This is a genomic window from Mesorhizobium sp. M0587 (genome assembly GCF_040320945.1).
Taxonomy (GTDB): domain Bacteria; phylum Pseudomonadota; class Alphaproteobacteria; order Rhizobiales; family Rhizobiaceae; genus Mesorhizobium.
In genome coordinates this window covers 55698-111191 of sequence record NZ_JAMYQP010000002.1, presented here as the reverse complement: position 1 = coordinate 111191, position 55494 = coordinate 55698, and the positions used below count along the sequence as shown (strand labels likewise).

Below are 55494 nucleotides of genomic sequence, written 5' to 3'. Positions count from 1 at the left end.
AACGTCGGCCGAGCCGTCGTCAGGCTGAATAAAACCAAAACCTTTGGTGGCGTTGAACCATTTAACTGTGCCGGTGCTCATGACGAACCCTTTCCATGGCAAATATTCGTTCGTCGTCATGCGGATGCACGACGCCGTTTGTCTCGATTTTTGATGTGGGAAGTTCGTCAAAGGCGCGCTGCAAAGCGCGGATAACAAAAGTCAGTCAAACAAATATCGACGACTTTCTTCTACGCCTGTTTTGGAAGCATGTCAAATCTTGCCTCGCCGGGGTAGTGGGTCAGTTTGAAATTTGACGCATCATGATCGCGCAGCTCGCCATGCCGCAGAGAACCCACGATCCAATACATACATATCCAAGTCAGCATCGTGAAAGTACCAGCCACCTGGATCGGGAACGGCACCCTTATGATGAATGGCCATGGTCACATTGGCGAGCGTGGACGCAAGAAAATTCTCGGCGTCTGATCCGTTAATTTGCATAGCCCTGTGAAGCAAATCAGAGCGTGGCACGACCCTCCGCGACGCTAGATAGTCAATGAGCGGTGCCGCCTTCCGGAATGGGAACACAAGGCCAGGTTTGCCTAGCCTGGCGATCGAATCTTGGACATCTGTGCTCCAATCAACCAGTTTCACCACCATCATGTTCCCCCACGCGCATGTTGTATGGTCCACGCTTGCTCCGGCTTAGGCGCAACGGCGGCCATCTTCTCGCAAAGATCGTCCATCGACCAAAGCGCCTGGAAAGGCCGGCGGCCATCGCTGGGACACCTTCCGCGTCTTGTGAACGCGAACGAAGTTGTACCAGACGCAATACAGGGCAACCATATGGACGTGGTTTTCGAATTACGGTGACAGCGCGCTATTTTCTCTTCGCCGCCTGTACGAGCAGGGCGGGTGAAGCGGTTAATCTTGGCAGATGAGAGCTGTGCGAATATGGCAAGAAGCGCGCTGTCACTCGTAGAATTCGAAGCCGCACTCGTCGGGTCTCAACCAATCTGAAACCGCAAACATGCTCCATATTGCCCTAACTCAATTGTCTCAAAACAGGGGCAGTCCAGTCGGGAAAACATAGAAAAGAGTGCACTGTCACCGTAATTCAATCGGTTTTCTTTCACCGCCTTCGACAAAGACAAACCGGTCATGCAGCCGCCTTCCTGAATAGGTCGTCCGGTTGCGATTCTTCGATGACACGACCCGGAGAGAGAAGCCCTAGTTTCGACCCTAGTGCGCCTCTATCTCTAACAACCGCAATAAGCCTTGGAGGCTTATCCAGCGCTGCCAAATCATGAAATGCAGTTGAGGCTCGATACACTGAGTTCGCGTGGTTGCTCACCGCTTGGAAAACAGCCGTATGACCATTGACCGCAACGACCGCCGAAACTTCCCATGCGTTCGTTGACGCGCCAATGATCGTCTTACCTTCGTCAACCTTATCGAAACCGAATACCCTGACCAATCGCTCGTTCAATTCATTGGCGAGTTGTTCGTCATCCTCATCGAAAATGCGTTGGCAGATATGATCCGCCACGCGCCAGGATGACTCTGCAACGTCCAGAATTGCCCGGTGAAGATCGTCAATCGGCGTCTCTATATAGAGCACGCGGTCTCCCACAGTTACGCCCGTGCTTTCGGCAACCTTATTGGCCGTTCGCTTGAACGATTTTGCGGCGTTCAGATCTTCAACTTCCCGATAAGCGAAACCGGAATCGCTCACGCGCACCCCGTTCGCTATCTGATCAATCCGAACCGTGACAAATGATCCATCGGGGTAGAGCAGTGGGAGATTTACGAAGTACCCGCCATTGATGCGCTTCAGGCGCACGAGATCACGGACCGTTTCGTCAACAGTCCTTTCTACTTCGGCGGAAATTACGCTACCTACCATCATTGGAACAAATCATACACCCAATCCGGCCTTGGGACAATGTCTATGTTGTTGATTCTAAAGCGAGTTCTGACATACGCCCTAAGCTGTTCAAATGATTGAAGCTCTTGGTCAATAGCTTCGGCGCAAGGAAGTTTGCCGCGCTTCATCCGTCTTTCGGCTTCTAGCCAATTAAGTTCGAAACTGTGCAGATGGGTCTCAGGAACGCGCTTTCCATCCCCGGCACACTTCCGGCGATTGTTCGAATGGCCGCCCTTTGTGTCTCGCCAATCGACGCGGATCAGCTTCGTGTGCCGATGCCCAGAGAGACCAGCAACAGACAATTCAAACGTAACGTGTCTATCGGGGAGATGTGCGTATGTGCCGCCTGTAAGGACAAGGCCGGCTTCAACGATGCCGTCAATTTCTAACGGTGCATAGAATCGAATGTACCCGTCTTCGGGGTCAGGCTTCGACCATTGGACGGGATTGACTATCGACTTCCAGCTATTGACCAACTTTGGCAGCGGCATTCCGTACGGTTAGCCGAAACACACGCGCTACGCGAGTCTTCGAAAATGAGGGAGAGTGGGCGGGACTCGAACCCGCGTCCTCTCGCTTAGCAGGCAAGCGCTCTATCCAACTGAGACTACCACTGCGTATCCCTTGCGGGATGGTCGTGTTCGCACGTCCAGCGCAAATATGGGCCAGCCGCAGCGCCGTTTCAAGTCACTTGTGTCAAGGGGATAATCCCCAATAGCTTAGGACACTGAAGTACACCCAAATGCTTCGTCTAGTCTTTCTATTTAGTTTGTAACGCTCCTTCCGTTCGAACGAGGATCTCGGCGGCCAACCCGCCAGCGCACGAGGTGGGTCACCTGCCATGGTGCCGGAATTTCAAACTGACCCACTACCCTCGGACGTGACCGATGGCCACGGGCAAGGGCATGCCAGGCGGCCGATATCTCCAGATGGAAAACCGCCTTGTCGCGACCGATTGCAGTCCGAGCGGTCAACGCTCCTGGTCGGTCGGCCTGATGACGATTTCGTTGACGTTGACCCGCGCCGGCTGGCTGACCGCATAGAGAATGGCGGCCGCTACATCCTCGGCGGTCAGTGCTTCCATTGTGGCCAGGCGCTGGTCAAGGCCGGCCTTCGAGGCGGCGTTGGTGATGTGATCGCCAAGCTCGGTGCGCACTAGGCCGGGCTCGATGACGGTGACACGGACCTTGTCGGCGTAGACTTCGCGGCGCAGCGATTCGGAAAAGCCGACGACGCCGAATTTCGTCGCCGCATAACCGCTTGCGCCGGGGTTGGCGACGCGGCCGGCGATCGAGGAGACGTTGACGATATGCCCCTTGGCGGCCTTGAGATGCGGCAGTGCCGCCTTGGTGACGCCCATCAGCGCCAAAAGGTTGAGCTCGACCATGCGACGCCAGTCGTCGAGGGTTGCCTCCGCAGCCGGCGACAGGAGCATCACCCCGGCATTGTTGACGAGGATGTCGAGCCTTCCCCATTCGGAAACGACTTTCTCGACCATGGCGGTGACATCGCCGTTGCTGGTGACGTCGGCCTCGATGCGCAACGCCGTGCCGCCGGCCTTTTCGATCCGCACGGCCAGCGCTTCGAGACGACCGGCGCGGCGGGCAGCGACCGCCACCTTCGCGCCGGCGGCGGCCAGCGCCGCAGCCGCCGCCTCGCCGATCCCCGACGAAGCGCCCGTGACGAGCGCAACCTTGCCGGCGAGTGGTGCGGAAGAAGCAGTCATTGTGAAACCTCCTGGAGCCGCGAGACGCCTGCCTTAGATAGATCGCAGACAACTGCCTGAAAGGGTACCTGACCCAGGGCCAACATCTATTCGTCGGGGCCGGGCTCCGGCCAAGGCTCCCTGGCTGCCTCCGCATACCACTCGCGCATCGCCGGCATTGAAAGCATGGCGTCGACATAGGCCCGGGTGTCGGCCGCGAGCGTGCCACCATAGGTCTCGAAGCGGGTGACGACAGGCGCATACATGGCATCGGCCGCGGTGAAATGGCCGAACAGGAACGGGCCGCCCTGGCCGTATTTTTCGCGGCACTCGCGCCACAGCGCCTCGATGCGAGCGCGTTGCGCTTCGCCTTCGGGGTCGAGCGGCTTGTGGCCCTTGGGCCGGCGCAAATTCATCGGCCAGCCATAACGGACCTCGCGAAAACCGGAATGCATCTCGGTCGCCGCCGAGCGCGCCAGCGCGCGGGCGCCGATATCGGCCGGCCAGAGGTTTTTTTCAGGATACAAGTCGGCAAGATATTCAAGGATGGCAAGGGTTTCCCAGATGATCCTGCCGTTTTGATTCAGGGGCTTGTGAGCCAGGACGGGCACCTGCCCGGTCGGCGACACTTTGGCCAGGTTGGCTGCGGTCTCGGGCGTGCGCAGCCGCACGAGCCGTTCTTCGAACGGAATCTCCAGATGCCTCATCGCCACCCACGGCCGCAGCGACCAGGAGGAAAAGCATTTATTGCCGATGCAAAGCGTGAATTCAGCCATTTTTCTCCCCGCGCGCACGGTCGTCCTGAAGTCTGGGCCGGCGCGTGTTCGCAGCCTAGCCTGCAAGCCTTGCCACTGGAAGCGGCTGAGCGACCCCATCGGCTTGCGCAGTCCGGAACCTAACCGACGCCAGCCCGTTGGTTCCGCAAGGAATTCAAGACTGCCAGGAGATGCGGACATGGTGAACAAGGATCAGGTCGCCGGCGTGGCCAAGCAGGTCAAGGGCTCCGTCAAACAGGCCGCGGGCAAGGCGACCGGCGACAGGCGGACCCAGGCCAAGGGCACGGCCGACAAGGCCGCCGGCAAAGTGCAGAAGGCCTATGGCGACGTAAAAGACAAGGTCAACAAAGCGCTCTGACCCCGACTAGGGTGCTTTGGACGTGGGGAAAGGCAGTCGCCAACGCCGCCTTTTTTCACGTGCTCCAGCCCTTGCTGAAAGCGTTGGTGAACGCAACCTCGCCGTGATCACCAGTCGCCTCGCCCAGCGCCACATCCATGCCGTCGCTGGTCACTCTCGCCAGCGCGAATCCGCCCATAAAGGCAGCCTTGGGCTTGAACAGGTCCAGCCCGTCGCGGTGGTAGATCAATGGCGTACGGTGCTGGTGGCCGTGAAAAATGCCAACGACATTGTAGCCTTTCAGCGTCGCCAGCAGCGCTTTCCTGTCGTTTTCGCTCCACCAGTGCGGCGCGCCGGCGCCGTCATCGTCGTAGACCCTTTTGGCGGGATCCCACCGTTCTATGGAAAACGCATCCCAGCCATAGTGCTGGAACAGGATGACCGGGCGCCCGTCCGCAGCGTAGGTCGCCAAATCCTGCTTCAGCCAGGGCAAGCTGCTTTCGGCGCCGTGGCCGGTGTCACCGGCGAAACGATGCATCTGGACGAGATGCAGCCCGCCCCAGTCCCAGGAATAGCAATCGGTGCCGACGTCGTAGTCGGTGGCCGGCACCGGTGGCTTGAAGAACACGCCGGCGCGGTGATTGACCTCGACGTAGTCGCGCAGTTCGCGCCGGTACCAGTCGACATGGTGCGGCGGGCCGTTCTGGTCGAGATCATGGTTACCCAGCCCGACATAGACCGGCATATGCACGCGATCGGGGCCCACGCCCTGCTGGTAGCGCTGGCTGAACTGGAGCAGTTGCTTGCCCTCGCTCGGCTGGGCGATCTGGCCGCCGCCGTCATCGGTGATGTCGCCGCCGACCACGAGGCCGAGCGGCGCGCCGATACGGCTGCCGGCCGAGCGCAGGCCGGTGGCGATCCCGTTGATTTCGGCCGGCCAGTCCTTGTCGCCAACCGCATTGAGCGCCGCGACATTGCGCAGCAGCGCTGCGTCGGTCTTGCCTTCCTGCTCGCAATGGGGGCTAAGCCCGCTTGCCATGCGGCAGGCATGGACATCGGCGATAAAAAGGAAAGTGGCGTCGATGGGCTGGATGCGCTGCCCGGCCTGACTCAGCGCCGGACGCGGCAGAGCGCCGGCCACGGCAAAGCCCATGGCCTGCGCCAGAAAGCTGCGTCGGGACCATATGGGCGGTCGGCTATTCCACATCGGCGGATTTCAGCATGGAGAGCGGCCTGCCGTAAAGTTCAGCCTGCGGGTACGCTACGCTAGTCGAGCACCCTCGACCATCGACATCGTGACGGGCGCCCGCCATTTTTACGGGCCTCCAAGTTCAGGTTCTATGGCAAGGGAAACGCCATGAAGATTGCATCTGCCGGCGCGATATCGGCGACCCTGTTCACCGCGGGCGCCGCGCATGGAAGTCCGTGCGTCGACGCCAAGTCCGCCAAGAATGGTTTTGTTCTGGCGAGGCCCGGCATCCAGAGCGAGTTTCGCCCGGTCGCAGGCGGAATGATGTCCGTCACCAACACCTATGAATCGCAATTAGTTCCTGTTTGCCGGCCTGACCGCTGCCCAACTAGAACCGTCCCCCAGCCTAAGGCGTTCCCGGCCGCAGCCACACCCTGCGCCGTCGTTTCGCGCCCGCTCCGTTGCGTGGCGAGGCAGGCGAGCGGGTGCTGTGTTGCAACTCCACAAGACAGTCGCGCAGCACGGTGGCGTCCTGCGCCGTCTTTGCCATCGACATGGCGCCGGAATAGGTGGCGACGGCAAGGGCCGCAAAGCGCTGGGGATCGGTGCCTTGCTCCCTGCCCGCCTGCTGGTCGGCCGTGACCTTGTCGACAATCGCCTGGCGCCACGCTGAAAAGATGCCGGCAAGGGCGATCCGGAAATCCGGATCGGCGAGCGACAGTTCGTGTGCCAGGTTGTTGAGTGGGCAGCCGCGCACGAACCCCTGCCCTTCCAACTCCCCCGCCACGGCCTCGAACACAGCCTGCACGCCGTCGCGCGCCGAAGCCGCGGCCTGCACCGGTGCGATCCATGTCTCTTCGACCGCCGCCGCCACGCGCTCGCCGATCACCGCCAGGGCCAGCGCCTTCTTGGTCGGGAAATGATGATGCAATGCGCCGCCGCTGACGCCTGCCTCCGCCATGATGTCGCCGAGGCTGGAGGCGTGATAGCCGCGCGCCTGAAACGACTCCTGCGCGGCATCGAGCACTCTATTGCGCATGCGTTCGGGATCGTTGGTGCGCTTTTGGGAATGCCCGGCCATCGCGAATCTCCGCCTTCTCCCTCAAGGAGGGAAGAAAAAGAAGGTAGCAGATTGACAAAACAGGACAACCGGTCTGTTTTACAAACAGGATGATCACCCTGTTTTTGGAGACGAGCTTATGAGCCTGCCCCTAAACGCCTCAGCGCAGCCTGCAGCGCTTGCCTCCCCGGTCGTCGAATTGCGGCAATACACGCTGAAGCCCGGCAAGCGCGATACGCTAATCGACATTTTCGACAGCAGACTGATCGAAGGCCAGGAACAGGCCGGGATGACCATTATCGGGCAGTTCCGGGACATGGACCGGCCTGACATGTTCGTCTGGCTGCGCGGCTTCGACAGCATGGCCGCGCGCAAGGATGCCTTGACCACCTTCTACGGCGGCCCGGTCTGGGCGGCGCATCGCGATGCGGCCAATGCGACAATGATCGATTCCGACGATGTGTTGTTGCTGAAGCCGGCGTGGCCGGGCGCCGGCTTCGACCTCTCAGGCGCCGAGCGCGCCAGCCTTGCCGCTGGCGAAAAGCCAATACGAAACAGGGCGCTGGCCGACATTGTTGTCATCCGGATTCATCATCTGCGGCCTGGCGCGGAGACCGATTTGACCGGCCGGTTCAAGGCCGAGGCGCCGATGATGACGGCACCCGGCGTCCGCCTGCTCGCCGCCTTCGTTACGGAGCATGCCGAAAACAGCTTTCCGCGGCTGCCGGTGCGGGCTGATGAGAACGTCTTTGTGTCCGTTACCAGCTTCGAGAGCGCTGAGGCGCATGCCCGCCATGAAACCGCTCTGGCCGACTCGCCGGCATGGCAGGGTTTTTGGCAGGCCGCGCAGCCTGACCTGACCAAGCCAACGGAGACCTTGCGGCTGTCGCCGACGTCGCGTTCGCGCCTTGGACGGTGACGCCCAGGTTCAGGCGGGCGAGCCCGTCGCGCGTTTGCGGTGTTGAAGGCCGGACTTCAAATTGCCGCCGGCCGCCGCGTGATCCTGAAGCAGCTTCGCCCATGCCGCCACGGCGGCCGCGCGCGTCAGGCGAGTCTGCGCGAAATGCCGCGCCTCCGCCGCTATTTCAGTTTCCAGCTTCGGATTGGCGCGCAGCCACTCGACGCGCTCGGCCAGATCCGACATGTCGCGCGCCACCGGCACATAGTGGCGAAACGGCTCGATGTCGTCGAAGAACCACTCGCGCCAGGGCCGGTCCTGCAGCAGCACGACACGCCTGGTGTGAAGCAACATCTTGAAGCGGCCGCTATAGCCGGCACCCTCGACATCGATCATGTACCGGTAAGTGGCGACCTGCTCTTCCATCGTCCTGAACGTGCTGGAATACCTGTTGACGGCGAGATCGTAATCCGGCTCGGTGTCATACGCCTCGATCAGATCGCGCCGGGCCGATGCGATCTCGACGATCTTTTTGCGGGCGTCATTCATGCAGCGCCCGGCCCAGAACAATCGATCGTCGAGCGCGGGTCCTTCCGACGCGGCCGCCATCGCTTGCGTCTTTTGGTCGTAGTCATCGAACTTCGCGTCCGGCCAACCGTCGAAAACGAAATCTGGCGCGGCGACCTCGCCATAACCATCCGCCTGGGAGAAGGCGAAACGCGTACGGAAATGGCGATGCCTTCGACGGGACGGCGTGTCGCCGAGAAGCATGTTGAAGGGCGGCATGCTGCGGGTGCCAATCGATGCCAATGCCTCGGCAAGAAGGGTCAGGACCTGCACGTGCCTTTCCAGCCAGGCCGCGCGAGAGCGCACCTTGAGCTTCCCGTCTTCGAAGCGACAGTGAATCTCGCCGCGATTGAGCCCAGGCAGCAGGCGCCTGCCAATCTCGACGACATCGACCGGGATGGGAAGTGCGTGAAGTCCCGTTTTGACAGATGCCATTTGAAGACGCTTCTTGCCGCGACGCATTTCGATCCGAAAGCCGGCTGATCCGACCTCGCCGTGCGCGGCTCATTCGCCAAAGCGGCTATCCCGTTGACGCGGCGGATGCAAGGGCCGACGATCCCGGCACAGTCGCGGCGAAGTCATGCGACGCAGGACAGTCGACAATCTGCCGGCCGAGGCCAAGGCCGAACTGAGCGCCTATGTCGAACGCAGCTACCCGCTCGGCAGAATCGGTCGCCCTGAGGATCTCGCCGGCTGGCGGTCTATCTCGCCGGCGACGACGCCGCCTGGACCAGCGGCAGGATCTTTGCGGTGGATGGCGGATACACTGCCGGGTGAGGCTGCCGATCTCCCCCCACGAGGGGAGATTGGCTCTGTCTCAACCGATTTGCATCTTCACCGCCGGTAATCTCCGCTTGATGCGTTTTGTGCAACGCGATACGCCGTTGCCCAAATCGTCAGACCGGAGACTTGCCGTGAGCACGCCAGAGACCAGAACCGAAACCGACACGTTCGGCCCTATCGAGGTCGCCGCCGACCGTTACTGGGGCGCGCAGGCGCAGCGTTCTCTTGGCAATTTCAAGATCGGCTGGGAAAAGCAGCCAGCGTCGATCGTGCGCGCGCTCGGCATCGTCAAGCGGGCGGCGGCGGAAGCCAACATGGAACTGAAGCGGCTCGACCCGGCGATCGGCAAGACGATCGTCGAGGCAGCGCAAGACGTTATCGACGGCAAGCTCGATGATCATTTCCCGCTGGTGGTCTGGCAGACCGGCTCGGGTACGCAGTCCAACATGAACGCCAATGAGGTGATCTCGAACCGGGCGATCGAGATGCTGGGCGGCGTGTTGGGCTCGAAGAAGCCTGTGCACCCCAACGACCACGTCAATATGAGCCAGTCGTCGAACGACACCTATCCGACGGCCATGCACATTGCTTGCGCCGAGCGCATCGTGCACGATTTGCTGCCGGCGCTGAAGCACCTGCACAAGGCGCTCGACGCCAAGAGCCGGGCTTTCGCCCACATCATCAAGATCGGCCGTACCCATACGCAGGATGCCACCCCCCTCACGCTCGGCCAGGAATTCTCGGGCTATGCGGCGCAGGTCGCCTCGTCGATCAAGCGCATCGAGATGACGCTGCCCGGCCTGCAGGAACTGGCGCAGGGCGGCACCGCGGTCGGCACCGGCCTCAACGCGCCGGTCGGCTTCGCCGAAAGGGTTGCCGACCGTATCGCCGCCATCACCGGCATCGCGTTCGTCACCGCGCCCAACAAGTTCGAGGCGCTCGCCGCCCATGATTCCATGGTGTTCTCGCACGGCGCGATCAATGCGGCGGCAGCCGCACTCTTCAAGATCGCCAACGACATCCGCTTCCTCGGCTCCGGTCCGCGTTCGGGCCTCGGCGAATTGTCGCTGCCCGAGAACGAGCCTGGCTCCTCGATCATGCCGGGCAAGGTCAACCCGACGCAGTGCGAGGCGATGACCCAGGTCTGCGTCCAGGTGTTCGGCAACAATGCAGCACTCACCTTCGCCGGTAGCCAGGGCCATTTCGAGCTCAACGTCTACAACCCGCTGATGGCCTATAATTTCCTGCAGTCGGTGCAACTCCTCGCCGACGCTTCGGTCTCCTTCACCGACAATTGCGTCGTCGGTATCGAGGCGCGCGAAGACAACATCAAGGCGGCTCTCGACCGTTCGCTGATGCTGGTGACGGCACTGGCGCCGACCATCGGCTACGACAACGCCGCCAAGATCGCCAAGACCGCGCACAAGAAGGGCACGACGCTGCGCGAGGAAGCGCTGGCCACCGGACTGGTCAGCGAAGCCGACTATGACCGGCTGGTGCGACCGGAAGACATGACGCGCCCGGGGTAAAAGCGGAACTCGCAAAAACGTTACCGCAGTGAACGAACTGTCACCAGATCAGTATCTTTGGTGAACAGTCCGCCTGCTCTATCTGGGTCACATCGAAACGTTATCCAGAGAGAGACCCGCCATGTCCACCAACACATCCGCTGCCACTTCCGGCATCACTTCCGACAGCTCGGTCACGATCCTGCTCGGACGCATTCTGCTTTCCGTCATTTTCCTGCTTTCGGGCTTCGGCAAGCTCACCGCCATTGCCGGCACCGCCGGCTATTTCGGCAGCCTCGGCCTGCCGCTGCCGACCGTAACCGCCATTGTCGTCGGCCTGATCGAACTGCTCGGCGGTCTCGCCATCCTCGTCGGTTTCCAGACCCGGATCGTCAGCTGGGTGCTTGCGATCTTCACCGTCGCCACGGCACTGGTCGCCCATACCGGCTGGGCCGACCAGATGCAGATGATCAACTTCCTCAAGAACCTTGGGATTACCGGCGGCTTCCTGGTGCTGGCCTCCACCGGCGCGGGCAAATTCTCGATCGACGCCAAGCGCGGCTGAGACAAACTACAGACGTGACCCAAGAGGCGTGGAATTTTCCGCGCCTCTTTTTCGTTGTCCATATACGCCTCGATCTGCCGGGCTTCTGCCGGTAGGATCGGTGCGCCGGGCAGCTCCTGCCCGATCCGGCATCGGAGGTGAGCATGCCCCGCAACGCGCTGCTTCTGCTTTCACGGCTGCTGCTCGCCGCTTTGTTCGTGCCCTCCGGGTTCCACGCGTTGAGCGATATTGCCGGCACGACAGGCTATTTCGCCGGTCTCGGCCTGCCTTTGCCGGCACTCGCAGCCTGGGGCACGGGCCTGTTCGAACTCATCGCCGGGCTGCTGATCCTGGTCGGCTTTCAGACGCGGATCACGGCATTGCTGCTCGCCGCCTTCAGCACTGCCGCCGGCTTCATCGGCCATTACGGCCAGGGCGGCGACGACGCGATGCTCGCGTTCCTGCACCAGCAGATGCTGATGAAGGACATCGCCATAGCGGGCGGCTTCCTGGCGCTGTCGATGGCCGGGGCCGGCGCCTGGTCGCTCGATGGAGGTGGTGCGGTTTAAATCGTCTTCGACGCCCGAGCCAGATCGACCCCCACTCCGTCTCGGCTTCGCCGAGCCACCTCTCCTCCGATCGACGGGGTAGAGGAAGGGCACGAACTCACGCCAGGCTCCTTTCCTCTCCCTCCGGAGGGGGGAGAGGTGGCGCTGCGAAGCAGCGATGGAGTGGGGGAAGGCGGTGGTCTAATATCCGCGTGGGTCAGACAAACGCGTTCATTTCACCGAAACGCTCGGCCCACCCTCGACGGCCAGCACCAGCAGATGCTGATGAAGGACATTGCCATAGCGGGCGGCTTCCTGGCGCTGTCGATGGCAGGGGTCGGCGCCTGGTCGCTCGATGGAGGTGGTGCGGTTTAAATCGTCTTCGACGCCCGAGCCAGATCGACCCCCACTCCGTCTCGGCTTCGCCGAGCCACCTCTCCCCCGATCGACGGGGTAGAGGAAGGGCACGAAACTCACGCCAGGCTCCTTTCCTCTCCCTCCGGAGGGGGGAGAGGTGGCGCTGCGAAGCAGCGACGGAGTGGGGGAAGGCGCTCGTCAATCGCGCCGCCGCTGATAAGTGGCGCGATTGAGTCGGTCTAATATCCGCGTGGGTCAGATAAATCACGCTCTGTAGGCCGCGGTCATTTCACCGAAACGCTCGGACCACCTTCGACGGCCAGCACCAGCAGATGCTGATGAAGGACATTGCCATAGCGGGCGGCTTCCTGGCGCTGTCGATGGCAGGGGCCGGCGCCTGGTCGGTTGACGGACGAGGTGCGGTTTAAATCGCCTTCGACGCCCGAGCCAGGTCGACCCCCACTCCGTCTCGGCTTCGCCGAGCCACCTCTCCCCCGATCGACGGGGTAGAGGAAGGGCGCGAACTCACGCCAGGCTCCTTTCCTCTCCCTCCGGAGGGGGGAGAGGGGGAAGCCGGTCTTCGAACGCGAAGCCGCTGATAAGCGGCGCGATTGGCCGGGGCCGGCGCCTGGTCGGTTGACGGACGTGGTGCGGTTTAATCTTCGATGCCCGAGCCAGGTCGACCCCCACTCCGTCTCGGCTTCGCCGAGCCACCTCTCCCCCGATCGACGGGGTAGAGGAAGGGCACGAACTTATTCTCGCCAACACGCCTCACGCCAGGCTCCCTTCCTCTCCCTCCGGAGGGGGAGAGGTGGCGCTGCGAAGCAGCGACGGAGTGGGGGAAGCCGGTGGTCTAATATCCGCGTGGGTCAGACAAACGCGGTCATTTCACCGAAACGCTCGGACCACCTTCGACGGCCAGCACCAACAGATGCTGATGAAGGACATTGCCATAGCGGGCGGCTTCCTGGCGCTGTCGATGGCCGGGGCCGGCTCCTAGCTAGTCGGTTGACGGACGTGGTGCGGTTTAAATCGCCTTCGACGCCCGAGCCAGGTCGACCCCCACTCCGTCTCGGCTTCGCCGAGCCACCTCTCCCCCGATCGACGGGGTAGAGGAAGGGCACGAACTTATTCTAGCCAACACGCCTCACGCTCCCTTCCTCTCCCTCCGGAGGGGGGAGAGGTGGCGCTGCGAAGCAGCGACGGAGTGGGGGAAGGCGCTCGTCAATCGCGCCGCCGCTGATAAGTGGCGCGATTGAGTTGGTCTAATATCCGCTTGGGTCAGATAAACGCGTTCATTTCACCGAAACGCTCGGGCCACCCTCGACGGCCAGCACCAGCCGGCGGTTGGTGATCCTTGCCAGTTGCGCCAGGCGCCCTGCCGGCCGTTCCCCGTAGAGGTCGGCCAGCGACGCGGGCAAGACCAACGCCAGCACTCCGTTGCCGCGCTGCTCCCACTTCAGCCTTGGCATGATGCCGGGCATCGAGGCCGTCAGCAGGTAGACGACGCGCATCATCGCGGCCAGCACCCGCGCCCGTTCCAGATAACGCGGCGTCGCCAACGCCTTGATCTCGGGTGCGATCGATTCGTTGAAGATGCCGTCGTGACGATACGCATTGGCCAGCGCCAGAAAGGCGCGGCCGGGATGGTCGACACCGAAGAAGGAGGCATGCGCGATGATGTTGAGCGATTGCCTGCCGCGATATTCGGGATGCGCGCGCCAGCCGATGTCGGCCAGCAAGGCAGCCGCGTGGCGATAACGCGCCTCGTCTTCGGTCTCGGCGATGCCGAAGGCGGCGAAAGACCTGGCGGTCCAGTCGACCAGTTCATGCGAATGTGTGACCGAGCGCGAACGCAGCCGGGCGAGTTCCTCCGAGGCCGAAATCAACGGATCGGCCTTCTGCTCCGCCTTGTCGAGCAGCGAGTAGAGAAACCCTTCGCGCACACCGAGCGCCGAGACGATGATCTTCGACGGCTGCATCGCAGCCATGATCTCCTGCAGCACGACGGCGCCGTAAGGCAGCAACGAGCGGCGGTTCTTCGAAACGCCTTCGATGCCCTTGACCTTCTCGATCTCGCTTTTGGCCACTTGCCGCAGGAAATTGGCGGTGCTTTCGACGCCGATCTCGTAATGATGCATGACGCCAAGCGGATAGTTGTTCATTTCCATGTGCAGCCGGGCGAGATTTCGCCAGGTGCCGCCAACCGCGTAAAAGGGCCTGCCCTGTCCACCCTTCAACAGCTTCGCGCGTCCCAATTCGTCGCGCGTGATCTTCGCCGCCTGGGCGAGCGAGTTCTTCGCCATGTCCTGCAGACGAAGGCCGCCCAGCGGCAGCGTTATGCCGTCACCGATCGCCTCGCCATTGACGTCGACCAGTTCAAGGCTGCCGCCGCCCAGATCGCCGGCAATGCCATTGGCCGGGTGGAAGCCCGAGATGACGCCCAGCGCCGAATAATGGGCTTCCTCACGCCCGCTGATCACCCGGATCTCGGTCTTGAGCACGTCTTCCGCACGGTGGATGAAATCGGGACCGTTGATCGCCTCACGAGCGGCGGCGGTGGCCAGCACGTACATGTGCTCGGCGCCGGCCTGATCGGAGAGCGCGCGGAAGCGGCGGAACTCCTCCATCGAGCGCGTCACGCCCTCGGGGTCGAGCTTCCCCGTCGACACGATGCCGCGACCGAGGCCGGCCAGCATCTTTTCGTTGAACAGCATGGTCGGCGACCGCGCCAGCCCTTCATAGACGACAAGTCGGATCGAATTCGAGCCGATGTCGATGATGGACAGCGGTCGGCGATCCTGCAGCCGGCCCTGGGAATCGGACAGCATCAGGCCGCGGCGTTCTTCTTGCGGCGCTTGAACTGCGCGATCCGCTTCGGTGCGTGCGATTTCAACGCGTCACCCCGTCCAGACAGGCTCGGATTGGTCATGAAATATTCCTGCGCGTTGAACGGTTCCTCACCCTCCTCAAGCACGACGCGCCGGGAGGTTCCGTCAGCCAATACGTCGAAACTTTGCTGATTGTCCATGATGTTGCCCAGCATGATCTGGCCCAGAACCTGTTCGTGCACAGTTGGATTGGTGATCGGCACCATGGTCTCGACGCGGCGGTCGAGGTTGCGCGGCATCAGGTCGGCCGAAGAGATGTAAACGATCGCCTCGTCCGCCGGCAGGCCGTGGCCATTGCCGAAGCAATAGATGCGGCTGTGCTCCAGAAAACGGCCGACGATCGATTTTACACGGATGTTTTCCGACAGGCCCGGCACCTGCGGCCGCAGGCAACAGATGCCGCGCACGACGAGGTCGATCTCGACCCCGGCGCGGCTGGCGTCATAAAGCGCATCGATGATAATGGGATCGACAAGCGCATTCATCTTCATCCAGATGCGCGCCGGCCTTCCCTCCAGCGCGTGGGCGGCTTCGTCGGAAATGTGCCGCAGGATGCGGTTTCGCAACGTGAACGGCGAGATTGCCAGCCGCATTTCGGCGGTCGGCTCGGCATAGCCGGTGATGAAATTGAACAGCTGTGCGACGTCGCGCGCGATCGTCGGGTCGGTGGTGAAGAAGGACAGGTCAGTGTAGATGCGCGCCGTGACCGGATGATAATTGCCAGTGCCGAGATGCACGTAGTTGCGCAGTTTGCCGTCCTCGCGCCGCACCACCAGCGACATCTTGGCATGGGTCTTCAGCTCAAGGAAACCGAACACGACCTGCACGCCGGCACGCTCCAGGTCGCGCGCCCAGCGGATGTTGGCTTCCTCGTCGAAACGCGCCTTGAGTTCGACCAGCGCGGTCACCGACTTGCCGGCCTCGGCCGCATCGACCAGCGCACGCACGATCGGACTGTCGTTGGACGTGCGATAGAGCGTCTGCTTGATCGCCACCACTTCGGGATCGGCCATCGCCTGGCGCAGGAACTGCACCACCACGTCGAAGGATTCGTAGGGGTGGTGGACGACGATATCCTTCTCGCGGATGGCGGCAAAACAGTCGCCGCCATGCTCACGAATGCGCTCGGGAAAGCGCGGATTGTAGGGCGTGAACTTGAGATCGTCGCGAGGGACGGCGACGATCTCGGAAATCTGACTGAGCGCCAGCGGGCCGGTTAGGACGCTGATACGGCTAGACGAAACGCTCAGTTCGCCGGCGACGAATTCGCGCAGTTCAGCCGGCATCAGCCTATCGAATTCGATGCGGATCACCGAACCGCGACGGCGGCGCTTCAGCGCCGTCTCGAACAGGCGCACGAGGTCCTCGGATTCTTCCTCGACCTCGATATCGCTGTCGCGGATGATGCGGAACGTGCCGGAACCCTTGACCTCATAGCCTGGGAATAGCTTGCCGATATAGAGACCGACCGCTTCCTCCAGCGGAATGAAGCGGACATGGTGCTTGCGGTCCGGCAAGCGGATGAAGCGCTTCAGCGCCACCGGCAAGCGCAGAAGCGCACTCATCTCCTCGCCGTTCTTGCGATGGCGCAATTGCAACGCCATCGAGAAACCGAGATTGGGGATGAACGGGAACGGGTGCGCCGGGTCGATCGACAGCGGGGTCAGCACCGGAAACACCTGGTCCTGGAAATGCTCTTCCAGCCAGGTTTTTTCATCCTTGGTCAGCGCATCGCGGGTGATGCTCTCTATGCCTTCCTTGTTGAGCAGCACCATCAGCGCCGAAAGGCTCTTCTGCTGGTCCTCCTGCAGCCGCTCGACCTCGCGCAGCAACTGTTCGAGTTGCTGTTGGGGGGTGCGGCCGTCGGGGCTCTTCAGCACGATGCCCTCGCGGACCTGGCCGGCAAGGCCGGCGACGCGCACCATGAAGAACTCGTCGAGATTGGCAGCCGAAATCGACAGGAAACGGACGCGCTCGAGCAGCGGATGATTGAGGTTCAGCGATTCCTCGAGGACGCGCCGGTTGAACTGCAGCCAGGAAAACTCGCGGTTGACGAAACGGTCCGGGTTGCCGCCTTCCGGGCTCGCCGCCTCGACATTGATGAATTCACTCTGTACCGGCTTCAGTTCGTTCATGGTTCCTGCTCGTTTCGCATCCGCTAGCCGGCTAGAGCGCCGCTCGCGCCCCTGGCCGCGCAAAGGACGCCCCTGCCCACTTCAAAGCGACGCATCACCCTGAAAACCGACACCGGTTTTCGGGATCATGCGTTAACCGGCTTAACTTATCCTCTGACAGGCTTTTGCGACAGTTTCATTTCATCGAACTTGCAAACAGACCGGTTATGATCCAGATGCAGAAGAGACTGCGTTAAGGAGACGATGATGGCTGGCGGTTCCATTCCCCATTTTCAGAACGATGCGGGCCACCCGGCGATCGACATCGGCGTCAAGGAATTCATGTGCACGGGCGCCAATCCGCCCTTCGACCATCCGCATGTATTTCTCGACATGGGCGACGACAATGAGAAGGTCTGCCCTTATTGCTCGACGCTCTACCGCTATTCGCCGCAATTGAGGGCGACGGAAACGTTGCCGGCAGGCTGCCTCTATATCGATCAGGCCGCCTGATCCCGTCGCGACAAGGCTGATGGACGATACGCGGTCCCGGCAGGTCGTCATCGCCGGGGCCGGCATCGCCGGGCTGACCGCAGCACTTGCCTTTGCCGAACGCGGCTATCGCGTAAAACTGTTCGAGCAGGCGCAGCGCCTTGAAGCAGTGGGCGCCGGGCTGCAACTGTCTCCCAACGCTTCACGCATCCTTCGCCAGCTTGGCGTTCTCGATCGACTGCCGGCTGCGGTGCGGCCGGAGGCGGTGGTGTTGAAGGACGCCGCGACATTGCGCGAACTGGCGCGCGTGCCGCTTGGACAGGCCGCTGAGAAGCGTTGGGGAGCGCCTTATCTCGTTGCTCATAGGGCCGACCTGCAGAGCGCGCTGATGGACCGGGTTGCAGAGATGCCGGATATAGATCTTGCCACCGGTGCGCGCGTCGGCAGCGTTGCCGCCAGCGGCCATGGCGTCACGGCGACATTCGACATCGACGGCAAGATCGCCCAGTCCCAAGGCGTCCTGCTGGTCGGTGCCGATGGTGTCTGGTCTTCGGTGCGCGCGATCGTCGATGCGACCAACGGCGCCACCTCGCCACGAAGCCGCTTTTCCGGCGAATTGGCCTGGCGCACCACCATCGCGGCCGATAGCGCCGCCGGACAGGCCTTTGCCGCGATCGGCGCAACCGACTGCGTCACGACCTTCCTGCATCCGGGCTTCCATATGGTGGCATATCCCGTCAGCAAGGGGGATGCCTTCAATCTTGTCGCCTTCACCAAGGGCGAGCGCATTGCCGAGGGCTGGTCCGGGCATGCCGATCCCGGCATCCTCGCCGGCGCCATGCGCGGCACCGCGCCAGGCCTTCCAAGGCTGATGGAACTGGCCGGCCCGTGGCTGACCTGGCCGCTCCATACGGTTGACCAGAGGCAGCGCTGGACGATGCCGGGCGGCATCGCGCTGATCGGCGACGCGGCGCACGCGATGACGCCATTCGCGGCGCAAGGCGCGGCGATGGCGATCGAAGACGCCGCAATGCTTGCCGGTGCCATGGCCGATTTCCCCGACGATCCGGCACAAAGTCTTAAAATCTGGGAAGGCCTGCGGCGTCCGCGTGTCGCCAAGGTCGCTCGTCGCGGCGCCATCAACCGCTTGGCCTGGCACGCCGCCGGCCCGGTGGCCATCGCCCGCAACCTCTTCCTGAAAATGCGGGCGCCGGAGAAGCTCGCAGCCGATTTGGACTGGCTCTATGGGTGGCGGGCACCTTAGGACGACCGCAACGATCAGTCCTTGACGTAATGGCAATTTGTAGTTACATTTTCGTAGTCAACGAGGCTCAAATTGCGATTTGAATGGGACGCTGAGAAGGCGAGATCCAATTTCCGCAAGCATGGCGTGAGTTTCGATACCGCCGTTCGCGTTTTCTCCGATCCTTTCGCGCTAACAGAGCAGGACCGAATCGAAGAAGGCGAATATCGTTGGCAGACAACCGGTTTGGTTGACGCCACATTGGTATTGTTGATTGCACACGCCGACCGAGAAGAGGACGGAGTCGAGGTGATCCGCATCGTTTCAGCGCGGCGAGCCACGCCCAAGGAGAAAAGGCATTATGCGCAAAATCGTTCGATATGAATTCGACCCAGCAAATCCGCCCCCTCTGACGGAAGCCCAGAGAGCGGAGATCGCGGCGTTGCGCGCACGACCGGAGGGCGATGTCGATACCAGCGATATTCCTGAATTGACCGAAAAGTTCTGGCAGAACGCGGTCCCAAATCCCTACTTCAAACCGATCAAGCAACAATTGACCCTTCGTCTCGATTCCGATCTCGTCGCGTGGTTCAAGAGACGCGAGCCGGATGGTCGCGGCTACCAGAGTGCGATCAACAGGGCGCTTCGTGAATATGTGGCAAAGCAGGAGCGCAAGACAGGCTAACCCGTTCGACGGTATCTCTACCCATCAATTATACAGCCGCATCGACAGGCCTAGCGAAACCGGCAGCGGGTTCCACCTGCCGGTGCGCAGGCCGGCGGTGCGGAATGCTGCTGCCGTCCAGGTGTTGCAGCCGACCAGCGCGTTGAAGTGATCGTTCGCCTGGTAGAGCGGTCGAAATTGGAATAGGCCGCGTCCGGAACAGGATCGGGCCTTCCGGCCCCCGCTGAAAACTCGCATCAATGAAATCGAGCAGTGCCGTGAAGCGATCCTCGCCGATGTTGAATTTCGCGACATCCGGACGCGGTTCGCCGATGTCGCCCGCGATATCAACATGCATGACCGATGAGTCGAGGGTCAGTGCCTTCATCACCGGAATGGGCCTTGAGCTGCGACCAGGTCGGCGTTTCCAGATAGAATGCTCGGCCACCCCAACCGAAAACGATGTAGCGAACCTCGGGTGCATCGGAAGGCAGGCCGGCATCGACAAGGAAATGGAAGCGCCGGCGCACCCGTCGTCGACCGTCCCGTCGCGTTTCAACGCAAGCAATCATTACCCGATCGCTCAAAAATGCAGAAAGCCCGACCGTGGCACGGCCGGCTTTCTCGAACTGGCGTTAGGCCGCTCAGTGCAGGATCTGGGACAGGAACAGCTTTGTCCGCTCGTGGCGCGGATGGTCGAAGAATTCGGCCGGCGTGTTCTGCTCGACGATCTGGCCCTGGTCCATGAAGATCACGCGGTTGGCAACCTTGCGGGCAAAGCCCATTTCGTGAGTGACGCAAAGCATCGTCATGCCCTCTTCGGCCAGGCCCACCATCGTCTCCAGAACTTCCTTGATCATTTCCGGATCGAGCGCCGAGGTCGGCTCGTCGAACAGCATGATGCGCGGGTTCATGCACAGCGAGCGGGCGATCGCCACGCGCTGCTGCTGGCCGCCCGAAAGCTGGCCGGGATATTTGTTGGCCTGTTCGGGGATCTTGACGCGCTTGAGGAAATGCATGGCGATCTCCTCGGCCTGCTTCTTCGGCGTCTTGCGCACCCAGATCGGCGCCAGCGTGCAGTTCTCCAGGATGGTGAGGTGCGGGAACAGGTTGAAGTGCTGGAACACCATGCCGACCTCGCGGCGCACTTCGTCGATCTTCTTCAGATCGTTGGTCAGTTCCTTGCCGTCGACGATGATCTTGCCCTTCTGGTGCTCTTCCAGCCGGTTGATGCAGCGGATCATGGTCGACTTGCCGGAGCCGGACGGGCCGCAGATGACGATGCGCTCGCCGCGCATCACTTTCAGGTTGATGTCCTTCAGCACATGGAACTCGCCGTACCATTTGTGCATGGCGACGATGTCGATGGCGACATCGGTGGTGGAAATGTGCATCTTGGCGGCGTTGACCTTGATCTCTTCCGCGCTGACCGCATTTTCGATGGCCATGGCCTATTCCCCTTTTTATCGTTTGTAGCCGGTGTCGAGCCGGCGTTCCGTGTACATTGAATAGCGCGACATGCCGAAGCAGAACAGCCAGAATACGAAGGCGGCGAACACCAGACCCGACTTCGCGGTTTGCGGCGTCGCCCAGTTGGCGTCGGAGAAATTCTGCTTGACGACGCCGAGCAGATCGAACATCGAGATTATGAGGACCAGGCTGGTGTCCTTGAACATGCCGATGAAGGTGTTGACGATGCCGGGGATGACCAGCTTCAACGCTTGCGGCAGCACGATCAGCCCCATCTTCTGCCAGTAGCCGAGGCCGAGCGAATCGGCGCCTTCATACTGGCCCTTGGGGATCGCCTGCAGGCCGCCGCGCACCACTTCCGCCATATAGGCAGCGGCAAACAGCGACACGCCGATCAGCGCCCGCAGGAACTTGTCGAAGCTGACGCCGGCCGGCAGGAACAGCGGCAGCATGACGCTGACGAAGAACAGGACCGTGATCAGCGGGATGCCGCGCACCGTCTCGATGAAGACTATGCACAACGTCTTGACGATCGGCATTTTCGAGCGCCGGCCGAGCGCCAGCACGGTGCCCAGCGGCAGCGACACGGCGATGCCGACGAAGGACAGGCTGAGCGTGACCAGCAGCCCGCCCCACCGCGAGGTCTCGACATGCGGCAGGCCGAACATGCCGCCGATCAAAAGAACGAAGGAAACGATCGGCAAAACCAGGAAGAGGAGGATGGCGTTCAATCCCTTGCGCGGCACGCGCGGGATCAACATCGGCACCAGCAGCACCACGAACAGGACGGCGACCAGGATCGGCCGCCAGCGCTCCTCGACCGGATAGGTGCCGAACATGAACTGACCGAATTTGGCATTGACGAAGGCCCAGCAGGCGCCGGTCCAGCCGTCCGGCTGGATACCGCCTTGCGCCACGGTGGCGCAGACGCTGCGGTCGGGCCCAGTCCACTGGGCATTGATGAAGGCCCAGTTGACGATCTGCGGCAGGACCATGGCGACGATGAGGAACCCGAGAATGGTCAGGATGACATCTCCGGTCGAACCGACAAGGTTCTTGCGCACCCAGGCGACGGGGCCGCGCTCGCTCAATGGCGCGGGCTCCGCCAGCACCATTTCGGTACGCACCCAGGACATATCGTGTTCCTGCATGACCCTACCTCTCCACCAGCGCCATTCTGGCGTTGACCACGTTCATGACCGCCGAGGTCACCAGGCTGAGTATGAGATAGGCGACCATCATGATCAGAACGCCTTCGACCGCCTGGCCGGTCTGGTTGAGCACGGTTCCGGCGGTCGCCGTCAGGTCGGGATAGCCGATGGCGATCGCCAGCGAGGAGTTCTTGGTCAGATTGAGATACTGGCTGGTCAGCGGCGGAATGACGATGCGCATGGCTTGCGGAACGACAACCAGCCGCAGGATCGAACCGGATCGCAGGCCAAGTGCGGCGGCCGCCTCGGTCTGGCCCTTGCTGACGCCCCTGATGCCGGCGCGCACGATCTCGGCGATGAAGGCGGCCGTATAGCAGGACAGTGCCAGATAGAGCGACAGGAACTCCGGCTTGACCTGAAAGCCGCCGGTCAGGTTGAAGGTCGACTGTTTCGGAAAATCGAAGCTCAGCGGAAAGCCGCTCAGCGCGTAGGCGAGCAGCGGCAGGCCGACGATCAGCGCCACCGAAGTCCAGAACACCGGAAATTGCTGGCCGGTCGCCATCTGCCGCTGGCGCGCCTTGCGGGCGACGAACCACGCCATGGCGATGCCCACGAGGAGCGCAACCAGGATCAGCCAGGAGCCCTCGCCCCATACGGGGCGCGGAAAATAGAAGCCGCGCTGGTTGAGGAACGACCCGAACGGCAGATTGATGCTGTCACGTGGCGCCGGCAGCACGGAAAGCACGCCGGAATACCAGAAGAAGATCACCAGCAGCGGCGGAATGTTGCGGAATACCTCGACATAGACCGTGCAGATCTTGCGGATCAGCCAGTTCGGCGACAGCCGGCCGATGCCGATGACGAAGCCGATGATGGTGGCCGTGACGATGCCGGCGGCGGCGACGATAATGGTGTTGATGAGGCCGACAATGATGGCGCGGCCATAGGTCGAGTCCGATGTGTAGGCGATCGGAGTATCGGAGATATCGAATCCGGCGCGCCCCTTGAGGAAGCCGAAACCGGAGGCGATGTGCAGGCGTTGCAGATTGTCGATGACGTTCTGCACGATCCACCAGACGGAGCCGAACAGAATGACGACCACCAGCGTCTGAAAGAAGAGACTGCGAATTCTCGGGTCGTTGATGAAGGAGCCGCGGCTGGGCTCCTCCCGAAGAATTTCCTGCGATGCCATTCGACAATCCCCTGGAAAGAGAAACCGGAAGGCGGATGACCTGCCTTCCGGATCACATTTCGATCAGCGGATCGGGGGAGCGTATTGCAGGCCGCCCTTGGTCCACAGCGCATTGATGCCGCGGGCGATCTTCAGCGGGCTGCCCGAACCGACATTGCGGTCGAACATTTCGCCGTAATTGCCGACGGCCTTGACGATGTTGACGACCCAATCGTTGGAGACGCCGAGATCGGTGCCGATCTTGGTATCGGCTTCCTGGCCGAGCACGCGCTTGATCTCAGGGCTGGCCGAGTTCTTCATCTCGTCGACATTGGCCTTGGTGATGCCGAGTTCCTCGGCGTCGAGCAGCGCGAAATAGGTCCACTTGACGATATGATACCACTGGTCGTCACCTTGGCGCACCGCTGGCCCGAGCGGCTCCTTGGAGATGATCTCCGGCAGCACGACGTGATCAGCCGGCGCGCCCAGCGTCAGCCGGATGCCGTAGAGGCCCGACTGGTCGGTGGTGTAGACGTCGCAGCGGCCGGCATCATAGGCGGCGTTGACCTCTTCGAGCTTCTCGAAGACGACCGGATTGTACTCCATCTTGTTCGCCTTGAAGTAGTCGGCGAGGTTGAGCTCGGTGGTGGTGCCGCTCTGCACGCACACGGCGGCGCCCGAGAGCTGGAGAGCCGAATTGACGCCCGGCAGCTTCTTGGCGTTGATCATGAATCCCTGGCCGTCATAGTAGGTGGTACCGATAAAATTCAGGCCAAGCGCGGTATCTCGATTGATGGTCCAGGTGGTGTTGCGCGACAGGATGTCGATCTCGCCTGACTGCAGCGCGGTGAAGCGCTCCTTGGCGCTGAGCGGCGTGAACTTGACCTTGGTGCCGTCGCCAAACACGGCGGCCGCGACGGCGCGGCAGAAGTCCGCGTCGATGCCTTGCCAGTCACCCTTGTCGTCCGGCGCGGAGAAACCGGCGAGGCCGGTCGAGACGCCGCACTGGATGAAGCCCTTCGCCTTGACGGTGTCGAGCGTGGCGGCCGACGCGGCCGACGCCATCAATCCCAGCGCAGCGGCGCCAAGAATGCCGATACCAATATGTTTCATGACCCACAGACCCTTTTCTGTTTTCAGGGCAAACCCTGATCTTTTTCCCGAGTGAACGCAGCTCCCATTCCGGCCCATCCCCAGAAACCCCACATCGTAAATCGACGCGCTGCCTCCCATTCACGAACAACATCGAAGGCGATAATTCTTGTGAGGTCAAGGGAAATGACCGAATCCGAACGTGTTTGAAAATCGATTGGCGCAATTGCCTGAACCGCAGACAAGAGCGCCCGGGATTTAATCACAAGCGCCAATAAAGTCGGCATACCGAGATTGACGTAAAGGCAGGGTGCCCGGCTGGAATCCGTCCTGGTCGTTACTCGATGTTGCTGACGGCCGACCGTGATCGACTGACCTCATCTGTCCTCATCTAGACTTACGGCCTCAACCTTCATCGGCGGAAAAGATGCAAAGCTGGGGCTCAGAGCGCTCCGGCGACGAGCCAGACCCCGACCGCTGTCATCATCACTCCGGAAACGCGCGGCACCAATTGCCCGGTGGGAACGGTCTTCTCCAGAAGGACGAGTGCCGCGATGCCTGCTATCCACAGGACGTTCATGACACCGCCGACGAAGAGCAAAGCCATCAGCGTCCAGCAGCAGCCGAGACAATAGGCGCCATGATCGATGCCGAGCCGAAACGCGCCAAGCGGATCCGAGCGGAAGCCGCCGCGACGCGCCAGGAAGGCGATTGGTGCCTGGCATTGCCGCAGGCACACGGCCTTCATCGGGGTCCATTGGTAAAGGCCGGCGGCAATGAGAACCAGGCCGCCGAAGACGGTGCTGTTGGTTGCCATCGCCGGACTGAGCAGCAGAAGCCGGGCAAGCAGCCATTGCGCGGCGGTCGCCACCAGGCTGAAGGCGATCCAGACGGTGAGATAGCCGGTGAAGAACCATACGGTCGATGCCATGGGCCGGCCGCTCGCCTCGGCCTTGCGGCCGACGCCGGCATAGAGCAGCAGCATCGGCGCCACCGACGGCGTCATCATGCCGATCATCATCACCGCCCACATCATGAAGATGAAAGCGAAATCGGCCGACGCCCAGGCCCGGAAGCCGGGCATGCCCATGGCGGTACCGGTCATGTCCATGCCGGGCATATCCATGCCCGGCAAGTCCATGTCGGCCGCAAGCCACAGCACATAGGCCCAGGCAAGCACGGCAATCACGACCAGGGCGACCATGACCACCGCGCGGTCGCGCCGCAGCACCGCCTCGAGGGGCGTGTCGCTCATTGCCAGTTCAATGCACGATGCCGCTTTGCGTGAGATGCAGATTGGCAAAGTGGCTGTGCGTATCGGCCACCTCGAACTTGATTGGGCCCGTGGCTTGGCTCCAGCCACGCCCGATCTCGGCGAGCGAATATTCGAAGCCGTGCGGCAGGTCGATGCGCGCCCGGTGCTCGGCGCCGGTAACCGGATTCTTGATCGGCTCGCCACGGCCGTTGGCTACGCCCCCGACGTGAAGCCGTCCGGTTCGCGCGTCGACGTCGACCTCGAAATCGATCGCGGCAAAGATCGGGTCGTGGAATTTCTCGAGCGTGGTCGAAAACACCTGGAATATCGTCGCGCCTGGTTCTGTGTCCTGGCCACTCAATATGCGGAGCAGCGCTCCACGCTGGGCTTCGGTCGCCCTCTCGTCGATGACCACGGCGGCTTCGCCATTGCCCTGGTGTATCGCGCCGGGCCAGCGGAAAATCCCGACGAACCGCAATCCATCAAGCTTGGTGTCGCCGTGATGGCCGCTCTCGATTTCCATGCCGGCTACCGCCTGGCAGAATCCATATGTCGGCATGGCGTTGAACTGGCACGGGCAGCCATAGGCGCAATTGCAGTTGGTGAATTCGCGCGCCTTCATGGTCCATTTCACGTCGGGCATGGCATCCTCCCCTTGCCGCGCTCATGCTTTGTGAGCGCGGTTCCGGAGGCTGGGGACAGAAGGTCAACCGGAAACAACATCCGGCGGCATCTGATCGAAGCAATCCGGGATTAATTTAGGACTTTATTATATATCTTTCGCCACCGCCCACAATAGTCCGATCGGCGGAGGCAGGGCTGCGAACGCAGGTCGGCAAAAGGCCTGACGACGGCCGACACCCGGCGTTGATGCCAGCTTTTAGCGCCGGCCGCTTTTCATGGTAGGAATTTTTTCTTGACAGGGTGAGTGCAGCTATGGTACATATCTCTCTATGGTGCAGATTTGCGCCAACGACCCGCCGCACAGGCGGGTTTTTCGTTTGATGCTGGCACCGGCTGGTCGAAATAGTTCCGGCGCCGCCGCAAGAGCGCGCCGCCTTTCATATCGAGAATTGGCATACAGGAAGTCCGCTCCGTGGCGGCGGCTGGGCTGTTGCACGGTCCATGACGCCGCACTATGGCTAGCCCCTTGTCAAACAAGGCGACGAAGAATGGCGAACGACGACAGCGGCAAGATTGGCATCAACACGCTGCTTGCCCATTCGGGCAACAATCCGCATGACTATTTCGGCTTCGTCAATCCGCCGGTGGTGCATGCCTCGACGGTTCTGTTCCGCAATGCCGCGTCGATGGCGGCACGCAGCCAGAAATACACCTACGGCACACGCGGCACGCCGACCACCGATGCCCTCGCCCAGGCTATCGACGCGCTGGAAGGCTCGGCCGGCACGATCGTGGTGCCGTCCGGCCTGGCGGCGGTGACGGTGCCGCTGCTCGCCTTCCTGTCGGCTGGCGACCATGTCCTGATCGTCGACAGCGTCTACCATCCGACCCGCAATTTCGCCGATACGATGTTGAAGCGGCTTGGCGTCGAGGTGGAGTACTATGATCCTCATATCGGCGCCGGCATCGCAGCCCTGATCAAGCCCAACACCAAGGTGGTGTTCACGGAATCGCCGGCCTCCAATACGTTCGAGGTGCAAGACATCCCGGCCATCGCCAAGGCGGCGCACGATGCCGGGGCCGTCGTGATGATGGACAATACCTGGGCGACGCCACTGTATTTCCGCCCGCTCGATCACGGCGTCGACATCTCGATCCATGCGGCGACGAAGTACCCGGCCGGCCACTCCGATGTGCTGCTTGGCACGGTCTCGGCCAATGAGGGCTGCTGGAAGCAGCTTTACGAGAGCTTTTGCACACTGGGCTGCTGTTCGGGGCCCGACGACGTCTACCAGGTGCTGCGCGGCCTGCGCACCATGGGTGTGCGTCTCGATCATCATCAGCGCAGCGCGCTCGACATCGCCGGCTGGCTCGAAGGCCAGGAGGGCGTGGCGCGGGTGCTGCACCCTGCCCTCCCCAGCCATCCCGATCATGGCCTGTGGAAGCGTGACTTCTGCGGTTCGAGCGGCGTCTTTTCCATCGTTCTTGCCGGCGGCGGCCAGGCGCAGCAGCACGCCTTCCTCGACGCGTTGCGGATCTTCGGGCTGGGCTATTCCTGGGGCGGCTATGAAAGCCTTGCGGTGCCGGTCTGGCTCGGCGACCGCGTCGTCGCCACAGCCTCCTATGAAGGGCCGCTGATCCGCTTGCAGATCGGCCTCGAGGATGTCGAGGACCTGAAGACCGACATCCGGCGTGGCCTGGCGGCCGCTGCGGCCGCCTGACCAACCAGCCCACCAGCCAAACTGATTCAGCGGACCAGCGCAAACAGTTGGAAAGACTGGGGAATCGTTCGCAACGCGACGCTGACTCCAGACAGCGCGGCGAGCATGCAGCGACATCGCCGCAAAATTATGTTCCTTCAAATCGCGGCTTAGCGGATCGATTTGGCTTTCAATTACGACAATGCCGCGTCATTGCGGTGCGATCATCCCGGCCTCGGCCTCCTCCTTCCAGAATCCCGCAGAGTTTTCCGACGTCATGGCCTTTCGCCTTTTTGTTCCCATCCTTGCAGGTGCCACGCTACGCGAGCGCATCATCGCCTGCGTCGGCGCGATGATCGGTATCGCGCTGACGGGCGCGATCAGCGGCTTCACGCTGGGCGGCGGGCCGCACGTGCCTTTGCTGGTGGCGCCGATGGGGGCATCGGCGGTGCTGCTGTTCGCGGTGCCAGCCAGCCCGCTGGCGCAACCCTGGTCGATCATCGGCGGCAACACGATCTCGGCGCTCGTCGGCGTGATCGTGGCGCATCTGGTGCATGAACCGGTGCTGGCGACCGGCATCGCCGTGGCGCTGGCGATCGCCGCCATGTCGTTCTCGCGCTGTTTGCATCCGCCCGGCGGCGCGGCCGCCCTGACCGCCGTGTTTGGCGGGCCTGCGGTGATCAGCGCCGGCTTCCTGTTCCCGTTCGTGCCGGTGGCGGTGAACTCGATCCTGCTGGTGGCGCTGGGCTACGGCTTCCACAAGCTCGCCCGGCGCAATTATCCGCACGTGCCCGCACCAGCGCCGGCGAATACCCACGGCACCGTCGATCCGCCGGCGCCACTGCGCGTCGGCTTCCGGTCCGAGGACATCGACGCGGCGCTTGGCGCGATCGAGGAGACGTTCGACATCGATCGAAACGACCTCGACCGGCTGCTGCGGCAGGTCGAATTGCAAGCGATGGTGCGCGAGCACTCAACGTTGCTGTGCGAGGACATCATGTCGCGCGACGTGATCTCGGTCGACGAACACACCCCCGCCGAGACGGCGCGCCGATTGCTGCTCGACCACAACATCCGCACCTTGCCGGTCGTCAACGCCGAGGAAAAGCTGGCCGGAACGGTCGGTCTGCGCGAACTGGCGCTGGCCTCCGAGACGGTCGGTTCCGTGATTTCGCCCGCGGCGAGCGCCATGGCCGGTTCAGCCGCGATGGCACTGCTGCCCGTGCTGACCGACGGGCGCAGCCATGCCGTCATCATCGTCGACCACGACGAGCGGATCCTCGGGCTGATCACGCAAACCGACCTGCTGGCGGCAACCGCGCGCACGCTGGCTGCTGGCAAGCCTTCGCTGTCTGCGGTAGGATAGCCGCCCTACCCGGCAGAAAGTTCGGGAACCTTTTGCCGGCAATTCCATCCAATCCCTCAGATCGGACTTCCTGTTCGGGATTGGGTTGAGGAAACTGGCCATGCCTGCTGTGTTGACGGCCACGCCTTCTGTCGTTTCCGGCGACATGCAACTTGTCCGCCGGGCGCTGGCGCGCGACGGCGACGCATTCCGCGCCATCATCAAGACGCACAATCAGAGGCTCTATCGCATCGCCCGCGGCGTGGTGCGCAATGACAGCGAGGCCGAGGACATCGTCCAGGAGGCCTATGTCAGCGCGTTCGCGAACCTTGGCGCCTTTCGCGGCGAGTCCTCGCTCGCCACATGGTTGTCGCGCATCGTCATCAACGAGGCGCTCGGCCGTTTGCGCAAGAAGCGCAGGACAGTGCCGATGCCGGACAATCCCCAAGCCGAGATCATCCGGTTTCCCCTCAATCCCAGCGACGATCCGGAGCGGACGATGGCGCAACGGCAGATCCTCAAGCTGGTCGAACAGGCAACCGACAGCCTTCCAGATGTCTACCGTACGGTGTTCGTGGCACGGGTGATCGAGGGGCTCAGCATCGAAGAGACCGCCGATCTCCTCGGCGTCCGGCCGCAGACCGTCAAGACCAGGCTGCACCGCGCCCGAGCCCTGGTGCGCAAGGCGCTGGACGACCAGATCGGGCCGGTGCTGCTCGATGCTTTCCCGTTCGCCGGCCGACGCTGCGAAAAGCTGACCAGCGCCGTGATGCGGCGGCTCGGCCTGGAAGGCTGACGCTCGTCGGTTTCAGGTGATTTTGACGGGAACGTTTGCCGCCGTCCCGCATCCAATGATCGTCAACCGAGAAACGCTGTCCGGCGCGATTGCCGCGTCCGGCGAAGGAGATGCCATGCTTATCCGACATACCGCTGCTTTGGCCGCCATGCTGCTGCTTGGCGCTGCCCCACTCGCACAAGCCGCCGACAAGCCGACCGACCCGCAGATCGCCCACATTGCCTACACGGCTGGGGTCATCGACGTTGAAGCTGCCAAATTGGCGATCGAGAAATCGAAGAACAAGGAGGTCGTGGATTTCGCCAGGGACATGGTGCGCGATCATGAGGCGGTGAACAAGCAGGCATTGGACCTGGTCAAGAAGCTGAAGGTCACCCCGGAAGACAACGCCACCAGCCAGGCATTGACGAAGGCGGCCAAAGAGGAACGCTCCAAGCTCGCCAAGCTGAAGGGTGCGGCCTTCGACAAGGCCTATGTCGAAAACGAGGTTGCCTATCACAAGCAGGTCGACGGCGCTCTCGAAACGCTGCTCATCCCTTCGGCCAGCAATGCCGAACTGAAGAGCCTGCTGGAAACCGGCCTGAAGATCTTCCAGGGCCATGAGCAGCATGCCGAACACGTCGCCGGCATGTTGAAATGATGCCGGGCGCCTCGAAACGACGATGGCGGTTTGCCGCGCTGGCGATGGCCCTCGCGGCGACGCCGGCGGCCGCCGAAACTATCCAGGTCACCATCGACAAACTGGTGTTCTCGCCAGCCACCGTCAAGGCGAAGGCCGGCGACACGATCGAGTGGGTGAACAAGGACGTGTTCGCCCACACGGCGACCGTCAAGGGCGGCTGGGAGGTGATGATCCCGCCGAAAGCATCCGCGCGCCTGACCCTGCAGAAGGCGGAAGCGGTCGACTATTTCTGCCGCTTCCATCCCAATATGAAAGGCCACATCGCGATGATGCCCTGATTGACCGCCCCGCGGGGGCGGTCCTTCGGCATCAAGCCGCCTGGTAGCGGGGCGCTGGTTCGCCGGTTTGCGTGGCGGCGAACAGCGTGGCACGGGCGGCGTCGTAGTTTTCCCACAGCGCACGGTCGTGCACCGACGGCAAGGTGACGGCTTCGCCCTGGTCGAAGCCGGCGAGCGCTGCGTCGACCATATTTTCCGCCGTCATCACCACTGCCGGGTCGAATGCCGAAAGCGGAATACCGGCGTGATCGTAGAATTCGGTGGCGGTCCCGGCCGGAAGCACGACCTGCAGCCTGACGTTGGTTCCGGCAAGCTCATCCTGCAGGCCGCGGCTGAAGTTCAGCACATAGGCCTTGGTGCCGCTGTAGAGCGAGGCGATCGGGAGTGAATGCAGCGCCAGCACCGACGCGACGTTGATGATCGCCCCGGCGTTGCGCGACAGGAACGCAGGAAGCACCGCCCGGGTCAGCCGGGTCAGCGCCGTGATATTGAGCGCGATGGTCGAAGCGGCGGCGTCGGTGGACGTGTCCACGGTCGAGGCGAGCGTGCCGTTGCCAGCATTGTTCACAAGCAGAGCGACGGCGGGGTTGGTGGCAAGCACCTTCTCGACGCGCGCCAGGCCCTCCTCCTTCGTCAAATCGGCGCCGATCACCTCGACCTTGATGCCATGCGCCTGCGACAGCTTCACCGAAAGGGTCTTCAGGCGGTCGGCACGGCGGGCCACGAGCACGAGATCATAGCCCCGGGCGCCGAGGCGGTCGGCATAGACGGCGCCGATGCCGGCGGAGGCGCCGGTGACGACGGCAACGGGCCTCGGATTGGATACGGAATTTGACATGGGATGACTCCTTAAAAATTGAGTGCTCAACCATAGGCCGGGCGGGATAAAGGTTGAGTACTCAACCAATTAGGCGAGGCTGCACCCCTTTGCAATGGTGAAGCCCTCAACTATTTTGTGAAGATGGGAACTAAGGTGGAGTCGCCAGTATCGATTGCAGCTCTGAATGGGCTGGGCACGGAAGGGTCCGGCATGCCGGACGACTTCGTTTGCACCAACTCGTCGCTGCGCCGTGCGGCGCGCCGGCTTGGCCAATTGTACGACGAGGCGCTGATCCCGACCGGCCTGACATCAACACAAACCCTGCTGCTTGGCCAGATCGACGGATTTGGCGCCGCCCAATGCGAGGAGGCCCCGACGTTGCAGGTTCTCGCCGGCCGCTTGGGGATCCAGCTTTCGGCGCTGACGCATGCGCTGAGGCCGCTGGTGCGCGACGGTCTGGTCGAAGTCCACCAGAATGCAAGCGACCGGCGAACAAAGCACGCCGTGCTGACGTCGCAGGGCAAGGCGCGATACCAGCAGGCATGTGTGGTGTGGGTCGAGGTCAACCGGCGCGTCGAGGCGATTCTTGGCTCCGAGGCGGCCGAGAGGCTGAGAAGCCTGGCTGACGACGTCGCCTCGCAGGACTTTCTCGACGCCTATGCCGCCGGTGGGAAACTGCTACGCAATAGAGCGTGACTCGAATCGACACCGCCTGATGCCCAAAAGTTGCGGGCCAAGGGCCGTTTGCCCGCAGACGCGTATCGCCGGAGGAAACCGCCGGCCCTTCAGGTCACGCTTCATGGTGCAGTGGGAGGTGATGATCCCGCCGAAGAAATCCGCGAGCCTGACATTGAAGGCTGCCGGGGCGCTCGATTATTTCTGCCGTTTCCACCCCGACATGAAAGGCCGCTTGGTGGTGTCGCCCTGATCCAGCGCCAACGAGGCCCGCCTGGCCTCGTCGGGCCGTGCCATGTGGGTCCAGGAGCCGTCATGGCGGGGCTCGCGTCGCGCCAGCCAGGCATCGAGCCCTTCGCGCAAATCGGCGGTCGGCGCCACACGGGCGAACTGCTCGGCCTCGACCAGCAGGCCTTCGGCGATGCTCCGGTCGAGGCCGCGCGCCACCGCGGTGAGGATGCCGGCGACCGCCAGACCGGAGTGCCGCAGGATACGCCTGGCAAGACCGATTGCGGCGGGCATCAGGTCGGCATGCGGCACCACCTGGTTGACGAGGCCAAGTTCAAGGGCGCGCGGTGGCGGAAACCAGTCACCGGTCAAAAGCAGTTCGAGCGCCCGCTTGCGCCCGGCAAGCCTCGGCAATCGCTGCGTGCCGCCAAAGGTCGGCGGCATCGCAAGGCTGATTTCCGGCTTGGCAAACAGAGCGCGTTCGCTCGCAATGGCAAGCGGCACGGCCTCGGTGATCTCGCAGCCGCCGCCGAAGGCAATACCATTGACTGCGGCGATGACGGGTTTGCGGAATGTTTCCAGCCTTGCCGTCAGCCTTTGCCCGCGCATGACGAAGTCGCGCATCGCGACATCGACGCCAAGCGCCACGCTGGCCGCGAACTCGTGGATGTCGCCGCCCGCCGAAAACGCCCGCTCCCCAGCTCCGGTAAGGATGACCGCGCGCACGCCGTCATCGACTTCAATGTCATCGAGGATCGCAAGCAGGCGATCGATCAGGGCATAGTTCAGCGCGTTGAGTTTCTCCGGCCGGTTGAGGGTGAGGACGGCAATTCCATCCCTGGTCTCGTTAAGGACAAGATCGGTCATCTGGCTTCCTTCCCATCATGCTCATGGCCGGCAGGTTACGCCCTTCCCCACTTGTGTATATTCACTAGTCGGTATACCTAAGCTCATGCCCGACGCACAAAGCCCTACCCGCAAACGCATTGTCGATGCCGCGACCAAGCTTTTCTATGCCGAAGGAATCGTCAGCGTCGATGCGGTTGCCGAGGAGGCGGGCCTCACCAAGCGGACGCTCTATTACCACTTCAAGAGCAAGGACGATCTCATCGCCGCCTATCTCGATGGCCGCGACCAACCCAATCTGAAGCGGATGGCTGGTTGGTTCGATGCTGCCGAAGGCGGGGTGGATCGCAAGGTCGAGGCGATCTTCAGCAATCTGGCGAGGGCCGCTCACCATCCGAAATGGAAAGGATGCGGCTTCCTGCGCACGGCCGCGGAACTCGCCTCGATGCCCGGACATCCGGCGATCAAGGCCGGGTCGCGACACAAGACGAATTTCGAAACATGGCTGGCTGGCGCCTTGTCGAACCACGGCGTTGAGGGGCCGCAAGCCTTGGCACGCGAGGTCGTGCTGCTGATCGACGGTTGCTTTTCGATCATGCTGATCCACCGCAACCCCGATTACATCGAGGCTGCCGGCCGCGCCGCGGCGACACTTGTCCGGGCGCGGACTTCAAGCGGCAGGATCTAGAATCCGAACGCCAGCCATGCCGTGCCGGCCGCGAGCGTCATCAGCGTCAGCGGCAAGCCTACCTTGAAGAAGGCGCCGAAGGACAGATGCGTGCCGGCGGTCCGTGCCTGTTCGGCGACGATCAAATTGGCGACCGAGCCGAGCAGCGTGAAATTGCCGGCCAGCGTCGAGCTCATGGCGACCACCAGCCAGGCGCGCCCGGGGTTTTCCAGGCCAGGGATGAAAGGCCTGAGCGCCAGCACGGCCGGAACATTGCTCATGATGTTGGAAAGCACCGCGGTGAACCCGGACAACCGCCAGACGTCATCGAGGCCGAGATCCTTGCCCGAGGCAATCATATCGGGCGTGAGCAGCGTCTTTTCGGCACCGGCGACGACCACGAACAGGCCGGCGAACATGAACAGCAGCGGCCCGTCGATCTCGCGGTAGATGCGCGCCGGCTTGAGGGAGCGGGTGAGCAGGAGAATGGCGCCGCCGATCAGTGCGGCCTTCGCCACGGGCACGCCGGCAAAAAAGCCGATGGCCAGCCCGATGCAGACGACCACCGCCTTCAAAACCTGCCCCTTGTGCATGCGGCCACGCGAGACCTCGGGCGTCAGTTGGGCTGTGCGGCCGAATTCGGCCCGGTAGACGATGCGCACGATGACGATGACGGCGATGAGCCCGAACAAGGCGACCGGCGCCAGCGCCGCGGAAAAAGCAGGATAGGAAATGCCCGACAGCGCGCCGATGACCATGTTTTGCGGATTGCCGGTGATGGTGGCGACACTGCCGCAGTTCGATGCGGTGGCGGTGGCGATCAGATACGGGATCGGGTTGCGCTTGATGACACGCGTGACGTGGACGACGATGGGCGCCATCACCAGGCAGATGGCGTCGTTGACCAGGAAGGCCGACAGCACGCCGGTCAAGAGCGTCACCATCACCAGAAGCATGAACGGCGCGTGCGCGTGCTCGATGGCGATGGCGCCAAGGCCGCGAAAGGCGCCCGACACCTTCAGATGCGCCACCACGATCATCATGCCGAGCAGCAGCGTGATGGTGTCGAAATTGATGGCGCGGTAGGCATCCTCCATGCTCAGCGCGCCTATGGCGATCATCGAGGCTCCGCCGAGCAGCGCTATTCCCGCCCGGTCGAGACGCAAGCCGGGAATGCGGCCAATGGCGACGCCTGCATAGGTCAGGACCAGGATCAGCAGTGCCGCGGCGCCCATCAATGTCATCGGGTAGGAAGGTCCTGCTCAGTCGGTTGGGGCCGTGCGCGCCCGGCGATTCACTTGCATACCAGCTTTAGCGCGATGTCGGGATCGATGCCAAACCGGGTGGCAGACTGCCCGAAACGGCTGACGAGAGCGGCGCCGCTAACGCCGGTAGAAATCCAGCCGCTCCCGCAATGCCGCTGGCGAAAACAGCTCCTCGACGGTCTGCCGCGCCTTGCGGCCAACTGTCGCGCGCAGTGCCGGGTCGGCTTTGAGCTCGGCCAAAATCCGCGCCGCCTGTTGCGTCGTTTCGAACAGAAACCCGTTTTGGCCATGACTGATATGGTCGGCATAGCCGCCATGCGAATGGCAGACCACGGGCAGACCGCAGGCCATCGCCTCGAACACGACGCGGCCGAACGTCTCCACATGCGAGCCGGTGCGGTAATAGAACGCGTCGAGCGTCGACAGGAACTGCTCGGCCGCAAACCGGCCTTCCGGGAGGAGTTCGAGCTGCGGATGCGGCTTGAGCCTGTCGCTGAGGAGCATTCCGCCCTGAATCCGCAGCGCGGTGCCATCCGCCAGCAGTTCCTCATAGAGCGGCATATCGTCGATATGGTGCTTGTCCAGCGTATCGCGGCTCAGCCGTCCAATCGTGAACGGACCATCCGGTCTGGCCAGCCGCGGCGAAAAGCGGTCTATATCGATGGGTGACGGATGGACGACGCCGTCGACCCGCAGCATGCGTTTTTGAAAATCCGAAATCAGCACCAGTTCCGCGTCGGGCCAGTTCAGCAGGCGAGGCATGCGCGTCGTCAGCGCGACGACTTTCGGGTGAAATGTGTTGAAGACATAGATCAGCCGGCGCGGCCGCGGGATCAGGTAAGGCCATATCTTGTTGCGCCAATGCGCGCCGAGGAAGACGTAGGTGCCACCGTCCGGCGCATTCCGCGGCGAGATGCGGCGAATCGGAAATTGCCGCATCAGTTCGCCGGACGCCCTGGAGGACGTCGCCCACAGGCGCACCTCGGAATCGGCGCTCAGCAGGCGAAACAGATCGAGGGTTTCGAGGTCGCTGCCGCCAAAGGGGTTCTGAAAGCCGTTGAACAGATGGATCATAGTCGCCGCACCGAGCTTGCCTGGACCGTCTCGCCATCATTCGCCGGCGCCGGCAGGCCGTGGCCGGCCGGACGCTTGGGGAGTAGGAAAGCAGGAAGGTCTCCGCGGCGACCCATACATCACCGACCGGGAGGAAGCACACAGATAAGATAGCGTCAAGAAAGCGCCCAACGCGGCTTTCTTCTCCGCTGAGCGTCAATGCATGGTGGCGGCGTTGGCCAGGGCCACCAAAGCCGACTCCGCCGGATCGAAGCTCACCTGATCGCGTCCATTCGATTTGGCGGCATAGAGCCGCTTGTCGGCAGCGGAGAATATCTCCTCGTAGGTCGTCGGCCCACTGAAGCTGGTGCCACCGATGCTGACCGAGAGCGGACAGGAACGCCCGCCAGGAGAAAAGTCCATCTCGCGGATGCGTCGACGGATGCTTTCGGCAACCAGCCAGGATTGTGACGGGTCGACGCCGGGGAGAAACACGCCGAACTCCTCGCCGCCGATGCGGCCGACGATATCGCTGCCCCGCAATTGTCCCTTGATCGCCTGCGCTATCAGCTTGAGCGCCTGGTCGCCGCAGTCATGGCCAAGCCGGTCGTTGATCGACTTGAAGTGATCGGCATCGATGATCAGCAGAGCACCGGACTTGACCGACGCCTGTCTGTCGACCTGCTCGAGATAGGCTTCGACAAGCATCGAGAAGGCGCCGCGGTTGAGCACGGCGGTCAGGCTGTCGGTGGCGGCGATGACGCTCAGGTCACGCTGGGCGATGGCCAGTTGGCGTATCTTCCACATCAGGAAGAACAGAAACGACCCGCCCAACGCCAAAGGCAGCAGGAGGTCGGTCAGTTGCGCCCGCCACACGGCTTCGCGCGAAAGATAAGGGAAATTGAACGAATCGACGAAAAACGCCACGGCGATGAAAAATGCCGTGCCGGCAGTCGTGACAGCGATCACCCTGCCCCAGCTCGTCGCCGACAGGTCGACCTTCATCTCATTCACTCCGTTAGCCGCGCCTACTATGACGTGCCAACGCAAACAAAATGATAAGACTTTTCTTTCAATTCGATATCAGCGATCCGCAGCCTGGCATCGGCTGCCGCCATGTCGGCAGCAGCCGCCGCTCCCACGGCATGCGGGGGCTTGTCGCTTGATCTGCGAGGAGTGCCGGCGTTAGCGGTTGGACGTCGATCCGCCGACCGTCTCGACAACGAAGGATGCCGCGATCAGGTCGTCGGCATCAAGACGTAGGGAGCCTTCGGTCGCCCCCATGATCGCTGCGACCTTGTGGAAGGTTTTCATTTCGTGATCGGAAATCTGGGCATTTTGCATCTTGGTCTTGAGCTCGGCGATACGTCTCCCCAAGGCAGGGGACGTTCCAATTTCACGTTTCGACATGGCGTGGTTTCTCCTCCCCCAACCCATGCTTGTTTGCCCCGCCCCTTCGGCGGACCGCATATTGCCTATTTATGAGGCACCGCGAATACAAGGCCCCGAACGCGTGATTCGGACGAAGGTTCCCGCGCGGCAGTGTCACGAAATAATACCAAGGAGCGGCACCATCCGACCACCAGACGCCGCAACGGCATGGTGCCAGAATCGCGCCGACAAACCGCCACCGCCCGGCCACATTCGCTGCCGCTGCTCGACGTCCCCTTCACATCTGTGTCCGGAACGGACCCTGAAAATATTGGCGATCCCGACAGGATTCGAACCTGTGACCATCGGCTTAGAAGGCCGGTGCTCTATCCAGCTGAGCTACGGGACCGCTGGCCGGCTCGGAGCCGGTAGATGTTGGCGCTGGCGCCCGTTCGGGCTTGCCGATCAATGCGTCCAGGGCGTCCTGCGGTCATAGCGGAAATTCTCCGCGTAGGAAATCTGCCGGCGCTTGGGCTCCTTCGGCTCCTCGACGCGATAGGCAAGCCCCTCTTTTTCGGCGTAGGCAACCGCCTCTTCGCGCGTGTCGAAGGTGAGCCTGATCTGGCTTCTCATGTCTGCCGACGTGGTGTAGCCCATCAGAGGATCGATCTTCTTGCGCGTCTCGGGGTCGAATTCCAGCACCCAGTGACCGGTCTTGGCCTTGCCGGACTGCATCGCGGTTTTGGCTGGGCTGAAAATGCGCGCGGACATGGCCACCTCGTTCTTGTGCGAGGCAGCATCGCCACCCCTTTGCCAGTCATTACTGCGCAAAGAGGACGGCGGCAAGGTTTTTGCACTTGCCATGTAACACCGAAATGAATAGGCAACAGACCGTTCGGAGTGTAGCGCAGGCTGGTAGCGCATCTGGTTTGGGACCAGAGGGTCGGGAGTTCGAATCTCTCCACTCCGACCACTTCTTCTCCTGCAAAACCGAGGACCTGCGGTCGCTGAAGGGCAATCGCTCCTTGTCGCGTGCGGCGGGTGCCGCCGGCCGGACCTCCACATGCGACGCGGAACAAGAGCACGCCACGAAGTCCGCCCCTAGAACACGCCTTCTATGTCGGTCCTGGAAAAATCGGCTCCGACGTAGAGCAGGCGGCAAGCGTGCTCTTTCGCCACCTCATAGGAGAAACAATCTCCGAAATTGAGCGCGGCCGGATGGATGCCCTTGCCCCATCGCATATAAGCTTCGGCGATACGCCGGGCGGAAGCCGGCGTGACCGCCACCACCTCGAAGCCAAGCCCGTCGATCAGGCTGGATAGCTCGGCTGCAATGCCGCGGTGCGACGCGACAATCAGCGCCTCGGCGACGGTGCCCGCGGAAATCAAGAGGTCGTTCTCGGCTTCGAGCGCGGCTATGCAAGCGTCGGCCTGCGGTTCATCAAGCACGATCGCCATCAGTGCCGAGGTGTCGACCGCGATCATCCGGGCATGCCGTCGTCACCGTAGAGGAAATCCTGGCTTCGGGCGGCTGAAGGTCCGGCCTTCGCCTTGGCTGCGCCGGATTGGCGCATTGCCTCCAGCAGCGTCCGGCGGGTTTTCTTGTCGGGCACCAGCTTGACCGGGACCAGACGCACAGCCGCATGACCATGGCGGGTGAGAATGATTTCGTCGCCGGCCTCGGCACGGCGAACCAGTTCGGTCAGCTGTCCCTTGGCGTCTGTAACGGATACCTGCACGGGGCGCTCCTCATGGACTGTTTCTTGGTCCATGTTCCGCCGGAAAATAGTCCAACAAATGGTCTATTTCAACATGTTTGAGCTCGAATGTTCGCTGCCGCGGCTACCAACGGCCGCAGTACAGACGGCAAGCTCGCCGGGCGAGAACCCCAACCGCCCCACTCCCGGCGAGCCTACAACCTGATTTGGAACGCAATCAGGACCGGGATCAGCCGGCAAAGCTCACGCTGCAAGATGGATGCCAGGGCGTTATTCCCAAAATGGGACGGTGACCGGGGACGGGAGACCGCGCCGTTTGCAGGCCGGCCAAAATATCGAGACTCCTAGAGCGGTTCACCGTTTCACGGAAACGCCGAACCGCTCTATCTCTTTGTTTTTACGCAATTCCGGACGGAAAACCGTTTCACACTTTTCCTGGAATTGCTCTAAATCTCGAACTCGCCCTGCCCTTCATCCATGGCGCTGACGGCTTCGGCGGCCAAGGCCCGGGTGATCGGCGTCTTGCGTTCGAGCGCGGCGCGGTCCAGCCGTTCCACCACGCGCATCGCTGTCGCCAGCGAGCGCTCGATGCGCCGTACCAGATACTGCACGACATGCGGCTCGACCTCGACCTGGCGGTCGGCGAACAGTTTGGTGATGACACCGGCGAGCAGGAGGTCGTCGGGCTCGTGGATCTCGACCGTCGCCGCCACCTTCAGCCGCGAGGCAAGGTCGGGCAGCGAAACACCCCAGGCCGACGGAAACCGCCGCGCCGTCAGAAGCAAAGTGGAGCCGGCACCGCGCACCGCATTGATCAGGTGGAACAGGCCTTGTTCGTCGACCGCTCCGGTGTCGACATCGTCGATCAGCGCCGGCCGCGCGCCGAGGGTCTCGATGCTGTCGCCAATGCGCCTGGCGTCAATCGCCACCGCGTTGGCGCGTGCACGCCAGATCGAAGCCAGATGTGTCTTGCCGGAGCCCGCGGGACCCGCCAGCACCACCAGCGACGATGGCCAGTCCGGCCACCGGTCGACCAGTGCCACTGCCTGGCTGTTGGTGCCGGAGACGACGAGTTCGTCCCGCGAATAGCCGGTGCCGTGGCCGAGATTGAGGGGCAACTGGCGCGGCGTGTCGGTCTTCTGGTCACTCATTGGGGCTCAGCCCCGCACGGATCATGGCTTGATGGCCGTGCGACGGCCGTCCGGTATCTCCGATGCCGCGCCATGGCCCTTGTAGAGCGGCGATTCGAGATAGCGGGCTATGGCAAATCGCACCAGCACCGCAACTGCCGCCGAAGCCGGCACGGCGATCAGCAAGCCGACGAAACCGAACAGCGCGCCGAAGGCGAACAGCGCGAACATCAGCCATACCGGATGCAGGCCAACGCTCTTGCCGACCAGCCGGGGCTGCAGGATGTTGCCTTCGATAAACTGGCCAATGAAGAAGACGACCGCGACGGCGACGATCATCGTCCAGTCCGGCCAGAACTGGACGAATGCAACGCCGACGGCAAGCACCAACCCGGTCAGTGAGCCGACATAGGGAATGAAGGAAATCAACCCGGCGAACAGGCCGATGAGGATGCCGAAATTCAGCCCGGTCAGCGTCAGCCCGGTGGCATACATGGCGCCCAGCACGAGGCACAGCGTGCCCTGGCCGCGCACGAAGCCGGCGGTGGCGGTGTTGATGTCGTTGGCGATGACGCGCACGGTCGCCACGTTGTCGCGCGGCACCCAGCTGTCGATGACGGCTACCATGCGATCCCAGTCGAGCAGCATGTAGAAGGCGACCACGGGCGTCACCACGAACAGGCTGACCACCGAGACCAGCGCCACGCCGGAGCTCCAGATCGAAGTGAAAACCGTTGTGAGCAGGCCGAAGCCGGAGGTCAGCAGCGAATTCAGCCCGTCGCGCAAGCCATTGGCGTTGACGCCGAATTTCTGTTCCAGCCATTTGGGATCGAACGAAGTGATCAGGCTTTGCAGGCGGGTCAGATATTCCGGCAGTTTTCCGGCAAAGTCGGCCATCTGCGTCGCCAGTACCGGAATGAGGATGACGAAGGCCAGCACCAGCACGATGAGAAAGGTGATGAGGATGACAACCGTCGCCATGAAGCGGGACAGGCCGAGCCGCTGCAACCGGTCGGCGACGGGATCGAGGAAATAGGCAAGCACCATGCCGGCGACGAAGGGCAGCAGGATGGCGCTGAAGACATAGAGGAAAAGGGCGAGCACGGCAGCGCCGGCCAGCCAGAAGAAGATCTGCCGGCGCAATGCGGTGGACGCGGCAAGGTCGGCAGCCGCAGCTTCTATCACTGCCGCTTCTCTATCAGGTGCCCGGGGTGGAGCCTTCGCCATAGCCGCTCATATGCCTCAGCCAAGCCACGAGATAGGCCGCGGCCGAAGCCACGGTCAAGACCCCGGACAGCAATATGAGGCCATGCCTCAGCGGGTCGAGGTGAACGGCAAAGGCGAGTTCCCCCAGCACAACCGCCGCCAGCACGATCTGGATGGCGGTGTTGGCTTTCGACACCAGAAGCGGCTTCATCTCCACCGGATGAGCCATGACGGAGGACAACAGCACCGCGCAGACGATCAGCGCATCGCGCGACACCATGGTGACGACCAGCCATAACGGCAATTGCCCGATGAAGCCCATGACGACGAACACCGAAACCAGCAGCAGCTTGTCGGCGATCGGATCGAGATAGCCGCCGAGCTTGGAATGCTGGTTGAAGCGGCGGGCGATGAACCCGTCGACGCCATCGGAAATGCCGGCAACGAGGAAACCGGCAAAGGCCCAATCCCAGCGCGCCTGCAGCATGGCCAGCACCACGGCAGGCACCAGGATGAGCCGCATGATCGTGATCATGTTGGGAATGTTCAAGCGCATGTCCGTCGCTTCTGTTTGAACGATAGATGATGGAGATGGCGCAAGGGAGAAGCAAGGCAGGTGACGAGGTTTGCGCGAGCCGCGCGTCTGCCCTGCCGGGCAATTCCCCCTCAAGGGCAGGACTGTCCGGTAGGACAGAGAGGGCGCTGTTCCGCCACCATCTCCCCCTCATCAAGGGCAAAACTCCAGCGCGCCGGAGCCGTTTTCCTTGCGGACCGAAACCGTTCATGCGAAGAGCCCGCAAGGGAAACAGCGACGAGCCGGATATGAAGCGCGATACAGCCAAGCGTAAGAACGGGCTCACCTATGCCGAGGCTGGCGTCGACATCGATGCCGGCAATCTCATGGTCGAGAAGATCAAGCCGCTGGTCAAGGCGACGCGCCGGCCGGGCGCCGATGGCGAGATCGGCGGTTTCGGCGGCCTGTTCGACCTCAAGGCCGCCGGCTTTACAGACCCGGTCCTGGTCGCCGCCAATGACGGCGTCGGCACCAAGCTGAAGATCGCCATCGACGCCGGTAAGCACGACACCATCGGCATCGATCTCGTTGCCATGTGCGTCAACGACATCGTCGTGCAAGGTGCCGAACCGCTGTTTTTCCTCGACTATTTCGCCACCGGCAAGCTCGATCCGGACCAGGGCGCCGCCATCGTCGGCGGCATCGCCGAGGGCTGCCGCCAGGCCGGCTGCGCGCTGATCGGCGGCGAGACGGCGGAAATGCCGGGCATGTATCACGGCAAGGATTACGACCTCGCGGGGTTCGCCGTGGGCGCGGCCGAACGCGGCCAGCTTTTGCCCACGGACGACATCGTGGAGGGCGACGTGCTGCTGGGCCTCGCTTCCTCCGGGCTGCATTCGAACGGCTTCTCGCTGGTGCGCCGCATCGTCGCCACCAGCGGCCTGGCGTGGAGCGATCCGGCGCCGTTCAACGACGAGGCCACCCTGGCTGAAGCGCTGCTCGAACCGACCCGCATCTACGTCAAGTCGATCCTCAAGGCGATCCGCAACACGCACGGCATCAAGGCGCTGGCGCACATCACCGGCGGCGGCTTCCCGGAGAACATCCCGCGTGTGCTGCCCAAGGATTTTTCGGCCGAGCTCGACCTCGAGGCGATCGACGTGCCTGCCGTGTTCTCGTGGCTGGCCAAGACCGGCGGCGTGGCACCCGAAGAAATGATGCGCACGTTCAACTGCGGCATCGGCATGATCCTGGCGGTCGCTTCGGGCCAGGCGGCGCAGGTCGCCGCCGTATTGCAGGAAGCCGGCGAGACGGTGACGCCGATCGGCCGCATCGTGCCGCGCCGCGATGCCGGCGTCATCTATCGAGGCTCGATCGACCTATGAGCACACCGCGGAAACGCACCGTCGTTCTTATCTCCGGGCGCGGCTCCAATATGACCGCGCTGATCGCCGCGGCCAGCGACCCCGCCTTCCCAGCCGAGATCGTCGGCGTCATTTCCGACAAGGCCGACGCGGTGGGGCTCGCCACCGCCAGGGCGCGCGGCATCGCGGCGCAAGTCGTTTCGCGCGCCGACCATGGCAGCAAACAGGCGCATGACGCGGCGATCGACGCAGCACTTGCGGCGTTCAATGCCGAGATCGTGGCACTGGCCGGCTATATGCGTATCCTCACCCCCGGCTTCGTCCAGAAATGGCAGGGCCGCATGATCAACATTCACCCTGCCCTGCTGCCGGCATTCAAGGGGCTCGACACCCATGCGCGCGCATTGGCCGCCGGCATGCGCATCCATGGCTGCACGGTGCATTTCGTCACGTCCGAAATGGATGATGGGCCGATCATCGCCCAGGCGGCGGTGCCGGTGATGGTCGGCGACAATGCCGATGCGCTGGCTGCCCGCGTGCTGAAGGCAGAGCACCAGCTCTATCCGCTGGCGCTGGGCCTGGTCGCCGAAGGCAGGGCGCGGATGGAACATGGACGCACGGTCTTTGCCCGCTTCGCGGACGATGCCGACAACGCAACTTCGATGATCATCACGCCGAGCCCGGTGCGAGAGGAAATCGACCTCGAACAGCTGGCGCGCATCACGCCGTAAGGTCTGCGGCTTCCAAAACTGCTTGGCAGCGACCCCTAGGTCCTGAACAATGCCGACGAGACAACTGCTTCTCCTGCGCCACGCCAAATCGAGCTGGGACAACCCCAACCTTGCCGATTTCGACCGGCCGCTTGGCCCGCGTGGGCTGAAAACGGCGCCGCTGATGGGGCGCGAACTCGCGGCACGCGGCTGGCTACCGGAACTGGCGCTGGTGTCCCCGGCGCTGCGCACCCGCGATACCTGGCGCCTGGTGACCGCCGAGATGCCAGCGCATCCCAGCGTCGTGTTCAACGAGGCGCTCTACGATGCTTCAGCGGCCGATATTCTGAGCCAAATTCATCAAACCGATTCGTCGATCGGCTGCCTGGTCGTGGTTGGCCATAATCCGGGACTGGAGGATCTGGCCAGACAACTCGCCGGACCAAGGTCGGAAGCCAGGGCGCGCAAGAGGCTCGATGAAAAATTCCCGACGACAGCCCTTGCCCGCTTCCTTTTCGAGGGCAACTGGTCCGCGCTGTCGTCCGCGCGACTGACGCACTATTTGCGGCCGAAGGATCTGGGCTAGGATTCCGGCGCGGCGGGCCATGCCACTGCATCTGACACGTCAGACATTATTGCCTGATTGCGAGATTGGATCTCGAGCCGAAGGTCGGCCGGCGCTGTGCTAGCGCACAAAAAACAAGAGCGGCGGGCCAAGCCCACCGCTCTTTGTGGTCGAGGATTTTGCAGAAATCAACGGCCCCAGATGCCCTGGCCAGACTGAGCCGGCACGTTGGCGTTGGCATCACCCTGCGCCTTCAAGGACTTCGCGATCGAGCCGGTGTGCGTGGTGTCGATATCGGAAGCCGAATGGCTGGCCGCAACCGGCTGGTTGACGTTGTTGGAGCCGTAGTTGTCGCTGCCTGCAAAGGCGGTGCCCGTGGCAACGAGGATAGCGGCGGCGGTAAGAGCGATCTTGGTCATTTTAAGTACTCCTGATTTTGAGATTTGGTTGATTGGAACCGGATCGGGAAAACGCGATTAGCGGTTGCCGAACAGGTTGCGGTCGCTGCCCTGCGTGACCGGCTTCTCGACGGTCGACTTCTGGGTGGAAGCCGTGAACGAATTGTCGACGGTCGCGGCGGGCTGGTTGGCATTGGCCGAGCCATAATTGTCGCCGCCGGCAAATGCAGTGCCCGTGGCAACGAGGATGGCGGCGGCGGTAAGAGCGATCTTGGTCATTGTCTTTACTCCAGTGTTTCTTTGTTGTGTCCGTCTAGTGGCGTGCCCTTGGGAGGAATTTCGCGTCGCTCGGACCACCCCGAGATGGGCTTGCCATTCGCCGAGTTCCAATCACGAAGATGTTCCATGTACCTTGCGCCGCGGGGCCTTGAAATTCGATCATGGGCCTCGGCGGCCACAATCTTTTCGATAGATATCAATTAGTTATTCAAGAGAGCCATTTTTCATGGCGTGCCTTCGAGCCGCTGTCGTTCACCATGTGATGCACAGTGCGTCAACACAAATCGAACCGAACGGTTCGGTTTGAAAGGCGTGGACGTGTATCTTTTTTCCGGACTGTTGAACCCGGCGAAGGAATTACCCGCCATTCACGATGGGGCGTTCAATCCCAGCACGTCGCGCATATCGTATTCACCAGGCGCGCGTGCCGCCACCCAGAGCGCCGCGGCGATGGCGCCACGGGCGAACATGATGCGGTCGCCAGCCGAATGCGACACGGTGACGGTCTCGCCCTCGGCACAGAAGCTGACGCTGTGCTCGCCGACAATGCTGCCGCCGCGCATCACCGCGAAGCCGATTTCGCCCGCAGGCCGGGCGCCGACGGCGCCGTCGCGGGCGCGCCGCTCGACCTTGTCCAATTCGACGCCGCGCCCGACGGCCGCGGCTTGCCCCAGCATCAAGGCGGTTCCCGACGGCGCATCGATCTTGTGGCGGTGATGGGCCTCGAAAATCTCGGCATCCCAATCATGGGGGTCGAGTGCACGGGCGGCCTGCTCGACCAATCCGACCAGCATGTTCAGCCCGAGCGAAAAACTGCCGGAGCGCACGATGGGAATAGTTTTCGCAGCCTCCGCGATGGTCGCTGATTCGGCGGCATCGAAGCCCGTCGAGCCAATGACCAGAGCCGGTCCGCCACGCTTGGCGCAGTATCTGGCCAGATCGGCCGATGCAGCGGGTGAGGTGAAGTCGATCACCACATCGGCCATGGCAAGCGCCTCGTCGCGGCTCGCCAGCCCGTCACCATCGACGCCAGGCCGGTGGAAGCGGGCGGCGAGCGCTAACCGCGCATCGGCCTGCACGGCGTCCGTCATCCGGCGGCCCATGCGCCCCAGCGCACCCGCGATCGCAATCCTGATCGGTCGTTGCGACACGGGCGCCGCCAGCTATTTCCACATGCCGCGCATGCGCGCGCCGATGTCGACGCGCACCTCCGGCCGGGGCGCCCTGCCCTGTGCCGCCTGCGCATCCGGCCACGAGATCTGCTGGAACGCGGTGAGGATCGAGGCCGGGATGAAGCGGGTGCGCGAAGCGTAGAGATGGCGATCACCGCGCGCCGCCTGGCCGTGCGGAAAGAAGCGTTGCGGCATGACGAGGTTGAGATTGTCCTTGGCCCGGGTCATCGCCACGTAGAGCAGCCGGCGCTCCTCCTCCATGTCCTCCTTGGTGCCGACGCCGAGATCGGCCGGAATGCAGCCATCGACCGTGTTGAGGACGAAAACATTCTTCCATTCCTGGCCTTTGGCCGAGTGGATGGTCGACAGGATCAGATAGTCCTCGTCGCGATGTGGCGGTCCGGCCTGATCGCTGGTCGCGTCCGGCGGATCGAGCGTCAGCTCGGTCAAGAACCGTTCACGCGACGCATAGCCCGTACCGATCTGCTCAAGCTGCAAAAGGTCGGCCCGGCGCGTGATCGCGTCCTCGTGGATGCGTTCCAGATGCGGTTCGTACCACAGCCTGACCTGTTCGAGGTCGGCCGGCCATTTGGCACCGGCCCGCAGGCCGGTATAGAGCGAGACGAAGCCGGGCCAATCATCGGCCGCACGCTGCGGCGGGCGCCAGCCGGCGAGGCCCATCGCCTCGTCCAGCGCCGTGGTCATGGTCTCGACGATCTGTCCGGCGGCCGAAGGGCCGATGCCCGGCATTAATTGCAGCACCCGAAAACCGGCGACGCGGTCGCGCGGGTTTTCGGCGAAACGCAGCACCGCCAGCACGTCCTTGACGTGAGCGGCATCGAGGAACTTCAGGCCACCGAACTTGACGAAGGGGATGTTGCGCCGCGTCAGCTCGATCTCCAGCGGCCCGCTGTGATGCGAGGTGCGAAACAGCACCGCCTGCGATTTCAGCGCCGTGCCGACCTCGCGCTCGGCCAGAATGGCGTCGCAGACGAAATTGGCCTGCTCGACCTCGTCGCGCACGGTTACCAGTCGCGGCTTGTCGGCTGATTTGCGCTCCGACCACAGGTTTTTGGTGAACCGCTCCGAAGCCTCGCCGATCACCGCATTGGCGGCGGCCAGAATGGTTTCGGTCGAGCGGTAATTGCGCTCCAGCATCACCACGTCGGCCGGCCGCGCGAACTGGTTTGGAAAGTCGAGGATGTTGCGCACCTCGGCGGCGCGGAACGAATAGATCGACTGCGCATCGTCACCGACCACCGTCAGACCGGTGCCGTCCGGCTTCAGCGCCATGAGTATCGATGCCTGCAAACGATTGGTGTCCTGGTATTCATCGACCAGCACATGGTCGAAGCGTTCGCCGAGATGCGCCGCGATCTCCGGCTCGGCCGCCATCTGCGCCCAGTAGAGCAGCAGGTCGTCGTAATCGAGCACGTTCTGCGCCTGCTTGGCTTCGACATAGCCGGCGAACAATTGCTTCAGCTGCTCCGCCCAGCCGGCGCACCAGGGAAAGGCGGAGCCGAGCACCTCGCCGAGCGGTGCCTGCGCGTTGACTACGCGCGAATAGACGGCAAGGCAGGTGCCCTTGGTGGGGAAGCGCGCTTCCGTCTTGGAGTAGCCGAGCTCATGGCGCACCAGGTTCATCAGGTCGGCGGAATCCTCGCGGTCGTGGATGGTAAAGGCCGGGTCGAGGCCGATTTCCAGCGCATAGTCGCGCAGCAGCCGGGCGCCGATGCCGTGAAAGGTGCCGGCCCAGGTCAGCGCATCCGTGATCACCGCGGCGTCGCGGCCGAGCACCTCGCCGGCGATGCGTTCGACGCGCCTGGCCATTTCGGAAGCTGCCCGGCGCGAAAAGGTCATCAGCAGGATGCGGCGCGGGTCGGCTCCCCTGACGATCAGATGCGCGACGCGGTGGGCCAGCGTGTTGGTCTTGCCCGAGCCGGCGCCAGCGATGACCAGCAGCGGCCCGGCGATCCTGCCATCGCCGTGCTCGACGGCCTGGCGCTGGGCATTGTTCAGCCGGGCGAGATAGGCCGGCTGGATAGTCGAATCCAGAAAGGTCGAATCAGGGGCAGCAAGGTTCATTCCCCATCAAGCATCGTTTCTGCTTTGTTCGCAACGGAGAAGCGGCGCGGCGACGGGCTAGCGTCTCGGATCGGCCGCCCTTGCCGCCGATTGGCGGCGCAATGCCTCGCGGTCGTTGGCTGGTGCCGGCAACAAGAGAGGATCGACGTCGTCGGGAACGTCATCGATCATCTTGCGGACGAGGCGATAAGTAACAAACGCAAAAGCGCCAACCAGGATCAGACGGATCATGCAGCGGTTCTCCCATGATCTGGGATCAACCGAAGATGTGGCGTTTTGTTCCCTGATGGAACATCGCAACCAAACCGACACCGTCTCGTTGTGAGAATCAGGAAAGGTAGCGATGAAAAAGCTTACTTTGATACTCGTCCTGGTGGTTTTGGCTGTCTCGGCTTGCGATAACAATCTCCCGCCGACGAAGGCGCCTGGCGGCGATCAAAATCCGCCCGCCGCCAGCAATCCCGCCGCAAATACGGACGCTCCCGGCAAATGACTTGGCGCGCACAACGATGCTCCGCGCGGACATCACGGTGTCGCGCCGATGCATTTCTCGATGCGATCGAGTCCGTTGATTTGGCGGCAAGCCGAAGAGAAGAAGGCCGGCGCCGCTTGGGAGGTGCCTGATAGCGCCGGCCAGGCGGATATCAGGTCCGCCGCAAGACCGAGGCTAGCTGAGTCTTGCCCCTACGTCATGCGCGTTTGAGCATTTCGGCCTTGGCCGGGCGGTTTCCCCCGGAAAGCTTGTTGGCAGGCTCGTCACCGTGCCAGACATGAGTGCCCATCAGGCGCTGACGGCAGCAACGATGTCCGGAAGTTCCGCACTTTCGTCGCCATGGACCGGGTCACGGTCGGGTTCCCCTTGCCCGGTTGAGCGACCGGGTTGCATGTCTCGCATGCTTTCGCCATTCTCCGCAGCGCGAATTTGGCGGGAGGCGCGATTGGACAACACTACCCCGGTTGCGATCATCGGTGCCGGGCCGGCGGGCCTGGCCGTTGCCGCGTGCCTGCGGCAGGCCGGAGTCGACTTCATACTGCTTGAAAGAGAGCAGCAGGCCGCGCCCGCCTGGCGTCGCCATTACGAGCGCGTCCACCTGCACACGACCAAGCGCTATTCCTCGTTGCCGTTCGTGCCGTTTCCCAAGCATTATCCGCGCTATGTGCCGCGCGATCTCTTCGTCGAATACCTCGATGCCTATGCGCAGCGCTTCGACCTGCGGCCCCGATTTGGGGAAACGGTGCGGACGATCGGCCGGCAGGGCAGAAACTGGGGCGTCGAAGCGACGTCTGGCACCGTGCGCGCTTCCCATGTGGTGATTGCGTCGGGCTACAATGCCGAGCCGCTGATGCCGGTATTCGCCGGCGCCGGAACCTTCAAGGGCAAAAGTCTGCACAGCGCGGACTACCGCAACAACACGCCGTTTGCCGGTCAGTCGGTGCTGGTCGTCGGCATGGGCAACACCGGCGCCGAGATCGCTCTCGACCTGGTGGAAGGCGGCGCGCGGCCGACGATCTCCGTGCGCGGCGGCGTCCATATCGTGCCCCGCGAACTGCTCGGCGTGCCCATCCAGGTCGTCAGCATGGCGACACGCCTGGGGCCGCGACGCGTCAATGACGCCGTCTTCCCTATCATCCTCGACCTGGTGTTGGGCAAGCTGGAGAAATATGGGCTCAACCGCCCGAAGCAGGGACTGCTGGAACAGATATCCCTGGCATCGCGCATCCCGGTGATCGATGTCGGCACCATCGGCAAGATCCGCGAAGGCGCGATCAAGGTCGCGCCCGACATTGCGGAAATATCAGAAGGCGGCGCCCGTTTCGTCGACGGCCGGCATAGCAACTTCGACGCGATCATCTTCGCCACCGGCTATCGCCCAGCCTATGCCAAATTCCTCGAACCCGGCGTCGAGCCCGGGGCCAGCGGCGTCAATGCACGCGCTTCGGAACTCGGTCTTTATCTCGTCGGCTTCCACAATTCGGTCACCGGCCTGCTGCGCGAAATCGGGATCGAAGCTCAGGCGATCGCAGACGACATCCGTCTCCGGCAGAACAGAAAAAAGACTGCTGAAATCCTGCCGGTATGACGCAGACGATCGAAGCCCGCATCGGCCTCAGTTCGCCTTGCGAAGCCAGACCTTGTTGTCGTGGAATGCAGCGCCGCCATAGGGTGCTGGCGCGTCGGCGCCGGTCAGCACGTTGATGCCCTCGCCGCGTTCGTGAGCGCTATTGGGCCAGATGCCCTCCGCGATCACCACGCCACGCTTAATGCCGTCGAACAGCTTCGCGTGCAGCACGACCTCGCCACGCTCGTTGCCGATCTCGACACGGTCGCCGTCGGCGAGCCCATGAGCCGCCGCATCATCCGGATGCAGAAGCAACTCCGGACGGCCTTCCCTGGCCTTCGACACCGGTGTTTCCGAAAAGGTCGAGTTGAGGAAGTTGCGCGCCGGCGAGGTCGCCAGCCGGAACGGATGCGCCTCGTCGGCAACCTCGATCAGATCGACGTGGTCTGGAAATTGCGGCAAGCGCTCCACCGGGCCGAACAGGCCCATGCTCTTCGGCGGCCGGTTGGGTGCCGCCTGTCCCGTCCAGTCGGCGCGGAAGCGGAATTTGCCGTCGGCATGGCCGAATCCCCCAATGAAATGCGCGGCGTCGAAGTCCGGCTGCAGGTCGACCCACTTTTGCGCCTTCAGGCTGTCGAAGCTGCCGAGCCCGCGCTTGCCGAGAATAATATCGATATGCTGCTGTTCGGTCAGCCCGAAACCCGGGCGGTCGGCGACGCCAAGGCGCTTGGCCAATTCCTCGATGACGAAATGGTTGGTGCGCGGCCCTTCCGGCGGCTCGATCAGCTTGGGGCCAAGTGTGATGTGCTGGTTGCCGCCGCCCTTGTAGACGTCGTCATGCTCCAGGAACATCGTCGCCGGCAGCACGACATCGGCGAGCTTGGCCGTGTCGGTCATGAACTGCTCGTGCACGCATGTGAACAGGTCGTCGCGCAGGAAGCCTTGCTTCACCAGGCGCTGCTCCGGCGCGACATTCACCGGATTGGTGTTCTGGATCAGCATCGCGGTCACCGGCGGGCCGCCATAGAGCGCATCGCTGGCCCCGGTCAACACCGGGCCGATGCGCGAATGGTCGAGATGACGGATCGAGGGATCGCGCATCCTGGTGCCTTCCAGCACTTCCTGGTTGAGCTTGAAGATACCGGAATTGGAATGGAAAGCGCCGCCGCCCTCATATTGCCAGGAGCCGGCGACCGCGGCGATGCAGGACGCGGCATGCATGTTGACGGCGCCATTGCGCTGGCGCGCGAAGCCATAGCCAAGACGGAAATACGTCTTTTTCGTCGTGCCGACGAGCCGGGCGAAAGCCTCGATCTCGGCAACGGTCAGACCGGTGATATCAGCCGCCCATTCGGGGGTGCGGGAGCGCAAATGCGCTTCCAGCCCGCTTGGGTCATCGGTGTATTTTTCGAGATAGGCGCGGTCGGCCATGCCTTCCCTGAACAGCACATGCATGACGGCACAGGCCAGCGCGCCATCGGTACCGGGCTTCAGCACCAGGCCAAGATCGGCCTGTTTCATCGTCGCGTTGTCGTAGACGTCGATGACGACGATCTTGGCGCCGCGCTCCTTGCGCGCCTTGATGGCGTGGGTCATCACATTGACCTGGGTGACCACGGCATTGGTGCCCCAGATCACCACACAGTCGGATTTTGCCATCTCGCGTGGGTCCGGGCCACGCAGGGCGCCGGCCCCCATCATCCAGCCGGTCCAGGCTAGATTGGTGCAGATCGATCCGAAGAAACCGGAATATTTCTTGGCGTGGCGCAGCCGGTCGATGCCGTCGCGCTGCACCAGCCCCATCGTGCCGGCATAATAGTAGGGCCAGACCGTCTCCGAACCGTATTTCTCCTCGGCCGCGATGAATTTTTCGGCGACGAGGTCGAGCGCTGCTTCCCAACTCGCTTCCTTCCACACGCCATCACCCTTGGCGCCGGCGCGGACAAGCGGCTTCAGCAAACGGTCCGGGTGATGGACGCGGTCGGCATAGCGGGCGACCTTGGCGCAGACGACGCCGGCCGTGTAACTGTTGGTCTTGGCGCCGTGGACGCGGCCGATGCGGTTGCCGTCGAGCAGCTCGACCTCGAGCGCGCAGGTCGAGGGGCAGTCATGTGGACAGGCCGAATGGCCGATGCGGAGCTTGGCGTGCTGGTTCATGGGGTTTGTGTAGCGGGTTTTGGAGACGGCGTGTAGGGCCAGATGATTAGCCGATCTCCCCCCTCGTGGGGGAGATGTCCGGCAGGACAGAGGGGGGCGCGAAGGATCGCCAACTGTTGGCATGATCCGCAAGCGACCAAAGACCGATGGTCAGCCAGTGCAAGAGCTGGCAGGCAGGCGGGACAGCGCCCCCCTCTGGCCTGCCGGCCATCTCCCCCACAAGGGGGGAGATTACGCAATCACTCCGCCGTGCCTTCCTCGTATTCGGCCGACATGGTCAGCCATTTTTCCTCGTGGCCGGCCAGTGTCTGGGCAAGCTGCGAGCGCTCCTTGGCCAGGCGTGTTGCGGTCGAGGGATCCTTTTCGTAGATCGCCGGATTGGCCAGCTCGTCCTCGATGCCGTCGATGCGCTTGCGGATGCGGTCCATCAGCGCTTCAGTGGCACGGATTTCCTTAGCGAGCGGTTCGAAAGCAGCGCGGCGCTGTGCCGCCTCGCGCCGGCGGTCGGCTTTCGAAGCCTTCTCGGCCTCGCGCCGCTCGCGGCGGTCGCCGGACACGCCGGTGACCAGCGTCTTATAGTCCTCCAGATCGCCGTCATACGGGTTGACGGCGCCGTCCTTGACCAGCCACAGCCGGTCGGCGGTCGCCTCCAGCAGATGGCGGTCGTGCGAGATCAGGATGACGGCACCGGGAAATTCGTTCAGCGCGTGAATCAGCGATTCACGGCTGTCGATGTCGAGGTGATTGGTCGGCTCGTCGAGGATGAACAGGTTCGGCCCCTCGAAAGCCGACAGGCCCATCAACAGCCGCGCCTTCTCGCCGCCTGAAAGATCCTTGGCGGCGGTGTTCATCTTCTCGGTTGTGAGACCAAACTGGGCGACGCGGCCGCGCACCTTCGATTCCGGCGCCTCCGGCATCAGGCGGCGGACATGTTCGTATGCATTTTCGTCGGGACGCAGATCGTCGAGTTGGTGCTGGGCAAAGATCGCCACCTTCAGCCCGGGCGCCACCGTCATGCTGCCGCTCTCCTGCTTAAGCCGGCCGGACAGCAATTTGGCGAAGGTCGACTTGCCGTTGCCATTGGCGCCGAGCAGCGCGATGCGGTCGTCGGCATCGATGCGCAGCGTCATCTTCTTCAGGATCGGCTGCCCCTCGGTGTAGCCGACATTGACGTTGTTCAGCGCGATGATCGGCGATGCCACGGTCTTCACCGGCTCAGGGAAGGAGAACGGCCGCACCGTGTCGTTGACGATGGCCGCGATCGGCTTCATCTTTTCCAGCGCCTTGATGCGCGACTGTGCCTGCCTCGCCTTCGAGGCCTTGGCGCGGAAGCGCTCGACGAAGGATTCCATGTGCTTGCGGGCGGCTTCCTGCTTGACGCGGCCCTTCTCCTGCAATTCCTTCTGCTCGGTATACTGGCGCTCGAACTGGTCGTAGCCGCCGCGCCAGAACGTCAGCTTCTTCTGGTCGAGATGGACGATCGAATTGACGGCGCGGTTGAGCAGGTCGCGATCGTGCGAGATCAGCAGCACCGTGCGCGGATATTTCGAGACATAATTTTCCAGCCACAGCGTACCTTCGAGATCGAGATAGTTGGTCGGCTCGTCGAGCAGCAGAAGGTCGGGCTCGGAAAACAGCACGGCCGCGAGCGCCACGCGCATGCGCCAGCCGCCGGAGAAAGAGGAAGCCGGCCGGCGCTGCGCCGCGTCGTCGAAGCCGAGGCCGGCGAGAATGGTGGCCGCGCGGGACTCGGCTGAATGCGCATCGATATCGGCCAGCCGCATATGGATGTCGGCGATGCGGTGCGGATCGGCGGCGGTCTTTTCCTCTTCGAGCAGCGCCGTCCGTTCGAGGTCGGCCTTCAGCACGATCTCGATCAGCGGCTCCTCGGTGCCCGGGGCTTCCTGCGCCACTTGGCCGATGCGCGTGTTCTTCGGCAGGCCGATGGATCCGGTCTCGGAGGGAAAATCACCGGTGATGGCCTTGAACAGCGTGGTCTTGCCGGTACCGTTGCGGCCGACAAGGCCGGCCTTGGTGCCGGCCGGCAAGGTCAGCGAGGCAT

Annotated in this window: 55 protein-coding genes, 3 tRNA genes and 3 pseudogenes (2 of these 61 running past the window's edge); 23 read left to right on the top strand and 38 right to left on the bottom strand. The window is 62.9% G+C overall.

What is annotated here, in order from left to right; translation table 11 throughout:
• The 6 genes and pseudogenes from NKI49_RS02240 to NKI49_RS02220 form a co-directional block, all read right to left on the bottom strand.
• Positions 1 to 81, bottom strand: partial view of a cold-shock protein gene (locus tag NKI49_RS02240; protein WP_010915421.1) — the start only. Its footprint begins 129 nt before the window's first position; the window shows 81 of its 210 coding nt (coding positions 1–81); it begins with the start codon at positions 79 to 81; the stop codon falls past the left edge of the window.
• A 541-nt stretch (positions 82 to 622) separates the two neighbouring features.
• A pseudogene (locus NKI49_RS33340) lies at positions 623 to 846 on the bottom strand (IS1 family transposase); the annotation flags it as partial.
• Positions 847 to 1141: 295 nt separating this feature from the next.
• Positions 1142 to 1891 carry a hypothetical protein gene (locus NKI49_RS02235; protein ID WP_352598549.1) on the bottom strand — a complete coding sequence of 250 codons (750 nt, stop codon included), beginning with the start codon at positions 1889 to 1891 and terminating at the stop codon, positions 1142 to 1144.
• A 560-nt stretch (positions 1892 to 2451) separates the two neighbouring features.
• Positions 2452 to 2527, bottom strand: a tRNA-Ser gene (locus tag NKI49_RS02230).
• 352 nt (positions 2528 to 2879) lie between these two features.
• A complete protein-coding gene (locus NKI49_RS02225) occupies positions 2880 to 3635 on the bottom strand; it encodes an SDR family NAD(P)-dependent oxidoreductase (protein WP_352598550.1) in 756 nt (251 codons plus the stop codon).
• A gap of 86 nt (positions 3636 to 3721) precedes the next feature.
• Positions 3722 to 4390, bottom strand: a complete 669-nt coding sequence (locus NKI49_RS02220) for a glutathione S-transferase family protein (RefSeq protein ID WP_352598551.1) — start codon at positions 4388 to 4390, stop codon at positions 3722 to 3724.
• Positions 4391 to 4568: 178 nt separating this feature from the next.
• Between NKI49_RS02220 and NKI49_RS02215 the strand changes: the two genes are divergently transcribed.
• Positions 4569 to 4748, top strand: a complete 180-nt coding sequence (locus tag NKI49_RS02215) for a CsbD family protein (protein WP_352598552.1) — start codon at positions 4569 to 4571, stop codon at positions 4746 to 4748.
• Between the two features lie 55 nt (positions 4749 to 4803).
• Here the strand turns inward: NKI49_RS02215 and NKI49_RS02210 are convergent, their stop codons facing one another.
• Positions 4804 to 5934, bottom strand: a complete 1131-nt coding sequence (locus NKI49_RS02210) for a metallophosphoesterase (RefSeq protein WP_502899458.1) — start codon at positions 5932 to 5934, stop codon at positions 4804 to 4806.
• 388 nt (positions 5935 to 6322) lie between these two features.
• Positions 6323 to 6997, bottom strand: coding sequence for a TetR/AcrR family transcriptional regulator (locus NKI49_RS02205; protein ID WP_352598554.1), 675 nt, complete (start codon positions 6995 to 6997; stop codon positions 6323 to 6325).
• A 118-nt stretch (positions 6998 to 7115) separates the two neighbouring features.
• Between NKI49_RS02205 and NKI49_RS02200 the strand changes: the two genes are divergently transcribed.
• A complete protein-coding gene (locus NKI49_RS02200; RefSeq protein ID WP_352598555.1) occupies positions 7116 to 7895 on the top strand; it encodes an NIPSNAP family protein in 780 nt (259 codons plus the stop codon).
• A gap of 9 nt (positions 7896 to 7904) precedes the next feature.
• On the opposite strand, the gene NKI49_RS02195 is transcribed toward NKI49_RS02200, so the two are convergent.
• A complete protein-coding gene (locus NKI49_RS02195; protein WP_352598556.1) occupies positions 7905 to 8876 on the bottom strand; it encodes a glycosyl transferase family 90 in 972 nt (323 codons plus the stop codon).
• Positions 8877 to 9355: 479 nt separating this feature from the next.
• Between NKI49_RS02195 and fumC the strand changes: the two genes are divergently transcribed.
• The 3 genes from fumC (at position 9356) to NKI49_RS02180 (ending at position 11845) form a co-directional block, all read left to right on the top strand.
• Entirely contained in the window at positions 9356 to 10753 is a 1398-nt protein-coding gene (gene fumC / locus NKI49_RS02190; protein ID WP_352598557.1) for a class II fumarate hydratase, read from the top strand.
• Positions 10754 to 10874: 121 nt separating this feature from the next.
• On the top strand, positions 10875 to 11297 hold the full coding sequence (locus NKI49_RS02185; protein ID WP_352598558.1) for a DoxX family protein: 423 nt from the start codon (positions 10875 to 10877) through the stop codon (positions 11295 to 11297).
• Positions 11298 to 11440: 143 nt separating this feature from the next.
• The gene (locus tag NKI49_RS02180; protein ID WP_352598559.1) at positions 11441 to 11845 is read left to right on the top strand and encodes a DoxX family protein; all 405 of its coding nucleotides are present in this window, start codon (positions 11441 to 11443) and stop codon (positions 11843 to 11845) included.
• Positions 11846 to 13476: 1631 nt separating this feature from the next.
• On the opposite strand, the gene ppx is transcribed toward NKI49_RS02180, so the two are convergent.
• The gene (ppx, locus tag NKI49_RS02175; protein WP_352598560.1) at positions 13477 to 15012 is read right to left on the bottom strand and encodes an exopolyphosphatase; all 1536 of its coding nucleotides are present in this window, start codon (positions 15010 to 15012) and stop codon (positions 13477 to 13479) included.
• Positions 15012 to 17207 (bottom strand): RNA degradosome polyphosphate kinase, encoded by a 2196-nt coding sequence (locus NKI49_RS02170; protein WP_352598561.1) that lies wholly within the window; start codon positions 17205 to 17207, stop codon positions 15012 to 15014. Before NKI49_RS02170 ends, ppx begins: the two co-directional genes overlap by 1 nt.
• 246 nt (positions 17208 to 17453) lie before the next feature.
• Between NKI49_RS02170 and NKI49_RS02165 the strand changes: the two genes are divergently transcribed.
• The 4 genes from NKI49_RS02165 to NKI49_RS02150 all read left to right on the top strand — a co-directional run bounded on the left by NKI49_RS02165 (position 17454) and on the right by NKI49_RS02150 (position 19606).
• Positions 17454 to 17699: a zinc-finger domain-containing protein gene (locus tag NKI49_RS02165; RefSeq protein WP_352598562.1), complete on the top strand. Its 246-nt coding sequence runs from the start codon at positions 17454 to 17456 to the stop codon at positions 17697 to 17699.
• A gap of 19 nt (positions 17700 to 17718) precedes the next feature.
• On the top strand, positions 17719 to 18942 hold the full coding sequence (locus NKI49_RS02160) for an FAD-dependent monooxygenase (RefSeq protein WP_352598563.1): 1224 nt from the start codon (positions 17719 to 17721) through the stop codon (positions 18940 to 18942).
• Between the two features lie 72 nt (positions 18943 to 19014).
• Positions 19015 to 19305: a BrnT family toxin gene (locus NKI49_RS02155; protein ID WP_352598564.1), complete on the top strand. Its 291-nt coding sequence runs from the start codon at positions 19015 to 19017 to the stop codon at positions 19303 to 19305.
• Positions 19306 to 19363: 58 nt separating this feature from the next.
• The gene (locus tag NKI49_RS02150) at positions 19364 to 19606 is read left to right on the top strand and encodes a BrnA antitoxin family protein (RefSeq protein ID WP_352598565.1); all 243 of its coding nucleotides are present in this window, start codon (positions 19364 to 19366) and stop codon (positions 19604 to 19606) included.
• 24 nt (positions 19607 to 19630) lie between these two features.
• Here the strand turns inward: NKI49_RS02150 and NKI49_RS02145 are convergent.
• The 7 genes and pseudogenes from NKI49_RS02145 to NKI49_RS02115 form a co-directional block, all read right to left on the bottom strand.
• A pseudogene (locus tag NKI49_RS02145) lies at positions 19631 to 20115 on the bottom strand (TIGR02117 family protein); the annotation flags it as partial.
• A 114-nt stretch (positions 20116 to 20229) separates the two neighbouring features.
• Positions 20230 to 20979 (bottom strand): amino acid ABC transporter ATP-binding protein, encoded by a 750-nt coding sequence (locus NKI49_RS02140; protein ID WP_032919731.1) that lies wholly within the window; start codon positions 20977 to 20979, stop codon positions 20230 to 20232.
• A 69-nt stretch (positions 20980 to 21048) separates the two neighbouring features.
• Entirely contained in the window at positions 21049 to 22206 is a 1158-nt protein-coding gene (locus NKI49_RS02135; RefSeq protein ID WP_352598567.1) for an amino acid ABC transporter permease, read from the bottom strand.
• A 4-nt stretch (positions 22207 to 22210) separates the two neighbouring features.
• Complete coding sequence (locus tag NKI49_RS02130; protein ID WP_352598568.1) at positions 22211 to 23398, bottom strand: amino acid ABC transporter permease; 1188 nt, start codon at positions 23396 to 23398, stop codon at positions 22211 to 22213.
• A 63-nt stretch (positions 23399 to 23461) separates the two neighbouring features.
• Positions 23462 to 24490 carry an amino acid ABC transporter substrate-binding protein gene (locus NKI49_RS02125; RefSeq protein WP_352598569.1) on the bottom strand — a complete coding sequence of 343 codons (1029 nt, stop codon included), beginning with the start codon at positions 24488 to 24490 and terminating at the stop codon, positions 23462 to 23464.
• Positions 24491 to 24911: 421 nt separating this feature from the next.
• Positions 24912 to 25724: a DUF2182 domain-containing protein gene (locus NKI49_RS02120; protein WP_352598570.1), complete on the bottom strand. Its 813-nt coding sequence runs from the start codon at positions 25722 to 25724 to the stop codon at positions 24912 to 24914.
• A gap of 7 nt (positions 25725 to 25731) precedes the next feature.
• Positions 25732 to 26367 carry a DUF1326 domain-containing protein gene (locus NKI49_RS02115; protein WP_352598571.1) on the bottom strand — a complete coding sequence of 212 codons (636 nt, stop codon included), beginning with the start codon at positions 26365 to 26367 and terminating at the stop codon, positions 25732 to 25734.
• A gap of 529 nt (positions 26368 to 26896) precedes the next feature.
• Here NKI49_RS02115 and NKI49_RS02110 point away from each other — a divergent pair.
• From NKI49_RS02110 to NKI49_RS02090, 5 genes are all read left to right on the top strand, one after another.
• Positions 26897 to 28069, top strand: a complete 1173-nt coding sequence (locus tag NKI49_RS02110; RefSeq protein ID WP_352598572.1) for a cystathionine beta-lyase — start codon at positions 26897 to 26899, stop codon at positions 28067 to 28069.
• A gap of 256 nt (positions 28070 to 28325) precedes the next feature.
• A complete protein-coding gene (locus NKI49_RS02105) occupies positions 28326 to 29414 on the top strand; it encodes an HPP family protein (RefSeq protein WP_352598573.1) in 1089 nt (362 codons plus the stop codon).
• Between the two features lie 100 nt (positions 29415 to 29514).
• Positions 29515 to 30189, top strand: a complete 675-nt coding sequence (locus NKI49_RS02100) for an RNA polymerase sigma factor (RefSeq protein ID WP_352598574.1) — start codon at positions 29515 to 29517, stop codon at positions 30187 to 30189.
• 115 nt (positions 30190 to 30304) lie between these two features.
• Positions 30305 to 30829, top strand: a complete 525-nt coding sequence (locus tag NKI49_RS02095) for a DUF4142 domain-containing protein (RefSeq protein WP_352598575.1) — start codon at positions 30305 to 30307, stop codon at positions 30827 to 30829.
• On the top strand, positions 30826 to 31149 hold the full coding sequence (locus NKI49_RS02090) for a cupredoxin domain-containing protein (protein WP_502899460.1): 324 nt from the start codon (positions 30826 to 30828) through the stop codon (positions 31147 to 31149). The genes NKI49_RS02095 and NKI49_RS02090 overlap by 4 nt, the downstream gene beginning before the upstream one ends.
• A gap of 31 nt (positions 31150 to 31180) precedes the next feature.
• Here the strand turns inward: NKI49_RS02090 and NKI49_RS02085 are convergent, their stop codons facing one another.
• Positions 31181 to 31987, bottom strand: coding sequence for an SDR family NAD(P)-dependent oxidoreductase (locus NKI49_RS02085; protein WP_352598576.1), 807 nt, complete (start codon positions 31985 to 31987; stop codon positions 31181 to 31183).
• 192 nt (positions 31988 to 32179) lie between these two features.
• Between NKI49_RS02085 and NKI49_RS02080 the strand changes: the two genes are divergently transcribed.
• Together NKI49_RS02080 and NKI49_RS02075 are read left to right on the top strand one after the other, a co-directional pair.
• The gene (locus tag NKI49_RS02080) at positions 32180 to 32665 is read left to right on the top strand and encodes a MarR family winged helix-turn-helix transcriptional regulator (protein ID WP_352598577.1); all 486 of its coding nucleotides are present in this window, start codon (positions 32180 to 32182) and stop codon (positions 32663 to 32665) included.
• A gap of 112 nt (positions 32666 to 32777) precedes the next feature.
• Positions 32778 to 32897 (top strand): annotated as a pseudogene (locus tag NKI49_RS02075) (cupredoxin domain-containing protein); the annotation flags it as partial.
• Here NKI49_RS02075 and NKI49_RS02070 read toward each other — a convergent pair.
• Entirely contained in the window at positions 32843 to 33739 is an 897-nt protein-coding gene (locus NKI49_RS02070) for a crotonase/enoyl-CoA hydratase family protein (RefSeq protein WP_352598578.1), read from the bottom strand. The pseudogene NKI49_RS02075 and the gene NKI49_RS02070 overlap by 55 nt on opposite strands.
• An 85-nt stretch (positions 33740 to 33824) precedes the next feature.
• On the opposite strand from NKI49_RS02070, the gene NKI49_RS02065 reads away from it, so the two are divergent.
• Positions 33825 to 34406, top strand: coding sequence for a TetR/AcrR family transcriptional regulator (locus NKI49_RS02065; protein ID WP_352598579.1), 582 nt, complete (start codon positions 33825 to 33827; stop codon positions 34404 to 34406).
• Here NKI49_RS02065 and NKI49_RS02060 read toward each other — a convergent pair.
• The 6 genes from NKI49_RS02060 to NKI49_RS02035 all read right to left on the bottom strand — a co-directional run bounded on the left by NKI49_RS02060 (position 34403) and on the right by NKI49_RS02035 (position 38845).
• Positions 34403 to 35629: an anion transporter gene (locus NKI49_RS02060; RefSeq protein WP_352598580.1), complete on the bottom strand. Its 1227-nt coding sequence runs from the start codon at positions 35627 to 35629 to the stop codon at positions 34403 to 34405. The genes NKI49_RS02065 and NKI49_RS02060 overlap by 4 nt on opposite strands.
• 138 nt (positions 35630 to 35767) lie before the next feature.
• Positions 35768 to 36724, bottom strand: a complete 957-nt coding sequence (locus NKI49_RS02055; protein WP_352598581.1) for a glycosyltransferase family 4 protein — start codon at positions 36722 to 36724, stop codon at positions 35768 to 35770.
• A 195-nt stretch (positions 36725 to 36919) separates the two neighbouring features.
• The gene (locus tag NKI49_RS02050; RefSeq protein ID WP_352598582.1) at positions 36920 to 37708 is read right to left on the bottom strand and encodes a GGDEF domain-containing protein; all 789 of its coding nucleotides are present in this window, start codon (positions 37706 to 37708) and stop codon (positions 36920 to 36922) included.
• A 180-nt stretch (positions 37709 to 37888) separates the two neighbouring features.
• Positions 37889 to 38113 carry a hypothetical protein gene (locus NKI49_RS02045; RefSeq protein WP_352598583.1) on the bottom strand — a complete coding sequence of 75 codons (225 nt, stop codon included), beginning with the start codon at positions 38111 to 38113 and terminating at the stop codon, positions 37889 to 37891.
• A 293-nt stretch (positions 38114 to 38406) separates the two neighbouring features.
• Positions 38407 to 38483 (bottom strand) — tRNA-Arg (locus NKI49_RS02040).
• Between the two features lie 56 nt (positions 38484 to 38539).
• Positions 38540 to 38845: an ETC complex I subunit gene (locus tag NKI49_RS02035; protein WP_027026278.1), complete on the bottom strand. Its 306-nt coding sequence runs from the start codon at positions 38843 to 38845 to the stop codon at positions 38540 to 38542.
• A gap of 125 nt (positions 38846 to 38970) precedes the next feature.
• Here NKI49_RS02035 and NKI49_RS02030 point away from each other — a divergent pair.
• Positions 38971 to 39047, top strand: a tRNA-Pro gene (locus NKI49_RS02030).
• Positions 39048 to 39175: 128 nt separating this feature from the next.
• On the opposite strand, the gene NKI49_RS02025 is transcribed toward NKI49_RS02030, so the two are convergent.
• The 5 genes from NKI49_RS02025 to NKI49_RS02005 all read right to left on the bottom strand — a co-directional run bounded on the left by NKI49_RS02025 (position 39176) and on the right by NKI49_RS02005 (position 42678).
• Positions 39176 to 39559, bottom strand: coding sequence for a type II toxin-antitoxin system VapC family toxin (locus NKI49_RS02025; RefSeq protein ID WP_352598584.1), 384 nt, complete (start codon positions 39557 to 39559; stop codon positions 39176 to 39178).
• Positions 39556 to 39813, bottom strand: coding sequence for a type II toxin-antitoxin system Phd/YefM family antitoxin (locus NKI49_RS02020; protein WP_352598585.1), 258 nt, complete (start codon positions 39811 to 39813; stop codon positions 39556 to 39558). The genes NKI49_RS02025 and NKI49_RS02020 overlap by 4 nt, the downstream gene beginning before the upstream one ends.
• A 425-nt stretch (positions 39814 to 40238) precedes the next feature.
• Positions 40239 to 40943, bottom strand: a complete 705-nt coding sequence (gene hdaA, locus NKI49_RS02015; protein ID WP_352598586.1) for a DnaA regulatory inactivator HdaA — start codon at positions 40941 to 40943, stop codon at positions 40239 to 40241.
• Positions 40944 to 40964: 21 nt separating this feature from the next.
• Entirely contained in the window at positions 40965 to 42149 is a 1185-nt protein-coding gene (locus NKI49_RS02010) for an AI-2E family transporter (RefSeq protein WP_352598587.1), read from the bottom strand.
• Positions 42121 to 42678 (bottom strand): CDP-alcohol phosphatidyltransferase family protein, encoded by a 558-nt coding sequence (locus NKI49_RS02005; protein WP_352598588.1) that lies wholly within the window; start codon positions 42676 to 42678, stop codon positions 42121 to 42123. Before NKI49_RS02005 ends, NKI49_RS02010 begins: the two co-directional genes overlap by 29 nt.
• 272 nt (positions 42679 to 42950) lie before the next feature.
• Here NKI49_RS02005 and purM point away from each other — a divergent pair, with 272 nt between their 5' ends.
• From purM to NKI49_RS01990, 3 genes are read left to right on the top strand one after another with little or no spacing between them, the layout of a single operon-like run.
• Complete coding sequence (gene purM / locus NKI49_RS02000) at positions 42951 to 44027, top strand: phosphoribosylformylglycinamidine cyclo-ligase (protein WP_352598589.1); 1077 nt, start codon at positions 42951 to 42953, stop codon at positions 44025 to 44027.
• On the top strand, positions 44024 to 44737 hold the full coding sequence (gene purN / locus NKI49_RS01995; protein ID WP_352598590.1) for a phosphoribosylglycinamide formyltransferase: 714 nt from the start codon (positions 44024 to 44026) through the stop codon (positions 44735 to 44737). Before purM ends, purN begins: the two co-directional genes overlap by 4 nt.
• A 49-nt stretch (positions 44738 to 44786) precedes the next feature.
• Entirely contained in the window at positions 44787 to 45302 is a 516-nt protein-coding gene (locus tag NKI49_RS01990; RefSeq protein ID WP_352598591.1) for a SixA phosphatase family protein, read from the top strand.
• Positions 45303 to 45469: 167 nt separating this feature from the next.
• On the opposite strand, the gene NKI49_RS01985 is transcribed toward NKI49_RS01990, so the two are convergent.
• From NKI49_RS01985 to NKI49_RS01965, 5 genes are all read right to left on the bottom strand, one after another.
• A complete protein-coding gene (locus NKI49_RS01985; RefSeq protein ID WP_352598592.1) occupies positions 45470 to 45700 on the bottom strand; it encodes a DUF680 domain-containing protein in 231 nt (76 codons plus the stop codon).
• Positions 45701 to 45757: 57 nt separating this feature from the next.
• Positions 45758 to 45958: a DUF680 domain-containing protein gene (locus NKI49_RS01980; RefSeq protein WP_352598593.1), complete on the bottom strand. Its 201-nt coding sequence runs from the start codon at positions 45956 to 45958 to the stop codon at positions 45758 to 45760.
• A gap of 368 nt (positions 45959 to 46326) precedes the next feature.
• On the bottom strand, positions 46327 to 47109 hold the full coding sequence (gene dapB / locus NKI49_RS01975; protein ID WP_352598594.1) for a 4-hydroxy-tetrahydrodipicolinate reductase: 783 nt from the start codon (positions 47107 to 47109) through the stop codon (positions 46327 to 46329).
• Positions 47110 to 47121: 12 nt separating this feature from the next.
• Complete coding sequence (locus NKI49_RS01970) at positions 47122 to 49215, bottom strand: ATP-dependent helicase (RefSeq protein ID WP_352598595.1); 2094 nt, start codon at positions 49213 to 49215, stop codon at positions 47122 to 47124.
• A gap of 57 nt (positions 49216 to 49272) precedes the next feature.
• Positions 49273 to 49446, bottom strand: coding sequence for a hypothetical protein (locus NKI49_RS01965; protein ID WP_081689545.1), 174 nt, complete (start codon positions 49444 to 49446; stop codon positions 49273 to 49275).
• Positions 49447 to 49558: 112 nt separating this feature from the next.
• Between NKI49_RS01965 and NKI49_RS01960 the strand changes: the two genes are divergently transcribed.
• Together NKI49_RS01960 and NKI49_RS01955 are read left to right on the top strand one after the other, a co-directional pair.
• Positions 49559 to 49708, top strand: a complete 150-nt coding sequence (locus tag NKI49_RS01960; protein WP_352598596.1) for a hypothetical protein — start codon at positions 49559 to 49561, stop codon at positions 49706 to 49708.
• A gap of 445 nt (positions 49709 to 50153) precedes the next feature.
• Positions 50154 to 51296 (top strand): flavin-containing monooxygenase, encoded by a 1143-nt coding sequence (locus tag NKI49_RS01955; protein ID WP_352598597.1) that lies wholly within the window; start codon positions 50154 to 50156, stop codon positions 51294 to 51296.
• A 27-nt stretch (positions 51297 to 51323) separates the two neighbouring features.
• Here the strand turns inward: NKI49_RS01955 and NKI49_RS01950 are convergent, their stop codons facing one another.
• Positions 51324 to 53432, bottom strand: coding sequence for a molybdopterin-containing oxidoreductase family protein (locus NKI49_RS01950; RefSeq protein WP_352598598.1), 2109 nt, complete (start codon positions 53430 to 53432; stop codon positions 51324 to 51326).
• A 239-nt stretch (positions 53433 to 53671) separates the two neighbouring features.
• On the bottom strand, positions 53672 to 55494 hold the 3' portion of the coding sequence (locus NKI49_RS01945) for an ABC-F family ATP-binding cassette domain-containing protein (RefSeq protein ID WP_352598599.1). 55 nt of this gene lie beyond the right edge of the window; the window shows 1823 of its 1878 coding nt (coding positions 56–1878); its start codon lies beyond the right edge, outside the window — the gene reads right to left on this strand; its stop codon occupies positions 53672 to 53674.

Coding starts and splice junctions, on each gene's coding strand:
- NKI49_RS02235 (WP_352598549.1), bottom strand. CDS start 1,891: ATGATGGTAGGTAGCGTAATTTCCGCCGAAGTAGAAAGGACTGTTGAC.
- NKI49_RS02225 (WP_352598550.1), bottom strand. CDS start 3,635: ATGACTGCTTCTTCCGCACCACTCGCCGGCAAGGTTGCGCTCGTCACG.
- NKI49_RS02220 (WP_352598551.1), bottom strand. CDS start 4,390: ATGGCTGAATTCACGCTTTGCATCGGCAATAAATGCTTTTCCTCCTGG.
- NKI49_RS02215 (WP_352598552.1), top strand. CDS start 4,569: ATGGTGAACAAGGATCAGGTCGCCGGCGTGGCCAAGCAGGTCAAGGGC.
- NKI49_RS02210 (WP_502899458.1), bottom strand. CDS start 5,934: ATGTGGAATAGCCGACCGCCCATATGGTCCCGACGCAGCTTTCTGGCG.
- NKI49_RS02205 (WP_352598554.1), bottom strand. CDS start 6,997: ATGGCCGGGCATTCCCAAAAGCGCACCAACGATCCCGAACGCATGCGC.
- NKI49_RS02200 (WP_352598555.1), top strand. CDS start 7,116: ATGAGCCTGCCCCTAAACGCCTCAGCGCAGCCTGCAGCGCTTGCCTCC.
- NKI49_RS02195 (WP_352598556.1), bottom strand. CDS start 8,876: ATGGCATCTGTCAAAACGGGACTTCACGCACTTCCCATCCCGGTCGAT.
- NKI49_RS02185 (WP_352598558.1), top strand. CDS start 10,875: ATGTCCACCAACACATCCGCTGCCACTTCCGGCATCACTTCCGACAGC.
- NKI49_RS02180 (WP_352598559.1), top strand. CDS start 11,441: ATGCCCCGCAACGCGCTGCTTCTGCTTTCACGGCTGCTGCTCGCCGCT.
- ppx (WP_352598560.1), bottom strand. CDS start 15,012: ATGCTGTCCGATTCCCAGGGCCGGCTGCAGGATCGCCGACCGCTGTCC.
- NKI49_RS02170 (WP_352598561.1), bottom strand. CDS start 17,207: ATGAACGAACTGAAGCCGGTACAGAGTGAATTCATCAATGTCGAGGCG.
- NKI49_RS02165 (WP_352598562.1), top strand. CDS start 17,454: ATGGCTGGCGGTTCCATTCCCCATTTTCAGAACGATGCGGGCCACCCG.
- NKI49_RS02160 (WP_352598563.1), top strand. CDS start 17,719: ATGGACGATACGCGGTCCCGGCAGGTCGTCATCGCCGGGGCCGGCATC.
- NKI49_RS02140 (WP_032919731.1), bottom strand. CDS start 20,979: ATGCACATTTCCACCACCGATGTCGCCATCGACATCGTCGCCATGCAC.
- NKI49_RS02135 (WP_352598567.1), bottom strand. CDS start 22,206: ATGCAGGAACACGATATGTCCTGGGTGCGTACCGAAATGGTGCTGGCG.
- NKI49_RS02130 (WP_352598568.1), bottom strand. CDS start 23,398: ATGGCATCGCAGGAAATTCTTCGGGAGGAGCCCAGCCGCGGCTCCTTC.
- NKI49_RS02125 (WP_352598569.1), bottom strand. CDS start 24,490: ATGAAACATATTGGTATCGGCATTCTTGGCGCCGCTGCGCTGGGATTG.
- NKI49_RS02120 (WP_352598570.1), bottom strand. CDS start 25,724: ATGAGCGACACGCCCCTCGAGGCGGTGCTGCGGCGCGACCGCGCGGTG.
- NKI49_RS02115 (WP_352598571.1), bottom strand. CDS start 26,367: ATGCCCGACGTGAAATGGACCATGAAGGCGCGCGAATTCACCAACTGC.
- NKI49_RS02110 (WP_352598572.1), top strand. CDS start 26,897: ATGGCGAACGACGACAGCGGCAAGATTGGCATCAACACGCTGCTTGCC.
- NKI49_RS02105 (WP_352598573.1), top strand. CDS start 28,326: ATGGCCTTTCGCCTTTTTGTTCCCATCCTTGCAGGTGCCACGCTACGC.
- NKI49_RS02100 (WP_352598574.1), top strand. CDS start 29,515: ATGCCTGCTGTGTTGACGGCCACGCCTTCTGTCGTTTCCGGCGACATG.
- NKI49_RS02095 (WP_352598575.1), top strand. CDS start 30,305: ATGCTTATCCGACATACCGCTGCTTTGGCCGCCATGCTGCTGCTTGGC.
- NKI49_RS02090 (WP_502899460.1), top strand. CDS start 30,826: ATGATGCCGGGCGCCTCGAAACGACGATGGCGGTTTGCCGCGCTGGCG.
- NKI49_RS02085 (WP_352598576.1), bottom strand. CDS start 31,987: ATGTCAAATTCCGTATCCAATCCGAGGCCCGTTGCCGTCGTCACCGGC.
- NKI49_RS02080 (WP_352598577.1), top strand. CDS start 32,180: ATGCCGGACGACTTCGTTTGCACCAACTCGTCGCTGCGCCGTGCGGCG.
- NKI49_RS02070 (WP_352598578.1), bottom strand. CDS start 33,739: ATGACCGATCTTGTCCTTAACGAGACCAGGGATGGAATTGCCGTCCTC.
- NKI49_RS02065 (WP_352598579.1), top strand. CDS start 33,825: ATGCCCGACGCACAAAGCCCTACCCGCAAACGCATTGTCGATGCCGCG.
- NKI49_RS02060 (WP_352598580.1), bottom strand. CDS start 35,629: ATGACATTGATGGGCGCCGCGGCACTGCTGATCCTGGTCCTGACCTAT.
- NKI49_RS02055 (WP_352598581.1), bottom strand. CDS start 36,724: ATGATCCATCTGTTCAACGGCTTTCAGAACCCCTTTGGCGGCAGCGAC.
- NKI49_RS02050 (WP_352598582.1), bottom strand. CDS start 37,708: ATGAAGGTCGACCTGTCGGCGACGAGCTGGGGCAGGGTGATCGCTGTC.
- NKI49_RS02045 (WP_352598583.1), bottom strand. CDS start 38,113: ATGTCGAAACGTGAAATTGGAACGTCCCCTGCCTTGGGGAGACGTATC.
- NKI49_RS02035 (WP_027026278.1), bottom strand. CDS start 38,845: ATGTCCGCGCGCATTTTCAGCCCAGCCAAAACCGCGATGCAGTCCGGC.
- NKI49_RS02025 (WP_352598584.1), bottom strand. CDS start 39,559: ATGATCGCGGTCGACACCTCGGCACTGATGGCGATCGTGCTTGATGAA.
- hdaA (WP_352598586.1), bottom strand. CDS start 40,943: ATGAGTGACCAGAAGACCGACACGCCGCGCCAGTTGCCCCTCAATCTC.
- NKI49_RS02010 (WP_352598587.1), bottom strand. CDS start 42,149: ATGGCGAAGGCTCCACCCCGGGCACCTGATAGAGAAGCGGCAGTGATA.
- purM (WP_352598589.1), top strand. CDS start 42,951: ATGAAGCGCGATACAGCCAAGCGTAAGAACGGGCTCACCTATGCCGAG.
- purN (WP_352598590.1), top strand. CDS start 44,024: ATGAGCACACCGCGGAAACGCACCGTCGTTCTTATCTCCGGGCGCGGC.
- NKI49_RS01990 (WP_352598591.1), top strand. CDS start 44,787: ATGCCGACGAGACAACTGCTTCTCCTGCGCCACGCCAAATCGAGCTGG.
- NKI49_RS01985 (WP_352598592.1), bottom strand. CDS start 45,700: ATGACCAAGATCGCTCTTACCGCCGCCGCTATCCTCGTTGCCACGGGC.
- NKI49_RS01980 (WP_352598593.1), bottom strand. CDS start 45,958: ATGACCAAGATCGCTCTTACCGCCGCCGCCATCCTCGTTGCCACGGGC.
- NKI49_RS01970 (WP_352598595.1), bottom strand. CDS start 49,215: ATGAACCTTGCTGCCCCTGATTCGACCTTTCTGGATTCGACTATCCAG.
- NKI49_RS01965 (WP_081689545.1), bottom strand. CDS start 49,446: ATGATCCGTCTGATCCTGGTTGGCGCTTTTGCGTTTGTTACTTATCGC.
- NKI49_RS01960 (WP_352598596.1), top strand. CDS start 49,559: ATGAAAAAGCTTACTTTGATACTCGTCCTGGTGGTTTTGGCTGTCTCG.
- NKI49_RS01950 (WP_352598598.1), bottom strand. CDS start 53,432: ATGAACCAGCACGCCAAGCTCCGCATCGGCCATTCGGCCTGTCCACAT.